This is a genomic window from Peiella sedimenti (genome assembly GCF_030504955.1).
Classification (GTDB): Bacteria; Pseudomonadota; Alphaproteobacteria; order Caulobacterales; family Caulobacteraceae; genus Brevundimonas; species Brevundimonas sedimenti.
In genome coordinates this window covers 1-55136 of record NZ_JAUKTR010000004.1, presented here as the reverse complement: position 1 = coordinate 55136, position 55136 = coordinate 1, and the positions used below count along the sequence as shown (strand labels likewise).

52 protein-coding genes, 2 tRNA genes and 1 other RNA gene (1 of these 55 running past the window's edge) are annotated in these 55136 nt (G+C 69.0%); 20 read left to right on the top strand and 35 right to left on the bottom strand.

Annotated elements, in window-relative coordinates:
* From Q0812_RS09945 to Q0812_RS09905, 9 genes are all read right to left on the bottom strand, one after another.
* A protein-coding gene (locus Q0812_RS09945) for a UDP-N-acetylmuramoyl-L-alanyl-D-glutamate--2,6-diaminopimelate ligase (RefSeq protein WP_302110180.1) crosses the window boundary here: on the bottom strand, window positions 1–1257 show its 5' portion. It extends 189 nt beyond the left edge of the window; the window shows 1257 of its 1446 coding nt (coding positions 1–1257); its start codon is at window positions 1255–1257; its stop codon lies beyond the left edge, outside the window.
* On the bottom strand, window positions 1254–3002 hold the full coding sequence (locus Q0812_RS09940) for a peptidoglycan D,D-transpeptidase FtsI family protein (protein WP_302110179.1): 1749 nt from the start codon (window positions 3000–3002) through the stop codon (window positions 1254–1256). The genes Q0812_RS09945 and Q0812_RS09940 overlap by 4 nt, the downstream gene beginning before the upstream one ends.
* A complete protein-coding gene (gene ftsL / locus Q0812_RS09935) occupies window positions 2999–3352 on the bottom strand; it encodes a cell division protein FtsL (protein ID WP_302110178.1) in 354 nt (117 codons plus the stop codon). Before ftsL ends, Q0812_RS09940 begins: the two co-directional genes overlap by 4 nt.
* The gene (gene rsmH / locus Q0812_RS09930) at window positions 3349–4296 is read right to left on the bottom strand and encodes a 16S rRNA (cytosine(1402)-N(4))-methyltransferase RsmH (RefSeq protein ID WP_302110177.1); all 948 of its coding nucleotides are present in this window, start codon (window positions 4294–4296) and stop codon (window positions 3349–3351) included. Before rsmH ends, ftsL begins: the two co-directional genes overlap by 4 nt.
* Entirely contained in the window at window positions 4293–4772 is a 480-nt protein-coding gene (locus Q0812_RS09925) for a division/cell wall cluster transcriptional repressor MraZ (RefSeq protein ID WP_302110176.1), read from the bottom strand. Before Q0812_RS09925 ends, rsmH begins: the two co-directional genes overlap by 4 nt.
* A gap of 270 nt (window positions 4773–5042) precedes the next feature.
* An RNA gene (gene rnpB / locus Q0812_RS09920) (RNase P RNA component class A) lies at window positions 5043–5417 on the bottom strand.
* A 32-nt stretch (window positions 5418–5449) separates the two neighbouring features.
* Window positions 5450–6148 carry an N-acetylmuramoyl-L-alanine amidase gene (locus Q0812_RS09915; RefSeq protein ID WP_302110434.1) on the bottom strand — a complete coding sequence of 233 codons (699 nt, stop codon included), beginning with the start codon at window positions 6146–6148 and terminating at the stop codon, window positions 5450–5452.
* A gap of 68 nt (window positions 6149–6216) precedes the next feature.
* Entirely contained in the window at window positions 6217–6540 is a 324-nt protein-coding gene (locus Q0812_RS09910) for a hypothetical protein (RefSeq protein WP_302110175.1), read from the bottom strand.
* A 102-nt stretch (window positions 6541–6642) separates the two neighbouring features.
* Window positions 6643–7317, bottom strand: coding sequence for a TerB family tellurite resistance protein (locus tag Q0812_RS09905; RefSeq protein ID WP_302110174.1), 675 nt, complete (start codon window positions 7315–7317; stop codon window positions 6643–6645).
* A 182-nt stretch (window positions 7318–7499) separates the two neighbouring features.
* On the opposite strand from Q0812_RS09905, the gene Q0812_RS09900 reads away from it, so the two are divergent.
* On the top strand, window positions 7500–8204 hold the full coding sequence (locus Q0812_RS09900) for a hypothetical protein (protein ID WP_302110173.1): 705 nt from the start codon (window positions 7500–7502) through the stop codon (window positions 8202–8204).
* Between the two features lie 6 nt (window positions 8205–8210).
* Here the strand turns inward: Q0812_RS09900 and Q0812_RS09895 are convergent, their stop codons facing one another.
* The 5 genes from Q0812_RS09895 to ettA form a co-directional block, all read right to left on the bottom strand.
* Window positions 8211–8894, bottom strand: a complete 684-nt coding sequence (locus Q0812_RS09895; protein ID WP_302110172.1) for a class I SAM-dependent methyltransferase — start codon at window positions 8892–8894, stop codon at window positions 8211–8213.
* A 16-nt stretch (window positions 8895–8910) separates the two neighbouring features.
* Window positions 8911–9873: an ArsR/SmtB family transcription factor gene (locus tag Q0812_RS09890; RefSeq protein WP_302110171.1), complete on the bottom strand. Its 963-nt coding sequence runs from the start codon at window positions 9871–9873 to the stop codon at window positions 8911–8913.
* A gap of 79 nt (window positions 9874–9952) precedes the next feature.
* Complete coding sequence (locus tag Q0812_RS09885; protein WP_302110170.1) at window positions 9953–10882, bottom strand: 2-hydroxyacid dehydrogenase; 930 nt, start codon at window positions 10880–10882, stop codon at window positions 9953–9955.
* A gap of 49 nt (window positions 10883–10931) precedes the next feature.
* Entirely contained in the window at window positions 10932–13724 is a 2793-nt protein-coding gene (locus tag Q0812_RS09880) for a M10 family metallopeptidase C-terminal domain-containing protein (protein WP_302110169.1), read from the bottom strand.
* A 131-nt stretch (window positions 13725–13855) separates the two neighbouring features.
* Window positions 13856–15523 (bottom strand): energy-dependent translational throttle protein EttA, encoded by a 1668-nt coding sequence (gene ettA / locus Q0812_RS09875; protein ID WP_302110168.1) that lies wholly within the window; start codon window positions 15521–15523, stop codon window positions 13856–13858.
* Window positions 15524–15887: 364 nt separating this feature from the next.
* Between ettA and Q0812_RS09870 the strand changes: the two genes are divergently transcribed.
* Genes Q0812_RS09870 through Q0812_RS09855 form a run of 4 tightly spaced genes read left to right on the top strand, consistent with a single transcriptional unit; the run spans window position 15888 to window position 19022 of the window.
* Window positions 15888–16562, top strand: a complete 675-nt coding sequence (locus Q0812_RS09870; RefSeq protein ID WP_302110167.1) for a GNAT family N-acetyltransferase — start codon at window positions 15888–15890, stop codon at window positions 16560–16562.
* Between the two features lie 5 nt (window positions 16563–16567).
* Window positions 16568–18223, top strand: coding sequence for an amidase (locus Q0812_RS09865; protein ID WP_425281568.1), 1656 nt, complete (start codon window positions 16568–16570; stop codon window positions 18221–18223).
* A gap of 23 nt (window positions 18224–18246) precedes the next feature.
* On the top strand, window positions 18247–18738 hold the full coding sequence (locus Q0812_RS09860; RefSeq protein WP_302110165.1) for a low affinity iron permease family protein: 492 nt from the start codon (window positions 18247–18249) through the stop codon (window positions 18736–18738).
* Window positions 18735–19022, top strand: a complete 288-nt coding sequence (locus Q0812_RS09855; protein WP_302110164.1) for a SemiSWEET family sugar transporter — start codon at window positions 18735–18737, stop codon at window positions 19020–19022. The genes Q0812_RS09860 and Q0812_RS09855 overlap by 4 nt, the downstream gene beginning before the upstream one ends.
* On the opposite strand, the gene Q0812_RS09850 is transcribed toward Q0812_RS09855, so the two are convergent.
* The gene (locus tag Q0812_RS09850; RefSeq protein ID WP_302110163.1) at window positions 19019–19513 is read right to left on the bottom strand and encodes a GAF domain-containing protein; all 495 of its coding nucleotides are present in this window, start codon (window positions 19511–19513) and stop codon (window positions 19019–19021) included. The two genes, Q0812_RS09855 and Q0812_RS09850, sit on opposite strands and share 4 nt — an antisense overlap.
* Window positions 19514–20266 carry a class I SAM-dependent methyltransferase gene (locus tag Q0812_RS09845; RefSeq protein ID WP_302110162.1) on the bottom strand — a complete coding sequence of 251 codons (753 nt, stop codon included), beginning with the start codon at window positions 20264–20266 and terminating at the stop codon, window positions 19514–19516.
* A gap of 128 nt (window positions 20267–20394) precedes the next feature.
* Between Q0812_RS09845 and Q0812_RS09840 the strand changes: the two genes are divergently transcribed.
* A complete protein-coding gene (locus Q0812_RS09840) occupies window positions 20395–21849 on the top strand; it encodes a tetratricopeptide repeat protein (protein WP_302110161.1) in 1455 nt (484 codons plus the stop codon).
* A gap of 15 nt (window positions 21850–21864) precedes the next feature.
* Window positions 21865–23406, top strand: a complete 1542-nt coding sequence (locus Q0812_RS09835; RefSeq protein ID WP_302110160.1) for a right-handed parallel beta-helix repeat-containing protein — start codon at window positions 21865–21867, stop codon at window positions 23404–23406.
* On the opposite strand, the gene Q0812_RS09830 is transcribed toward Q0812_RS09835, so the two are convergent.
* From Q0812_RS09830 to Q0812_RS09810, 5 genes are all read right to left on the bottom strand, one after another.
* On the bottom strand, window positions 23403–24134 hold the full coding sequence (locus Q0812_RS09830; RefSeq protein ID WP_302110159.1) for a TlyA family RNA methyltransferase: 732 nt from the start codon (window positions 24132–24134) through the stop codon (window positions 23403–23405). The two genes, Q0812_RS09835 and Q0812_RS09830, sit on opposite strands and share 4 nt — an antisense overlap.
* On the bottom strand, window positions 24131–26848 hold the full coding sequence (locus tag Q0812_RS09825) for a valine--tRNA ligase (RefSeq protein ID WP_302110158.1): 2718 nt from the start codon (window positions 26846–26848) through the stop codon (window positions 24131–24133). The genes Q0812_RS09830 and Q0812_RS09825 overlap by 4 nt, the downstream gene beginning before the upstream one ends.
* 95 nt (window positions 26849–26943) lie before the next feature.
* Entirely contained in the window at window positions 26944–27456 is a 513-nt protein-coding gene (locus Q0812_RS09820; RefSeq protein ID WP_302110157.1) for a DUF2497 domain-containing protein, read from the bottom strand.
* A gap of 109 nt (window positions 27457–27565) precedes the next feature.
* Window positions 27566–29107: a TolC family outer membrane protein gene (locus Q0812_RS09815; protein WP_302110156.1), complete on the bottom strand. Its 1542-nt coding sequence runs from the start codon at window positions 29105–29107 to the stop codon at window positions 27566–27568.
* A 114-nt stretch (window positions 29108–29221) separates the two neighbouring features.
* Entirely contained in the window at window positions 29222–29851 is a 630-nt protein-coding gene (locus Q0812_RS09810; RefSeq protein ID WP_302110155.1) for a protein-L-isoaspartate O-methyltransferase family protein, read from the bottom strand.
* A gap of 122 nt (window positions 29852–29973) precedes the next feature.
* On the opposite strand from Q0812_RS09810, the gene Q0812_RS09805 reads away from it, so the two are divergent.
* Window positions 29974–30153, top strand: a complete 180-nt coding sequence (locus Q0812_RS09805; protein WP_302110154.1) for a hypothetical protein — start codon at window positions 29974–29976, stop codon at window positions 30151–30153.
* Window positions 30154–30205: 52 nt separating this feature from the next.
* A tRNA-Cys gene (locus tag Q0812_RS09800) sits at window positions 30206–30279 on the top strand.
* Here the strand turns inward: Q0812_RS09800 and Q0812_RS09795 are convergent.
* A complete protein-coding gene (locus Q0812_RS09795) occupies window positions 30269–31066 on the bottom strand; it encodes a TrmH family RNA methyltransferase (protein ID WP_302110153.1) in 798 nt (265 codons plus the stop codon). The two genes, Q0812_RS09800 and Q0812_RS09795, sit on opposite strands and share 11 nt — an antisense overlap.
* Window positions 31063–33054 (bottom strand): ATP-binding protein, encoded by a 1992-nt coding sequence (locus Q0812_RS09790; protein ID WP_302110152.1) that lies wholly within the window; start codon window positions 33052–33054, stop codon window positions 31063–31065. The genes Q0812_RS09795 and Q0812_RS09790 overlap by 4 nt, the downstream gene beginning before the upstream one ends.
* A 284-nt stretch (window positions 33055–33338) precedes the next feature.
* Here Q0812_RS09790 and Q0812_RS09785 point away from each other — a divergent pair.
* Window positions 33339–33413: transfer RNA gene (locus Q0812_RS09785), tRNA-Asn, on the top strand.
* A 7-nt stretch (window positions 33414–33420) separates the two neighbouring features.
* Here the strand turns inward: Q0812_RS09785 and Q0812_RS09780 are convergent.
* Window positions 33421–34191: a hypothetical protein gene (locus Q0812_RS09780; RefSeq protein WP_302110151.1), complete on the bottom strand. Its 771-nt coding sequence runs from the start codon at window positions 34189–34191 to the stop codon at window positions 33421–33423.
* 46 nt (window positions 34192–34237) lie between these two features.
* Between Q0812_RS09780 and Q0812_RS09775 the strand changes: the two genes are divergently transcribed.
* Both Q0812_RS09775 and Q0812_RS09770 read left to right on the top strand, forming a co-directional pair.
* Window positions 34238–34804 carry an LOG family protein gene (locus Q0812_RS09775; RefSeq protein ID WP_302110150.1) on the top strand — a complete coding sequence of 189 codons (567 nt, stop codon included), beginning with the start codon at window positions 34238–34240 and terminating at the stop codon, window positions 34802–34804.
* Window positions 34805–34896: 92 nt separating this feature from the next.
* Window positions 34897–35199, top strand: a complete 303-nt coding sequence (locus tag Q0812_RS09770; RefSeq protein ID WP_302110149.1) for a CC_3452 family protein — start codon at window positions 34897–34899, stop codon at window positions 35197–35199.
* Between the two features lie 6 nt (window positions 35200–35205).
* On the opposite strand, the gene gltX is transcribed toward Q0812_RS09770, so the two are convergent.
* The 3 genes from gltX to Q0812_RS09755 all read right to left on the bottom strand — a co-directional run bounded on the left by gltX (window position 35206) and on the right by Q0812_RS09755 (window position 37620).
* A complete protein-coding gene (gene gltX / locus Q0812_RS09765) occupies window positions 35206–36540 on the bottom strand; it encodes a glutamate--tRNA ligase (RefSeq protein WP_302110148.1) in 1335 nt (444 codons plus the stop codon).
* Window positions 36541–36611: 71 nt separating this feature from the next.
* Complete coding sequence (dksA, locus tag Q0812_RS09760) at window positions 36612–37040, bottom strand: RNA polymerase-binding protein DksA (protein WP_302110433.1); 429 nt, start codon at window positions 37038–37040, stop codon at window positions 36612–36614.
* Between the two features lie 163 nt (window positions 37041–37203).
* A complete protein-coding gene (locus Q0812_RS09755; RefSeq protein ID WP_302110147.1) occupies window positions 37204–37620 on the bottom strand; it encodes a flagellar assembly protein FliX in 417 nt (138 codons plus the stop codon).
* A gap of 178 nt (window positions 37621–37798) precedes the next feature.
* Here Q0812_RS09755 and Q0812_RS09750 point away from each other — a divergent pair, with 178 nt between their 5' ends.
* The 3 genes from Q0812_RS09750 to Q0812_RS09740 are packed head-to-tail and all read left to right on the top strand — an operon-like array spanning window position 37799 to window position 39668.
* On the top strand, window positions 37799–38902 hold the full coding sequence (locus Q0812_RS09750; protein ID WP_302110146.1) for a flagellar basal body P-ring protein FlgI: 1104 nt from the start codon (window positions 37799–37801) through the stop codon (window positions 38900–38902).
* Window positions 38902–39231, top strand: coding sequence for a rod-binding protein (locus tag Q0812_RS09745; protein WP_302110145.1), 330 nt, complete (start codon window positions 38902–38904; stop codon window positions 39229–39231). The genes Q0812_RS09750 and Q0812_RS09745 overlap by 1 nt, the downstream gene beginning before the upstream one ends.
* A complete protein-coding gene (locus Q0812_RS09740; protein WP_302110144.1) occupies window positions 39231–39668 on the top strand; it encodes a flagellar basal-body protein FlbY in 438 nt (145 codons plus the stop codon). The genes Q0812_RS09745 and Q0812_RS09740 overlap by 1 nt, the downstream gene beginning before the upstream one ends.
* Here the strand turns inward: Q0812_RS09740 and Q0812_RS09735 are convergent.
* Window positions 39646–41277, bottom strand: coding sequence for an ABC-F family ATP-binding cassette domain-containing protein (locus Q0812_RS09735; RefSeq protein ID WP_302110143.1), 1632 nt, complete (start codon window positions 41275–41277; stop codon window positions 39646–39648). The two genes, Q0812_RS09740 and Q0812_RS09735, sit on opposite strands and share 23 nt — an antisense overlap.
* 157 nt (window positions 41278–41434) lie before the next feature.
* On the opposite strand from Q0812_RS09735, the gene Q0812_RS09730 reads away from it, so the two are divergent.
* Window positions 41435–41950 (top strand): group III truncated hemoglobin, encoded by a 516-nt coding sequence (locus tag Q0812_RS09730; RefSeq protein ID WP_302110142.1) that lies wholly within the window; start codon window positions 41435–41437, stop codon window positions 41948–41950.
* Window positions 41951–42057: 107 nt separating this feature from the next.
* A complete protein-coding gene (gene uvrA, locus Q0812_RS09725; RefSeq protein WP_302110141.1) occupies window positions 42058–44949 on the top strand; it encodes an excinuclease ABC subunit UvrA in 2892 nt (963 codons plus the stop codon).
* Window positions 44950–44953: 4 nt separating this feature from the next.
* Here the strand turns inward: uvrA and Q0812_RS09720 are convergent, their stop codons facing one another.
* The 3 genes from Q0812_RS09720 to Q0812_RS09710 all read right to left on the bottom strand — a co-directional run bounded on the left by Q0812_RS09720 (window position 44954) and on the right by Q0812_RS09710 (window position 47791).
* The gene (locus Q0812_RS09720; RefSeq protein ID WP_302110140.1) at window positions 44954–45877 is read right to left on the bottom strand and encodes a CPBP family intramembrane glutamic endopeptidase; all 924 of its coding nucleotides are present in this window, start codon (window positions 45875–45877) and stop codon (window positions 44954–44956) included.
* 4 nt (window positions 45878–45881) lie between these two features.
* A complete protein-coding gene (locus Q0812_RS09715) occupies window positions 45882–46787 on the bottom strand; it encodes a hypothetical protein (protein WP_302110139.1) in 906 nt (301 codons plus the stop codon).
* A 110-nt stretch (window positions 46788–46897) separates the two neighbouring features.
* Window positions 46898–47791, bottom strand: a complete 894-nt coding sequence (locus Q0812_RS09710; RefSeq protein WP_302110138.1) for a hypothetical protein — start codon at window positions 47789–47791, stop codon at window positions 46898–46900.
* Between the two features lie 64 nt (window positions 47792–47855).
* Here Q0812_RS09710 and trmFO point away from each other — a divergent pair, with 64 nt between their 5' ends.
* Entirely contained in the window at window positions 47856–49253 is a 1398-nt protein-coding gene (gene trmFO / locus Q0812_RS09705) for a methylenetetrahydrofolate--tRNA-(uracil(54)-C(5))-methyltransferase (FADH(2)-oxidizing) TrmFO (protein WP_302110137.1), read from the top strand.
* 13 nt (window positions 49254–49266) lie between these two features.
* Here the strand turns inward: trmFO and Q0812_RS09700 are convergent, their stop codons facing one another.
* Window positions 49267–49968 (bottom strand): VIT1/CCC1 transporter family protein, encoded by a 702-nt coding sequence (locus tag Q0812_RS09700; RefSeq protein WP_302110136.1) that lies wholly within the window; start codon window positions 49966–49968, stop codon window positions 49267–49269.
* A gap of 169 nt (window positions 49969–50137) precedes the next feature.
* Between Q0812_RS09700 and Q0812_RS09695 the strand changes: the two genes are divergently transcribed.
* Window positions 50138–51001 (top strand): oxygenase MpaB family protein, encoded by an 864-nt coding sequence (locus Q0812_RS09695; RefSeq protein ID WP_302110135.1) that lies wholly within the window; start codon window positions 50138–50140, stop codon window positions 50999–51001.
* Here Q0812_RS09695 and Q0812_RS09690 read toward each other — a convergent pair.
* The 3 genes from Q0812_RS09690 to Q0812_RS09680 all read right to left on the bottom strand — a co-directional run bounded on the left by Q0812_RS09690 (window position 50998) and on the right by Q0812_RS09680 (window position 52532).
* Window positions 50998–51723, bottom strand: coding sequence for a sterol desaturase family protein (locus Q0812_RS09690; protein WP_302110134.1), 726 nt, complete (start codon window positions 51721–51723; stop codon window positions 50998–51000). The two genes, Q0812_RS09695 and Q0812_RS09690, sit on opposite strands and share 4 nt — an antisense overlap.
* A 67-nt stretch (window positions 51724–51790) precedes the next feature.
* Window positions 51791–52276, bottom strand: coding sequence for a DUF305 domain-containing protein (locus Q0812_RS09685; protein WP_302110133.1), 486 nt, complete (start codon window positions 52274–52276; stop codon window positions 51791–51793).
* A 31-nt stretch (window positions 52277–52307) separates the two neighbouring features.
* On the bottom strand, window positions 52308–52532 hold the full coding sequence (locus Q0812_RS09680) for a hypothetical protein (RefSeq protein ID WP_302110132.1): 225 nt from the start codon (window positions 52530–52532) through the stop codon (window positions 52308–52310).
* An 87-nt stretch (window positions 52533–52619) separates the two neighbouring features.
* Here Q0812_RS09680 and Q0812_RS09675 point away from each other — a divergent pair, with 87 nt between their 5' ends.
* Complete coding sequence (locus tag Q0812_RS09675; RefSeq protein WP_302110131.1) at window positions 52620–54962, top strand: ATP-dependent helicase; 2343 nt, start codon at window positions 52620–52622, stop codon at window positions 54960–54962.
* Window positions 54963–55136 lie beyond the last annotated feature (174 nt).

Here is a 55136-nt window from a genome sequence, read left to right as displayed (position 1 = left end):
ATCGCCGCGCGCCTCGGCCCGGATGGCGGCAGGGTCCTCCGAGCGGGGATTGTCGTCCGTCAGTATCGCCACATCCGCCAGGTCATGGGCGATGCGGCCCATCAGGGGGCGCTTGCCCCGGTCGCGATCTCCGCCGCAGCCGAACACCACCAGAAGACGGCCCTCGGCGTGCGGCCGCAGAGCCCGCAGCACGGTCTCCAGTCCGTCCGGCGTGTGGGCGTAATCCACATAGACCGAGCCGGGCCCGGGGCCCTCGACACGCTCCAGCCGCCCTTCCGCGCCTTGCAGATGCTCCAGGGCGCCCAGCACCTCCTCGACCGCTTCGCCGCCGGCGATGCACAGGCCCGCCGCCACCAGGACGTTCGACGCCTGGAAGTCGCCCACCAGGGGCAGCATCACGTCATAGCTGCGGCCCTCGGCCTCGATGGTCAGGCGCTGGCCCTTCGGATCGGGCCGCCGCGCCACAAGCGTCAGGTCGCGGCCACGCTCGCCCACGCCCATCACCGACAGACCCGAGACGATGCCCGCCGAGGCGAAAACGCCATAGGCGTCGCTGTCGGCGTTCAGCACCGCCGTCTTGCCGCGCGCCAACAGGGTGTCGAAGAGGCGCAGCTTGGCCGCGCGATAGGCCTCCAGCGTGCCGTGATAGTCCAGGTGATCCTGGGTCAGGTTGGTGAAGGCCGCCGCGCTCAGCGACACCCCGTCCAGGCGCCGCTGATCCAGCCCGTGGGAAGAGGCCTCCAGCGCCGCGTGGGTGACGCCCAGGCGGGACAGCTCGTGCATCAGGCGCGCGGCGTCGGCGGCGTCGGGACTGGTCAGGCCGGGCCCGGTCAGCGCCATGTCGCCCGCCACCACGCCCAGCGTGCCCATGCTGGCGGCCTTGTGGCCCAGGCGCGTCCAGATCTGGCGGCAGAAGGCGGCGACTGAGGTCTTGCCGTTGGTCCCGGTCACGGCGACGCAGGTCTTGGGCTGGGCGCCGTAGAAGCTGCGCGCGGCCAGGGCATAGGCCCGGCGCACATCGCCCGAGCGCACCAGCAAGGGTGCGGCGCCCTCCGGCGTGTCCTGGGGCGCGAGGATGGCGGCGGCGCCCTTGGCCAGGGCCTGGGGAATGAAGGCGCGCCCGTCGGCCTGGGCGCCCGGCAGGGCGGCGAACAGGGTTCCGGCCTCGACCCGACGGCTGTCCGAGGTGACCCCCGTGATCACCGGATCGCTGGGCACGTCGCGGCGCAGGATATCCGACAGGCGCAGACCGTTCACCGGACGCCTCCCGTCGGTTCTTCGGCGACCGGCATGGGCGCGGGCGGAGCGATCTCCTCGCGGCGCTGCACGTTCACGAACGGGGCGATGCGGTCAATGACCCGGCCCGCGGCGGGCGCGGCGGTGAATCCGGCGGTGCGCAGACCGAAGCTCGCGGCGCTGCCGTGCGGCTCGTCCAGCAGGATCAGCACCACATAACGATCGGTGGTGGGCGGCCCGTCGGTGGGGAAGACGGCGGCGTAGGACGAGACGCCGCGCGTGCGATCATAGCGCCCGTTGATGACCTTCTCGGCCGAGCCGGTCTTGCCGCCCACGCGCAGGCCCGGCGGGTTGGCGCGTGTGCCCGAGCCCCTGAGGGCGTTGGCCCGCAGCAGGTCCAGCATCTGGCGCGAGGTGGTCTCGGCGATGACGCGGCGCCCTTCCGGGCCGCGATCCAGCCGGCGCAGAGTCAGCGGCACATAGACGCCGCCGTTGGCCACGGCGCCCATGGCGGCCACCACCTGCAGCGGCGAGACCATGATGGCGTGGCCGAAGCTGGCCGAGGCCAGGTTGCTGTCGTTCCACGCCCGCGGTAGCAGCGGCCGGGCCGACTCCGCCAGTTCGATGGGCGCGGCCTCAAGCAGGCCCAGGCGGCGGAAGTAGCCGACCATCACGTCCTCGCCCAGGGTCAGGGCCAGTCGCGCGGTGCCGATGTTGGACGAGTGGATGAACACGTCCTCCAGCGTCATGGCGCGGTTCTCGGCGTGGAAGTCGTGGATCAGACGGTTGCCCATGCGCAGGGGCTGGGTGGCGTCGAACACCGAGTCCGGCCGCGCTGCCCCAGCGTCGAGGCCCGCCGCGATGGTGAAGGTCTTGAAGGTCGAGCCCATCTCGAAGACGGACGCGGCGGCGCGGTTCAGGCGCGCCTCGGGCGGGCTCTCGCCGATATGGTTGGGGTCAAAGCTGGGCCAGCTGGCCATGGCCAGGATTTCACCGGTGCGGGCGTTGGTGACGATGCCCACGCCGCCGATGGCCTGCTGATCCATGGCGGCGGCGGCCAGCTCGGACTCCAGCACCGCCTGGATGCGCAGGTCGACCGAAAGGGGAAAGGCCTGGCCGTCGCGGCCTGCGGCGCGGATCTGCTCGTCAAAGGCCTTTTCGGCGCCGGCGAGGCCGCGCCCGCCCGTGTCGGAGAAGCCGATCAGGTGGGCGGCGGATTCGCCCAGGGGATAGGCCCGGCGCGGCTCCGGCTCGAAGGTGACGCCGCCCAGCGCCAGGGCGTGGACGCGCTCGCGCTCCTGGGGGGTCAGGCCGCCGATGACGAAGCCGCGGCGGCCGCCGGCCAGCACCCGGTCAAGCCGCTTCAGATCCTTGTCGGGCAGCGCCTGCACCAGGGCGCGGCGGACCTGGACCGCGTCCCACAGTTCGCCGGGATCGACGTAGAGGCCATAGTGGGTCAGGTCGCCGGCCAACAGCAGGCCGTTGCGGTCGACCAGATCGGCTCGTCCCGGCCCGGCCGCCAGGGCCGCCGACCGTCCCTCGCCCTCGCCCGAGAACAGCGCCGCCCGCGCGGCCCCCAGCGACAGCGCCACGAACACCGCGCAGAAGGCGGCCATGACGATGAAGATGCGGACGCGCGTGTCCTCTTCAGGCCGGTCGGCGGCCTTGGCCCGCTCGAAGGCGTGCTCCACCCGCCAGACGCGGTCGGTCAGCCAGTGAAAGCTGGGCAGGTTCAGGCGCGGCCGTGAATGGATGGGCGCCTTCATGCGCCGGCTCCGGGCGCGGGGGCGGGCGGCGGGGCCCGCAGGGCCGGCAGCTGTTCGACGGAGGCCTCGCGAGCGGCGGGCACGGGCTCCATGCCCAGATAGACGGCGGCCAGGCGCTCTATGCGGCCCGGCTGCTCCAGGTGGGCGGTCTCGGCGCGCAGCAGACGTATTTCGGCGTTCAGGGCACGGATGTCGGCCTCGGCGGCGGCGATCTCGGCCCGCTCGCGCCCGGCCTGGGCCTTCACCCCATAGACCCACATGACCAGGGCGATCAGCACGATGCCGCAGGCCAGCTCCAGGGTGCGGACCCCGGCCACGCGCCTGTGCAGCAGGAAGTGCGTGACGCTCATGCCGCCGCCCTCCAGGCCGGGGCATGGGTGCGGACGCCGACGCGCAGCTTTGCTGAGCGAGCGCGGGGATTGGCGGCCAGTTCGGCCTCGTCCGCCGCCACAGCCTTGTGCGACGGAAGGCTGAAGGTGGGCTCAGGCCCGCCCCTGGCCTGGGGCATGTGGCGCGAGCCGCCCGCCGTGCGTCCCGACCGCTCGGCCAGGAACGCCTTGACGATGCGATCCTCCAGCGAATGGAAGCTGACCACCGCCAGGCGGCCGCCGGGCTTCAGGATACGCTCCGCCGCCTCCAGCGCCGCCGACAGCTCGCCCAGCTCGTCGTTCACGGCGATGCGCAGGGCCTGAAAGGTGCGGGTGGCCGGATGGATGGGCGCGCCCCTGCGCCCGCCCAGCGCCTTCTCCACCACCTCGGCCAGATCAGCGGTGCGGGTGAAGGGCTCCACCTCTCGACGGCGCAGGATGGCGGTGGCGATGCGCCCCGATTGCCGCTCCTCGCCATAGACTTTCAGAATGTGGGCCAGCTCGCCGTGAGACAGGGTGTTGACCAGATCGGCCGCCGTTTGCCCGGTGGCCGCCATGCGCATATCCAGCGGACCGTCCCGCATGAAGGAAAAGCCGCGCTCGGCCTGGTCCAGCTGCATCGACGAGACGCCCACGTCCAGCACCACGGCGTCGCAGGCGTCCCAGCCCGCCTCGGCCATGGCCTCTTCCATTTCGGAGAAGGGCGTCTCGATCAGGCGAAAGCGCTCACCGAACTCGGCCTTGAGACGCTCGGCGTGCGGGCGCACGGTCGGGTCGCGGTCCAGGCCCAGCACCTCGGCGCCCGCCTCCAGCATGGCGCGCGAATAGCCGCCGGCGCCGAAGGTGCCGTCGATGACCCGCTCCCCGGGCCTCAGAGCCAGCCCCGCAATCACCTCGGTCAGCAGGACGGGGGCGTGCGGGCTCATCCCTGCCCTCCCCCCTGACCATTGCCCCCATGGGTCCGACGCAGGGCGGCGAACTGGGACAGGCCCTCGCGCGCGGCCCGGCGCTGTTCGTCGCGGCGCGTCTGCCACGCCTTGCGGCTCCAGATCTGGAAGCGGTCGCGCAGGCCGACGATGACCACTTCGTCGTCCAGCCCGAACTCCTGGCACAGGCCTTCGGGCAGGGTGATACGCCCAGCGGTGTCATAGGCCAGGCGGCGCTGCTCGCCGAAGACCATCCATTCCAGCGACGAGCGAAGCGGGTCGCCGAAGGGCAGGCTGTCGATCACCCGCTGGTACTGGTCGAACAGGGCCTGGCCGCCGGCCTCGATGCAATCGGCCTCGATGGAGGGAAAGCAGAAGACGCCCTGTTCGGCGCCCGTGGCGGCCGAGCGGAAGTCCTGGGGAACCACGAAGCGGCGCTTCGCGTCGAGCTGCTTCTCATAGGTCGAGAGAAACACCCGATTTGACCCGGATCGACCGATCCGCCCCCTGTTCCAATCCCGCGACCACGCCCAGCGCAGCCGCCCCTGCCGTCCATTGGGGTATCATGGGCCAGATTGGGACGCAATGACACTTGTTGACCTTTCATTCACCACGATGCGGCTGTGGCGGCCATGCGACAGCCCACAGCTCGGGCGGCGAGCGACCGTGACGCGAGCGGTAGCGGAAAGGACAATCCCCCGCTCAAGCAGCGAGCGACCGCGTCGCGAGCGGTAGCGGGAAGAGTAAATGCCAGACGGCCTGTAAGCCGGGTTCTGTCCCGCCCGAAGGCGGCGACGGTCATTCCTCTGGACCGCCCATTACTGAGCGGTTCTCGCGACCTACCCGGGCGTCTGGGCCGGTGAAGCCTGCGAACCGAAGCCCGCGCGACGCCCCTATTCGGTCTTGCTCCAGGCGGGGCTTGCCATGCCGTCCCTGTCGCCAGGAACGCGGTGGGCTCTTACCCCACCCTTTCACCCTTACCCTCCGAAGAGGGCGGTTTGCTTTCTGTGGCGCTTTCCCTCGGGTCGCCCCGGGCGGAGGTTATCCGCCGCCTTTTCACCGTGGAGCCCGGACTTTCCTCGACGGGACCGAAGCCCCGCCGCGACCGCCCGGCCGTCTGGCGAGGGGAAGATGGCCCTGCGCGACCAGGAAATCAAATGACGCCGGTGACGCTCTCGGCCTGGGCCAGTTGCAGCAGACCCACCAGACGCGCGCGGGTCTCGCCGTCGGCCACGCCGTCTACGCTGGCCTGTCGCCAGTGGCGCTGAAAGGCGGTGACCACCGCGGCCGTCAGCTCGTCATAGCGGCCGGTGATCTCGATCCCATAGCCCAGGCGGCGCAGGCCCGACTGCAGCACATGCACGCCCAGACCCTCGTCGCCGGGCTTCAGCGGCGGGCCCAGCGCGGCGATGCGCTCGGGCGCGGGCTCGAACCACAGGCCGTGGCCCGCGCGGGCCAGGTCCTTCCAGGGGAACAGCTCGCCCGGGTCCTCCTTGCGCGTGGGCGCCAGGTCCGAATGGCCGATGATGCGCCAGTCCGGCACGGTCCAGCGTTCGCGGATGTCGGAAACCAGGGCGATCACCGCCTGGACCTGCGCCTCCGGAAAGGCGCGATAGCCGAACTCGTGGCCGGGATTGACGATCTCTATGCCGATGGAGGCGGCGTTGCAGTCGGTCTCACCCTGCCAGGATCCCTTGCCCGCGTGCCAGGCGCGGCGCTCTTCGGAGATCAGCCGAAAGACGCGGCCGTCCTCCTCGACCACGTAATGGGCCGAGACGCGCGCCTCGGCGTCACGCAGCCGGGCGATGGCGGCCTCGCCGGTCTGCATGCCGGTATAGTGCAGCACGATCATGTCCGGCGGGGCGGACCTGGCGTCGAAATTGGGAGACGGCGCCTCGATGAACTCCAGCCGTCCGGATGTCACCGGCCGGCCTGATCCCAGCCGTAGGCGACCCAGCGATGGCCCATGCGGCGCGCTTCGATCACCCCGTCGGGGGCGTCGTCCGCCCGGCGCTGCGGCGGCTTGCGGCGGAAGGCGCCGGTCAGCCACATGATCCCGGCGGCGAAGGCGGCCAGCACGGCCACGACGGCGGCGGCCAGCAGGGCCAGCACGGCGCCGATGGCCACGGCCACGGTCGCCACGGCGGCGCCGATCAGCCAGACCAGACGGGCGAGAAAGCCCCGCCCCGCGGGCGGGGCGGGCGAAAGATGGAGGCGAAAGACGCGGCCGTTCTGCACGTTCATGCGGACACTGAAACCCGGCTGGATGGCCGCAAAAGGGCGGCCACGTCGCCCAATGTCGTTATCCGGGGCCGTCGCGTCAATGCACGGGTCCGTGTAGGCCGCTCAGACCGTCTCAAGGCGCCGCTCGCGCATGATCTCGTCAAAGGCGGCGTTCACGGCCGCAGCCTTGGCGGCGAAAACGCCCTCGAAGCTCGGCGGCAGGCCCCTCGCCTTCAGTCGGTCAGGGTGCGTGTCGGCTAGCAGCCGGCGCCTCGCCTGGGCCAGCTCGGCGTCGCTGACCTCGGGCCCCACGCCCATGATCACATAGGGGTCGTCGGCGTCGAGGCCGAAATAGACCGCCTTGAGGCGGCGGAAGACCAGCGGCTCCAGGCCGAAAAGCTCGCCCACGCGCTTCAGATAGTCCAGCTCGCTGGCGGTGGCGGCGCCGTCGGCGGCGGCCACGTGGAACAGGCCCTCAAGCACGCCTTCCAGCATGCGCGGGCAGCCGCCGTATCGCTTGTACAGCCGCCGGGCGTAGCTTTCGTACCCGGCGGTCGTCCTGCGGGCCAGGTCGTAGAGCCGACGCACGTCCTTCAGGTTGGCGGCTGACGGCTGGAAAGCCTCGGTGAAGGCCGCGAACTCTGCGGCGCCGGCCTCGCCGTCCGCGCCCGCCAGCTTGGCGCCCAGGGCCGTGACCGACGCGGTGAAGTCCCCGTCCCGCTCGGCGCAGCCCGGCGTCCGGCCATCCTTGCGGGGCTGGCCGCCCTTGGAGCCGACGATGCGCGATAACAGGCCCATGCTGCCGAAAGCCGAAACGGGGAGGAAGGGCCGAAGTGCCACAGAACGGCGTGATAAGTCCACTGCGAGAACCTGTTTGCGGCCTTCGGCGTTGCGCGTCTAATAAACGCCAGGATCGTGGGGCCGGATCACCCGGCCGCTTCTGGCGCAGTCTTTTCGCCTGACAATCTGGATCATTGCCCATGCTGAGCGTACTCGCCTTCGCCCTCGCCCTTTCCGCGCAGACTCCCGATGACGGCCCCATCGCCACGGCGGTGCAGGCCCCGCGCGAAACCCGCGAAGAGCTGAACCGTCGCGAAGCCATGGCCTATGCCTGGCCCCTGCCCGAGGGCGCGCCCAGCGAGGACTACGCCTTCGTCGGCTGGTGCGTGGGCCTGATCGACGGCCATGTCCGCATCGGCGAAAGCATTCCGGCGGACCAGTCCGACGCCGAGCTTCTGCGCCTGGGCCGCCTGGAGCGCACCGACTTCCAGTCCGCGCTGGACGAAGGCCGCTCGCGTCACACCGACGAACAGGTCGAGGCCGCCGAGGCGGGCCGCCAGGCCGCCCTGGCCCGCTGGGCGCCCTATCTCGAGAACGAAAGCGTCGAGGCCCGCACCGAGGCCTACAACACCTTCTTCGGCCTGCCGGGCCGCTGCGAGCACGCCGCGCGCCGCATCCGCCAGAACATCACCACCCCGCCGCTCAACCTGGTCGATGTAGGGCTGACCCGCGAAGAGGTCCTGCCGCCGGAACTGCTGAACCCGCAGCCCGATCCCGTGGCGGAACAGCCCGAGGTCTCGGCCGACGGTGAAACCGCCGAGGATCCCGCGCCCGAGCCCGCCCCCGCCGCTGCCGAGCCCGCCACGGGCTCGGTCACCGAGCGCCTGAACCGCCAGCCGGGCTGACGCCCCTCAGGCGTACGCCACCCAGCCGCGCCAGGACAGGCCGGCGTAGAACAGCTCGATTCCCTTGAACCCGGCCTCCGCCAGCAGCGCCTCGTTGCGCGCGGGCGGGACGGTGTGCAGCACCTCCTTCAGCCGGGTGCGGGTCGCCTCGACGTCATCCGCATCGGCGCCGGAGTTCAGGGCGAACCGGGCGTAGCGGTCACGCCGGTCGTCGTAATTGCTGGCCGCCTTATCCAGGCATAGGTCCACCAGCACCAGGGGCGCGCCCGGCTTCAGCCGACGGCGCAGGGCGCCGAGGGTCTCCAGCTTGCCGCCGTCGTCGGGGACGAAGTGCAGCGTCAGCAGGCAGGTCGCTCCGTCGAACGGACCGGCCGGGGCGTCCTGAATATAGCCTTCGGTCCATTCCGTGCGGCTGAGTACGGGGCCGCAGACCGTCTTGGCCAAGGCCAGCATCTCGGCAGACGGATCGACGCCATGAAAGCGCCAGTTCGGCTGAACCTGCGCGAGCGCCAGGGTCTCCAGTCCGCCGCCGGCGCCCAGCACCAGTATGTCGGCGCCCTCCGGCGCGCGCTCGGCGATCAGTTGCGCGGCCATCCGCTGCATCACGGCGTAGCCGGGCACGAACCGGCCAGGACCGTCCTCCACATAGTGGCGGGCGAAATCCGCGTCGTCGAAGTGCAGTGCCTTCATGCCGACCCTGTCCTGCTCACGCGGCGGCCCGCGCCTGATCGCGCGACCGGCGCGCGGTCCAGATCACCACCGTCAGGCCCTCGCCGTCCGGCTTGAGATAGACGGGCTTCTCCGGCGTCAGACCGGCCTGCTCCAGCCACACGTTCATTTCCTCGGCGGCGATGCCGAGCCGGCGATGCTGATGCTCGGTGCGCAGCCGCTCCAGGTCGTGCGGAGCGAAATCGACGATCAGCAGGCGGCCGCCCGGCATGAGCAGGCGCGCCGCCTCCTGCACCGCCGCCGCCGGATCGCTCAGGTAATGTAGCACCTGATGGGCCACCACCAGGTCGGCCGTGCCGCCCGGCAGACGCGTGCCGAATATGTCCCCGTGGCGCAGCTCCACATTGGGCAGGCCCTGTTCCGCCACGCGCGAGCGGGCGACGTTCAACATCTGCTGCGACAGATCCAGGCCGATGGAGACCTTGGCGCGCTTGCCCAGCAGGGTCAGCATCCGTCCCGAGCCGGTCCCCAGGTCCACCAGCCGCTCGAAGGGCCCGGGGCCCGCCGCGCGCTCCACCGCGGCCTCTACGGCGCTCTCGGCCACATAGAGCGAACGCATCTCGTCCCAGCGCGGGGCCACGCGCTCGAAATAGGCCTGGGCCTCTCGCTTGCGCTCGTCGCGCACGGCCTCCAGCGCCGCCAGGTCGCGGTCGGCTGCGGGGTCGTCCATCAGGTCGAGCAGCGCGTCGGTCAGGCGCCGGCCCGGCCCCTCCACGGGCAGGCGGTAGAAGACCCAGGCGCCATCGGGAAACCGTTCGATCAGCCCCGCGTCGGTCAGCAGCTTGAGGTGGCGCGACACGCGCGGCTGGCTCTGCTCCAGAATGCGCGCCAGCTCCATGACCGACAGCTCCTCCGACGCAAGCAGGGTCAGGATGCGCAGGCGGGTCGGCTCGCCCGCGGCGCGCAGCACGTCAACGGCCTGGTCGGCGCTCATCGTCATGAGAGACATAAGGATATGCGGATACGCTTATCGCAAGCCCGAACTGCCGAGCCGGCGCGCCAGGCTCACGGCGCTGGGTTCACGGCGCCGGCGTCGCCGGCCGTCCGGTCTCGAAATAGGCCGCCAGGTTCTTCAGCAGCAAACCCACCATCCCCTGCACCGCGCCGGTGGTCGCGCCGCCCGCATGGGGCGTCAGCACGGTGTTGGGCACGTCCCGCCAGCGCGCCGCCGGCGTCGGTTCGTCTTCGAAGACATCCAGCGCGGCGCCGCCCAGGCGGCCCGCCTTCAGAGCGGCGATCAGGGCGTCTTCGTCCACCAGCTTGCCGCGCGCCACATTGATGAGCAGGCCGGAGGGGCCCAGCGCCGCGATCACCTCGTCCGAGATCAGGCCCCGGTTGGTCTCGTCGGCCCGGCAGGCGACGATCAGGACATCGCTGGCCCGCGCCAGCTCCAGCAAGGATGCGGCTCGCGGCCAGGTCGCGTCCGGCTTGGGGTTCGGACCCCACCAGCTGACGCGCATGCCGAACGCCTCGCAGCGCCGGGCGATCGCCTGGCCGATGGCCCCCAGCCCCACAATGCCGACCCGGGCGCCGCCCACCGACTGAGAGATGGTTCGGGCGTTCGGATCCCAGCCGCCCTCGCGCACCTGGCGGTCTCCGGCGACGATGCCGCGCCGATGGGCCAGCAACAGGCCCAGCGCGTGGTCGGCCACGTCCTCATGATTGACCGCGGGCGCATGGCTGACCTGAAGACCCCGGCCTCGCGCCCAGGCCACGTCGATGCCGTCGTAGCCGGCGGTGAAACAGGCGATCAGGCCCAGGTTCGGCAGGCTCTCGACCAGCTTGCGGTCCAGCTCCTGCTCGCCCAGCACGACCAGGGCGCGGATCGTTGCGGCCGTGTCGGCCTGCGGCCCTTCCCACAGCCGATGAACCTCGGCCAGGCTCTCCAGCATGGGGGTCAGCACGCCCAGCTGGCGCGGCACGATCAGGACGGCGGGCTTGTCAGGCATGGGGCGAAGTTGGCCGCTCGGCGCCCGTCGGCGTCAAGCCCCGCCCGGGTCAGAGGATCCAGTCGTGCTCCAGTCGCTCCCACCAGACCGGCGTATGGAGGCGCTCCGGCTCAAGGGCGAGATCCGCTCCGTGCGGCCAGGCCGGCGCCTTGTCGAGCACGGGCGCCGCATCCGGCGCGGTCGCGGGGGGGAAGTCCGGCTCACCGCCGCCGGTCAGCTGAATGACCTGATCGGCGAACTCGATGCGCTCGACCCCGTGCAGACGATCGATCCCGTCCACTCCCACGACCCACCAGCAGCCGTCGGCCTGGAAGACCTTGTAGGACGAGCGGGCGCCGCCATAGGCGACGATATCAAGGCCCTCGCCGCCGATCATCAGGTCGTCACCCACCCCGCCATCGAAACGGTCGTCGCCTGAGCCGCCGTAGAGGATGTCGTCTCCGGCCCCGCCCCACAGTTCGTCCGCCCCGGCCCGTCCTTCCAGGCGGTTGTCCAGGTCGTTGCCGGTTATGGTGTCCAGGCCCAACCCGCCGACGGCGTTCTCTATCCAGGCTCCATAGGCGATCGAAACGTTCATCGTCAGGCCGCCCACGTCGGAAAAGGCGCCCTGATCCAGAGATATCCTCTGGTTCTCGGCATAGCCGGAACAATCAAGCGTATCTTCCCCGCCCGCATCCCAGATGCAAACGACGGGTCGTTTGGCGTGTAACGTGAAGTCGTAGGAAATGCGGTCTGCTGTGCTGTTGAAGCCATAGACCGTATCACCCGTGCGCGCCCTCATATTGACCCCATAGAGGGACTGAAGCGCCGCCACATCATGCAACAGTGGCGTCGATGCGGCGATGACAAAACCGATCGCACCCTCATAGAACACATGATTGGCGCCGCTTTCCGCGGCCGCGAAATATGACAGGACAGAATACTGTCTGGTGTCCTGAGCATACTCTGCATGCGCCGCATAGTTGCTTCCGGCGCCATTGTAATTCCCAGGGTGAGGAAACCCGAGCGTATGCATCAGCTCGTGGATCATGGTCCTCAGACTGCCGCCGCCAAGCGACCACGGGTATGAATGAACGTCAGCATTCATGAGAAGATGGGATTCCGTGATCACGCCATTGATGACGGAAGTCGCCGCAGCGCCGGAATACTGAGCGCCGGCATGCACGCCGACAAGATTAATGCGGCCTTCGGACGGCGCCTCCGGCGGCGTCTCCACAAAATCCAGCGAGGCGACGTCCGACAGCATGTCCATGGCGAGACGAAGCCAAGGCCGCCACATCTCGGAAAAGATGACCGCCTGTTCCTCAAATCCTTCGGGAAGTCCGAGCGCAAAACCGTACGGGATCGTCGCGGTCGGCCAGGCCCGGTCCAGCCGCAGAAAATTCTCCACGACCTGACCGATATCCCAACTAGGCTTATCAGCGGCCAGAAGCGTGTTCGCGGGGGGCTCGCAGACCTCGAACGCCAGGCTCAGGATCGGCCTGTATTCGCCATCGCCGCCAAAGCCCTCTGGACGCCGCGTATCCGCAATGTCGACTACCAGATCAGAGAACTCGATCCGCTCGACCCCGTGCAGACGATCGATCCCGTCCACTCCCACCACCCACCAGCAGCCGTCGGCCTGGAAGACCTTGTAGGACGAGCGGGCGCCGCCATAGGCGACGATATCGAGGCCCTCGCCGCCGATCACCAGGTCGTCGCCCACCCCGCCATCGAAGCGGTCGTCCCCTGAGCCGCCGTACAGGATGTCATCGCCCGCCCCGCCCCACAGCTCGTCCGCCCCGGCCCGTCCTTCCAGCCGGTTGTCCAGGTCGTTGCCGATCAGCTGATCCGCCAGGCTGCCGCCCACCGCATTCTCGATCCAGGCGCCCCAGGCGATGGCGACGTTGAACGTCAGGCCGCCCACATTGCTGAAGCTGCCGGGGCTGAGGTCGACGCGCTGCGTGGCGGCATAGCCCGAGCAGTCCAGGGTGTCCTGCCCGCCGGCGTCCCAGATGCACACCACCGGCAGCGGATTCAGGGTGAAGTCGTAGGGCCGCCGCCCGGCGGTGCTGTTGAAACCATAGACGGTGTCGCCCGTCCGCGTGGTCATGTTCGCCCCGTAGAGCGCCTGCAGGTACATGACGTCGTGCAGCAACGGCGTGCCCGCATAGCTGCCGCCGTGGAAGGCGCCCGTCTCGTGCGCGCCGAAATAGGACATGACCGTGTACTGGCCGCTGTCCTGGGCGTAGTCGGCGTGGGTGCCGTAGACGATCGCCTCGTTGGCGTTGCGGTTGTATTCGCCCGGGTGCGGTATCCCCAGCCCGTGGATGATCTCGTGCATCAGCACCGAAAAGGGCCGGAAGCCCGGCAGAAAGCTGCCGGACCAGTTGTTTCCGAAGACGGTGTCGCTGCCGTAGATCTGCTCGCGCCCGTCAATCAGGTTGTCGACCCCCACGCCCTGCGGGTTGGCCGCGGCGGTCGCCCAGTTCGGAAAGGTGGAGGACCGGATCAGGGTGATCCGCTGGTTGCTCAGCGAAAGCGCCTGCTGGTTGTCGGCCACCTCCACGAAGCTGATCGGGATGATGTCCCCCAGCAGCTGGAAAGCCAGATGCGCCGCCTCGCGCTGTTGCGCCGTGAAGGGCATGGCGCCCTGCCACCACTGCTGACCGCTCAGATAGCCGGGCAACTGCTCCAGGAAGGCATAGTTGATGACCGGCGTGTCCCAGCGCGCATTCCAGCGCAGCATCTGGGCGATCACCTGCTGGTTGCTGAACACGGGCAGCGCCGCCTGCGGTCCGTCGCCGCCCGAGAACGCCAGAGGCGACAGTCCGCCGCCCTCGCCCGCACAGATCCAGCACATGGGGCCGTCTCCCTCGCTGAAGGCAGACTAGGGCCGCTGGCGCTCAGCGCAACGACGATATGTGACGTTCGACCCCGCAAAACGGCCGCTCGTCGCATATGCGCGGCGATAAGCCCCCGAGGGACGCCGCCCTACCGCCCGAACTTCTGGAACTTGATGCGCTTGGGGATCAGGCTGTCGGCGCCCAGGCGGCGCTTCTTGTCCTCTTCATAGGCTTCGAAGTTGCCTTCGAACCACTCCACGTGGCTGTCGCCCTCGAAGGCCAGGATGTGGGTGCACAGCCGGTCCAGGAACCAGCGGTCGTGGCTGATGACCACGGCGCAGCCGGGGAAGTCCTCCAGCGCCGCCTCCAGCGCCTGAAGCGTCTCCACGTCCAGGTCGTTGGTGGGTTCGTCCAGCAGGATGACGTTGCCGCCGGTGGCCAGCGTCTTGGCCAGGTGCACGCGGTTGCGCTCGCCCCCCGACAGCAGGCCCACCTTCTTCTGCTGGTCGCCGCCCTTGAAGTTGAAGCTGCCTACATAGGCGCGCGAGTTGATCTCGCGCTTGCCCACCACCATCACGTCCAGCCCGCCCGAGATCTCCTCCCAGACGGTCTTCTTGCCGTCCAGGGCGTCGCGGCTCTGGTCCACGTAGGACAGCTGCACCGTCTCGCCCAGGCGGATGTCGCCGGCGTCGGGCTTTTCCTGGCCGGTGATCAGCTTGAACAGGGTCGACTTGCCCGCCCCGTTGGGGCCGATCACGCCGACGATGCCGTTGGGCGGCAGCTTGAAGGTCAGGTCCTTGAACAGGCACTTGTCGCCGTACGACTTGGCCAGGCCCTCGGCCTCGATCACCAGATTGCCCAGGCGCGGCCCCGGCGGGATCTGGATTTGGGCGAAGGTCTGGGCGCCGCGGGCGTTCTCCTGCTCGGTGACCATCTGGTCATAGGCGGCCAGACGCGCCTTGGACTTGGACCGGCGGGCCGAGGGGCTGGAGCGCACCCACTCCAGCTCGCGGGCGATGGCGCGCTGGCGGCCCTCGTTCTCGCGCTCCTCCTGGGCCGAGCGCTTGGCCTTCTGCTCCAGCCAGGCCGAGTAGTTGCCCTCGTACGGAATGCCCTTGCCGCGATCCAGCTCCAGCGTCCACTTGGTCACCTGGTCCAGGAAATAGCGGTCGTGGGTGACCAGGATCACGCAGCCGGGAAACTGCTCCAGGTGGTGCTGCAGCCAGGCCACGGACTCGGCGTCCAGGTGGTTGGTGGGCTCGTCCAGCAGCAGCATGTCGGGCTTGGACAGCAGCAGGCGCGCCAGGGCCACCCGGCGCTTCTCACCGCCCGATAGCTTGTCCACGGGCCAGTCGTTGGGCGGACAGCGCAGCGCGTCCATGGCCATTTCGATGCGGCTGTCGATGTCCCACAGGTCGCCGGCGTCCAGCTTTTCCTGAAGGGCGGTCATCTCCTCCATCAGCTCGTCGGTGTAGTTCTCGCCCAGCTCGCCGGCGACGGCGTTGAAGCGGTCGAAGGTCTTCTTCTCGTCGCACCAGGCGATGACGTTGCCCCACACATCCAGGGCCGGATCCAGCTGGGGCTCCTGCTCCAGATAGCCCATCTTGGTGCCGTCGGCGGCCCGCGCCTCGCCCGAGAACTCCTTGTCGATCCCCGCCATGATCTTGAGCAGGGTCGACTTGCCCGAGCCGTTGACGCCGACGACGCCGATCTTGGCGTCGGGATAGAAGCTCAGCCAGATGTTCTCGAAGACCTTCTTGCCGCCGGGATAGGCCTTGGTCAGGCCCTGCATCTGGAAGATGTACTGCTGCGCCATGGGTGCTCGCGCCGTCCGTTCAGGGAGTTGGGGGAGGTTCGGGCGCGGATTTAGCCGCTGCCGCGCCTGAGGGCTAGGGGCTGCGCCTTGCGAGCGCTCGTTGACGTGATGCCTGCCCGTCCGAATGTCCTGCGGCTGTGAGAGGACACCACCAATCCCTTCTCCTCTGGTGGGTGGAGAAGGCTCGTATACGAGCCGCCGACGGGTGGCGCGTAAGCGCCGGATGAGGGGGCCTAGACCTTCCTGTCTCCTCCCCATCGCCAGATGGGGAGGGGGACCCCCCGCAGGGGGTGGAGGGGTGGGCCGTCGCATGCCCGCTTCGACCCACTGGCGCACACCCGCGAAGCAGGCCTAGACCTTGGCCATGACCCATCCGCTGGACCGCCCCATCTGGAGCGCGCTGAACTCCCGCCAGGCGCCGCTGGCGATCCGGAGCGGAGGCGCGATCCGCTTCGCACCGGAATACACCCCCTTCGGCGCCTGCGACGACGCCGCGCCCGACAGCTTCGCGGCCCTCAAGGCCCTGGCCGCCCAGCACGGCGACATCATCGTGGTCGAGGCGGATCCGCTCCTGCCGCCAGGGATCGACGCCTTCGCCTACCCGGCCCTCGTGCAGATGATCTGGGCCGGCGGTCCTCCCCCGCCTGCGCCCGAATTCGCGTTCTCCGAACTGGACGACGCGGACGCCGATGAGATGCGCGAGCTGGCCCTGCTGACCAGGCCCGGCCCCTACTCCACCCGCACGCACCGCCTGGGCGGCTTCATCGGGGTGCGGCGCGAGGGGCGCCTGATCGCCATGTCGGGCGAGCGCATGAAGCCCGACGGCTTCACCGAGGTCTCCGGCGTCTGCACCCATCCCGACCACCGGGGTCAGGGCTTGGCCGCCGGCCTGATGGGCGAGGTGATCCGGCGCATCCTGGCGCGCGGCGAGACGCCGTTCCTGCACGCCTATGCCGAGAACACCGGCGCCATCGCCCTTTATGAGTCGCTTGGCTTGGCCATCAGGCGTCCTATGGTGATGCTGGGGATCACGGGATGACCACGATGCACCTTCGCCACAGGCTGACCGCCGCCGCCGCGCCCTGGGCGGCGCTGTTCCTGCTTTCGGGCTGCATCTCGGTCGAGGTCACCGCGCCCATCTCGGCCACGGTCGAGGGTGTTCGCGCCGTCCCGGTCACGGCGGTTGAGCGCGACATCGACGCTCTGCGCGCGGGTCAGGCCGAAGGCGGGCTCAGCGCGGCCGCCATCCTTGATCAGGCCATGGGCCGCTTCGAGGCCGTTGACGAGCGGGGACCCCGCATCAACAGCGTGCTGGCGCTCAATCCCAATGCCGAACTCGAGGCCGCCCGCCTGGATAGCGCCCGCGAGGCGGGCCGCGCGCTGGGGCCGCTGCATGGCGTCCCGATCCTGATCAAGGACAACATCGAGACCTCGGATCAGCCGACCACCGCCGGGTCCCTCGCGCTGATCGACAACAGGACCGAACGCGACGCGCCGCTGGTGGCCCGCCTGCGCCAGGCGGGCGCCGTGATTTTCGGCAAGGCCAATCTGTCCGAATGGGCCAACATCCGCTCGTCCCACTCGATCAGCGGATGGAGCGCCGTGGGCGGTCTGACCCGCAACCCCTACGCGCTGGAGCGCACCGCCTGCGGCTCGTCCTCCGGCTCGGGTGCGGCCGTCGCGGCGGGCATCGTACCGGTGGCGATCGGCACCGAGACGGACGGCTCCATTACCTGTCCCGCGGCGGTCAACGGCGTCGTGGGCCTGAAGCCCACCGTCGGCCTGGTCAGCCGCACCCACATCGTGCCCATCAGCCACAGCCAGGACACCGCCGGACCGATGACCCGCACGGTCCGGGACGCGGCCATCGTGCTGAACGCCATCGCCGGGTCCGACCCCGCCGACCCCGCTACGGCCGAGGCGGACCGGCGCCGCACCGATTACGTCGCCGCCCTCGATCCGCACGCCCTTCGAGGCGCCCGCATCGGCGTCATGCGCTTCGCCACCGGCTACAGCCAGGGGACGGACGCGGCCTTCGAACAGGCGCTGGCGGACCTGCGCGCCCAGGGCGCGGTGCTGGTCGACATCACCGAGGGGCCGGACCAGAGCATCGGCCGGGACGAGTTCCAGGTGCTGCTCTACGAGCTGAAGGCCGACCTCGCCGCCTATCTGGCCGCCACCGATCCCGTCGAGGTCCCGACGCGCACCCTGGCTGACGTCATCGCCTTCAACGCCCGCACGCCCGCCGAACTGGCCCTGTTCGACCAGGACATCTTCGAGGCCGCCCAGGCCAAGGGCCCTCTCACCGACGCCGCCTATCGCGAGGCGCGCGAGCGCTCCTTCCGCCTGGCGGGGCCCGAGGGGATCGACCGGATGCTGCGCGACAACGACGTGATCGCCCTGGTCGCGCCGACCACCGGCCCCGGCTGGGTCATCGACCTGGTGAACGGCGACAATCACGCGGGTTCGGCCAGCCGTCTGGCGGCGGTCTCGGGCTATCCGCACCTGACCGTGCCCATGGGCCAGGTCCGCGGTCTGCCGGTGGGGCTGTCCTTCATCGGCCCCGCCTGGTCCGAGGCCAGGCTGCTGGCCCTGGGCTACGCCTACGAGCAGGCGACCCACCGCCGCCGGCCGCCCCAGTTCCTGCCCGGCGTGGCCCAGGAGCCGTCCGTGGAGCCCGCCCTGGCCGGTGTGCGTTAAGCCCCGGCCTTCACGGAGATTGCATGCACCGCCTCTTCACCCACCTCTCCACGGCGGTGGCCCGCTGGGCGGGCCGGCCCCTGGCCTTCGTCCTGTGCCTGACCATCATCGCCGTGTGGGCCCTGACGGGACCGATCTTCGACTTCAACGACACCTGGCAGCTGGTCATCAACACCGGCACGACCATCGTCACCTTCCTGATGGTGTTCCTGATCCAGAACACCCAGAACCGGGACAACGCCGCCCTGCACGCCAAGCTGGACGAACTCCTCCACGCCGTGCGGGCCGCCGACGAGCGCTTCGTCGGCATCGAGCACCTGACCGACAAGGAACTGGAACAGGTGCTGGAGGAGGTGGAAGCCCGGGCCCAGCGCCTGCACCGTGGCCCCCTGTTCGGCAAGCTGCCCGAGGTTCAGACCCGGGCCGAGGAACGCGAGGACGACATCAAGTCCGAGGCCAAAGGCGAGCGCCGCCGCACCCAGACGAAGCCGAAGAAGGCTCCGGCGCGCCCATGACCGGCTCCATGAACGGGATCGTCGTCGTGATCGGCACGCTCGCGGCCCTGTGCACGATCACCAGCTTCGTGCCCCAGATCTGGAAGATCCTGAAAGAGCGCGACGCCTCGTCGGTCTCGCTGCGCATGTACGCCCTGACGGTGTCGGCCTTCACCCTGTGGACCATCTACGGCGTGATGCTGAAGGCCTGGCCTCTGGTTCTGGCCAACAGCGTCTCCCTGCTGCTCGCCGGAACGGCCCTGGCGTGCAAATGGCGTTTCCGGAACGGAGAGCCGGACGCCTAGCCGGCCGCAAACACCTTGCGCATCAGGCGCTCCAGCGCGGCCTGGTCCACCTCGTCGAAGGCGCCGAACTCGGTGGAGTCCACGTCGAAGACCGCGATCAGCCGGCCGCTCTCATCGATGACGGGCACGACGATCTCGCTGTTCGAGCGGCTGTCACAGGCGATGTGACCGGGGAAGGCATGAACGTCCTTGACCAGCTGGGTTCGCCCCGTCGCCGCCGCCGCGCCGCAGACGCCGCGACCGAAGGCGATGCGCAGGCAACCGAGGGTCCCCTGATAGGGGCCCACGACCAGTTCGTCCCTCTTATCCGGATCGACCACATAGAAGCCGGTCCAGAAGTAGGTCTCGAACGCATCGTTCAGCAGGCAGGCCACCGTCGCCATGCGCGCCGTCAGGTTCGGCTCGCCCTCCAGCACAGCCAGGATTTCCTGCTCGACCTCGAGGTAGCGTTCGGCCTTGTCGGCCGGGCGGTCGGATTTGACCACATGCATTCAGGCGTCTCCTGCCCTGCGGGCGACGATATAGGCTTCCGAGTTCAGCCACACCGGCAGCGCCGCCAGCGGGCTGCCCGCCACCTGCTCCACCCGAAACAGGGGCGCCAGCCGACGGATCAGCGGCCGGTGGTCGAAGCCGATGTGGTGCGGAAAATAGGCGCGGCCGGGCGCGATCCAATCCCGGAAGCGGCTTTTCTTCGGCCTACCCGCCATTGCGGCCAGGACAGGGCCAGGGCGGGCGTCCTCGTCGCCCCAGCGCCTCAGCATGCGGAAAAGGCCCTTTGCCGCCGCTGGAGGGCCCACCTCGACCGGGACGCCGATCACCACTCGCCCGTCCGGCGACAGGATTCTGTGGATTTCCCGCAACGCGGTTTCGGTTTCCGCATCCGGCAGGTGCTCGAACACCTCCGTGCAGAAGACCACATCGGCCCAGGCTTCGGGCAGCTGCGCCTCGGCCTCAACATAGCGGACACCCTCGATCCCTGCGGCTGTCGCCTGCGCCCGCAGCTCCGCCGCCGGCTCGAATCCCACCACCTCGCAGCCCGGCCAGCGCTGCGCCGCGCGGCGGCAAAGCTCCCCGTCTCCGCAACCGAAATCGACGATCCGGCTGGGTTCGCCACGCCTTTCCGCCCAACGAAGAGCGTCCTCCAACCGCCGCCCTTGAACCCATCTTTTCAGGGGGTTGGGGTCCCGGTGAGTGCGTTCCGCATAGCCAGCGTGACCATTAGCGGAACCGTTAACCTTGGCCATGAGTTTTCCCTTGGGAGGGGTGGCGCGACTGCGATCCGCCCTACACAGGCGTAACTTGACAGTACCGGGGGGCGGCGGTCACCGTCCCGGTTCATTTATGGTTAACCGTCGTTCGGCGGGGCGAACAGATGCGCGAGGAACACTCTTCCGACCGGCGACGCAACCTCCCCGCCCTTGGCGCGGCGGGGGCCATCGCCGTCGTCTTGGCCGGAGCCCTGGCTCTGGCCAGCTGCGATTTCGAAGGCTCCGGCGATTCGCGGCCCTTCTGGGTGAAGGCTGATCGCGTCTCGGCCGAACGCTGTCCGCGCCCGGCTTCCGTGACCGGCGCCGGTATGAACGACCAGGAGCGGGAAATCCGCCACCTGCGCCGCCTCGCTTTCCAGGGCGACTTCTTCGCCCAACTGGCCCTGGCCGAACGCTACGCGGCCGCGCGCGAGACCGACCGCAATCTGCTCGATCCCATCGAATCCTCGGTCTGGTACGCCATCGCCCTGGCCAATGACGAGGGATACGCCCCCATCAACGGCGAGGAGCGCCGCGGCATGTGGGGCCGGCGTCGCGCCGTCTCTCGGTACGACGATTGCCGCTCGGGCGAGCGCCGCCGCGCTTACGAGGTGCTGGACCGGCTGCTGTCGCGTATGACCCGCGAGGAACAGGAGGAGGTGCGCGACCGCGTCATCTACATCCTGTCGACCCAGGACGCCGAGGGCTTCCGCACCCTGGCCCGCCTGCACGACAGCCTCTACGCCCCCTTCGGCGAGCCCGTGGACAATGACGAGGCGCGCCGCTTCCTGCGCCGCGACCGCCGGGCGCGCGAGGATGTGCATCCGGTCCTGAACCTGTTCCCGCGCAACGACGCCGACGCCTATCTCTACAACTATCTGGCGGTTCAGACCGGCGACGTGGGCGCCTATGTGCTGCTGCGCGATTTCGAGAGCAGCTCGCGCCAGCGCCGCGAGGCCGGCGCCTTCGTCGAGGCCAAGGCGCGCCGCTGGACCCCCCCCTTCGAGTTCTACCCGCCCGAGGCGCCGAGGTCCGGCGTGCCCCACTCCGACGAGAGCCGGCCGCGCGGCGACGCCTGGGAATACGCGCTGCAGCGCATGGACCAGCTGCCCTTCGTCCATGTGGGTCGCGCCCTGCGCTACCTCGGCGTGACTGAGACAGTGGCCATGCGCCCGACCGACCTCTCCAAGCGTCAGGTGGAAACGCTGGAGGCCATGCTGGGCCACGAGATGGTCGGGCGGCTGTCCTACCTTGAACAGGTGCGGGCCATTCAACTGGCCTCCGAACGCGGCTCGTCCGAGGCGCAGCTCGCCCTGGCCGTGATGTACGCTGAAGGCATCGGCGTGCCGGCCGACTACGCCCGCTCATACCGCTGGTTCAGCGAGGCCGCCCGCCAGGGCAGTCCCGAGGCCAACTTCGCCATGTCCACCTACTTCGCCCTGGGCGTGGCCGGGGTGGCCGATCAGGACAAGGCCCAGGCGGTCGCCTACCGCCTGGAGTCGGCGCTGCTGGGCTTCCGGCCCTCCACCGCCCGCCTGCAGGCCATTCTCGCCCAAGTCTCACGCGCCCAAAGCCGATAAGGCCGGAGAGCAGCCATGCGTAAGTCCTTCCTCCCCTCCCTCCTCGGCGCCCTCGGCGTCGGCGCCGTGCTCCTGGGCGCGCTCGCCCTCGATGGCGGCGCCAACGCCCAGGTCGCGGCCAAGGTCGAAAGCCAGACGCGGCCGAACTTCGGCCTGCTGCTCGATCCGCCCGTGCGCCAGGGCCGACGCTACCGGCCCCACTACGGACGCGGCTCAGACTGGCGCGGTCACAGCCGGCCCGGCTGGTGGAACCCGCACGACTACCGCTGGAACGGCCCCCTCGAGGACGTGGCCTTCGTCGACTGCAGCCAGGCGCGCGATCCGAACGAAGTGAACCGCGCCATCGCCAGGCTGCGGCCGGGCGGCACGCTGATCATCCGCGGCCAGGGCGCGCCCTGCCTGGACTCGATCTACATCGACAAGCCCCTGACCATTCAGGCCGACGGCGGCCGCCCCCTGCGCGACCATCGCGGGTGGCCCGAGGACGTGAACTTCCCGGTCACCCTGCGCACCCAGCCGGGCCGCCGCTGCATCGAGGTGGGGCCCATCGCCAACGGCGAGGTGGTGCTGCGCAACCTGGTCATCGACGCGACCCAGGCGGGCGATGAGACCTGCATCTATTCCGACGGCGGTCACATCCGCCTGGAAAGCGTGGTCATCCGCTACGCCGGCGACGGCTCAGCCATCTACATGGACGGCGGTTCGCTGACGGCGGTGGAGGACACTCGCATCATCGCCGACACCTACTACGCCGCCATCCAGGCCGAGGACGGCTGGGTCGACCTGGACGATGTGCGCATCACCAACGCCGCCATCGGTCTGCAGATCTCGCCTAACGGCGCGCGCGACAGCCACCTGCGCGACGTCACCCTGCTCAGCCCGCCGCAGTCGCCGGTGTTCGGCACGGCCTCGGCCGGCATCGTCGTTCCCGGCTCGCGTACGACGGGCCGGCTGTTCATCGAACGCTCCCGCATCTGTGGTTACAATATCGGCCTGTGGATCCAGGGGCCCAACGTGGTGGATGTGGAGCGCACCCACATCTGCCGCGCGGCCAAGGGCGTCGGCGCCTATGGCGGCCAACTGACCATTTCCGACAGCGCCATCGGCGCCTCCATCTATGGCGTGCAGATCGGCTCCACCTTCCCGGTCAGGATCGAGAACACCACCATCTATGGCGCGCGCGAATACGACGTCTTCGCCGAGCCAGGCGCGGCCCGTCCGGTCGGCGGCTCGAACCACTTCTACAGCCACCGCAACCGCACCTGCTATGGCGAGCCGGCCCCCTACGACAGCCCCGTGTGGGCCGATGATCGGCCGCGCCGCCGGTGGGGCCGCCGCGACCACGACGGGCCCCCGCGCTACGTGATGCCGCACTGGCGGGACGACTTCTATCAGTGCGAGGACCCGGGTCCGTTCCTGGGCAGCGAGTACATCCGCGCCGAGGAGGAGTACGGCTGGACCAATCCGCGCGACTTCTACGCCATGGAGCCGTGGGACAATTACTGGTCCCAGCGGGATAACCGGTTCTATCCGGACGGAAGCTGGTACCGCCGCTAGACCCGGGTCGCCCAGACCAGCCATTCCTGATTGCCGTCCGCCCCTTGCGTCTCGCAGGGGGCGGTCTGGTTTACGCGCCAGCCTTCCACCTGCAGGAAGGCGATCGCGTCGTTCAGAGCCCGCTCACGAACGGTCGCATCTCGCACCACCCCGCCCTTGCCGACCGCGTCGGGTCCCGCCTCGAACTGCGGCTTGACCAGGGCGACCAGGTCAGCGCCGGATCCGGCCAGGCGCAGCGCCGCCGGCAGCACCTTGGCCAGGCCGATGAAGCTGGCGTCGCAAACCACCAGCTGCGGCGCTTCGTCGATCAGATCATGCGTCAACGTCCGGGCGTCGGTGCGCTCCAGGCTGGTCACGCGGGGATCGGCCGCCAGGCGAGGGTGCAACTGCCCATGACCGACGTCGACGGCGAACACGCGCCGTGCGCCGCGTTGCAGGCAGGCCTCGGTGAAGCCGCCGGTCGAGGCGCCCACATCCAGCACGACCCGTCCCTCGACCCGCACGGGCCAGGCGTCCAGCGCCTGGACCAGTTTCAGCGCCGCCCGGCTGACATAGGGGTGCGCTGCCTCGGCCGTGATCTCGGCGCCGTCGGGCACGGCTTCGGAGGCCTTCTTCGCCGTGCGTCCGTCCACCCTGACCCCGCCTGCCTCGATGGCCGCGCGCGCGCGGGCGCGGCTGTCGAAAAGCCCGCGCTCGACCAGCAGCTGGTCGAGGCGGCGGCGCGTCACGCCAGCCCTTCCAGCCGCTGCACGGCGGCCGACAGCTTGGCGTGAGCCGCCTCGGCCTCGGCCAGGCGACCGCGGGTCTCCTCGACCACCTCGGGCTTGGCGCGGGCGATGAAGTCGGCGTTGTCCAGCTTCTTGCGGGTCTTCTCGACCGTATCCTGGAGGGCCGCCAGCTCCTTCATCAGCCGTGCGCTTTCGGCGGCCACGTCGATGAACTCGGCCACCGGCAACGCCAGAGCCGCGCCCGTCAGCACGATGGGCGCCGAGCCTTGCGGCGCGGCCTCGAAGCGCACCGCGCCCACGCGAAGCATCTGGCTGATGACGGCGGCGTTGGCCGCCAGCACCTCGCGCGCCCGGTCCGACGTCTCGGTCACATAAAGGTCCGGCTTGGCCGACAGGGGCACGCCCAGCTCGGAGCGCACCGAGCGGCCTTCCGACACGGCGGCGATGACCAGCCCCATGTCGGCGTCGGCCTCGGCGTCCAGGTAGCTGTCGGGCAGCTGCGGCCACGGCGCGGAGATGAGCAGGGTCTCGCGCGTCACGCCCGAGAAGGCCGCCGTCTGGGCCCAAAGCTCTTCGGTCAGGAAGGGCATGACGGGGTGGAGCAGCTTCAAGGTCTGGTCCAGCACCCAGGCGGTCATGGCGCGGGTCTCGGCCTTGGCGGCCTCATCGGCGCCTTGGAACACCGGCTTGGCCAGCTCCAGATGCCAGTCGCAGAAGACGTTCCAGATGAAGCGGTAAAGGGCGTTCGCCGCCTCGTCGAAGCGCCCGGCGTCCAACGCCGCCGACACCTCTCGCGCCGCGCGCACGGTCTCGCCTCTGATCCACCGGTTCAAGGCCAGCTTCGCGCCCGCCGGATCGAACGCCGGATCCAGCCGGCACTCGTTCATCTGGCAGAAGCGCGCGGCGTTCCAGAGCTTGGTGCCGAAGTTGCGATAGCCCTCGATGCGCTGCTTCGACAGCTTGATGTCCCGCGTGCCCGACAGGATGGCCATCGTGAAGCGCAAGGGGTCGGCGCCCAGCTCGTCCACCACCTCCAGAGGGTCGATGACGTTGCCCTTGGACTTCGACATCTTCTGGCCCTTCTCGTCGCGGACCAGGCCGTTGATGACCACGCGGCGGAAGGGGACCTCGCCCATGAAGTGGACGCCCATCATCATCATCCGGGCCACCCAGAAGAAGATAATGTCGAACCCGGTGACCAGGTCGCTGGTCGGATAGAAGCGCTTCAGGTCGGCCGTTTCCTCCGGCCAGCCCATGGTCGAGAAGGGCCACAGGGCCGAGGAGAACCAGGTGTCGAGGACGTCCTCGTCCTGGATCAGCGGCAGATCGCCGGCCTGGGCCCGCGCCTCCGCCTCGGTCTCGGCGACGAAGATCTCGCCGTTCGGCCCGTACCAGGCCGGGATGCGGTGGCCCCACCACAACTGGCGGCTGATGCACCAGGGCTCGATGTTCCTCAGCCACTCGAAATAGATCTTCTCGTAGCTCTTCGGCTCGAAGACGGTCGAGCCGTCTTCCACGGCCTTCAGCGCCGGCTGGGCCAGCACCTTGGCGTCGACGTACCACTGGTCCGTCAGCCACGGCTCGATGACCACGCCCGAGCGGTCGCCGTGCGGCACCATGTGGCGGGTCTTCTCGACCTCTTTCAGCCAGCCCTCTTCCTCGGCGCGGGCGACGATGGCCTTGCGGGCGGCGAAGCGGTCCATGCCCTCATAGTCCGCCGGCACTTCCGGCGCGTCCGCCGCCGTGATCCGCCCGAAGGCGTCCATGACGTTGATGGCTGCGAGACCCGCGCGCTTCCCGACGCCGAAGTCGTTGAAGTCGTGCGCCGGGGTGATCTTCACCGCGCCCGAGCCCTTTTCCGGATCAGCGTACTCGTCGGCCACGATGGGGATGCGCCGCCCGGTGATGGGCAGGATCACCGCCTTGCCCACCAGACCCGCGTACCGCTCGTCGTCCGGATGCACGGCCACGCCGGTGTCGCCCAGCATGGTCTCGGGCCGGGTGGTGGCCACGACGATGTAGTTCCGCGTCTCCCACCCGGTCGCCTTGCCGTCCTCGTCGAAGGCGATGGGATGCTCATAGGTCACGCCGTCGGCCAGCGGATAGGCGAAGTGCCAATAGGCGCCGTCCACCTCCTTCTGCTCCACCTCCAGGTCCGAGATGGCGGTCTGGAAGTGGGGGTCCCAGTTCACCAGCCGCTTGTCGCGGTAGATCAGACCCTCCCTGTAGAGCTGCACGAACACCTTGCGCACGGCCGCCGACAGGCCCTCGTCCAGGGTGAAGCGCTCGCGCGACCAGTCGCAGCTGGCACCCAGCCGGCGCAGCTGGCGCACGATCTGTCCACCGCTCTCGGCCTTCCACTTCCAGACCGTGTCGACAAAGGCCTCGCGGCCCATATCGCGGCGGCTGATGTTGCCCTCCGCCGCGAGCTTGCGCTCCACCACCATCTGGGTGGCGATGCCCGCGTGGTCCGTGCCCGGTAGCCACAGCACCGCCTCGCCCTTCATTCGGTGATAGCGGGCCAGGATGTCCTGCAGGGTGTTGTTCAGCGCATGGCCGATGTGCAGCGAGCCGGTCACGTTCGGCGGCGGGATCACGATGGAATAGGCGGGCGCGTCCGCGGGCGCGGCGTCGGGCGAAAAGGCGCCGGAGGTCTCCCACGCGTCGTACAGGCGGGGCTCAACGGATTTGGGATCGAAGGTTTTCTCGAGCATGACGGTCTGGCTGATAAGGGCGTAAGCGGAAAAGCGAAAGGGCGACCCCTCTCAGGGCCGCCCTCCAATGACGCCGCGCGCGTGGGCCGCGGCGCTTAACGGAATACGCTGTTCAGCTTTTCGCGCAGGATGTCGCGGAGCAGGGAGTCGAGGTTCTGTTCAAGCCAGGCGCGGACCTGGGGCTCGACGATCGAGCGCACCAGCTCCTCTACCGTGACGCCGCCGGCCATCGAGGCTGTCGCGGCGGCGGCCAGGGGCGCGACCGGCTCGCGCTGCGGCGCCGCGGGCGGCGGCGCGGGCTCGGGCGTCCGCTCAGGCTCGGGCGCGCGCGGGCTCACGTCCAGGTCGCCGATGGACTCGGTCGCCGGGAAGGGCTCTGGCTCGTCATAGGTTTCGGTCAGGTCCAGCACCTCGTCCTCCTGCTCGGCCTCCGCCTCGACGGGCTCAGGCGCGAGCTCGGGCGCATGCTCAGGCGCGGGCTCAGCTTCATGGGCGGGTTCAGGCGCTGCCTGCGCCGTCTCGGCGGGCGCGTCGTCTTCCGAGATGATCCGCCGGATCGAGGCGAGGATCTCCTCCATCGTCGGTTCCTGGGCGGACTGATCGGTCATGGCGCTCCCATCCGGTCGTGGCTCGGAGGACGTCGCACAGTCCCCCCTTCCTTTTCGTGGCATTCAACGGCGGGCAAATCAACGCGCCATTTCGCGCCACGGGCGAAATCTATTGCGGCGCGGTCCGCACGATCTCCGACGGCTTCAGCGCCGCATCCACCGGAGCGTCCGGCTGATCGGGCGTTTCGCGCACGGGCGGGGCGCCGATGCGGTCGATGGCCTCCACGACCGGATCCCACGGCAGACCGCCGCGATTACGCACGCGGTCGAAGTTGGCCGACGGATCATAGATGGGCGCATCCACCGCCAGATCGCGGCCGCTCAGGCGGCCCATGGCGGCCAGCAACAGGGCCTGGGCCACATACTGATTGCGTTCGGCCGAGGCGAGATTGACCTCGGCGTTACGCAGCTCCAGTTCCTGGTTGAGCACGTCCAGCGTCGTACGCAGGCCGACCTGGGCTTCCTGGCGCACGCCCTCGGCGGCGATGCGGGCGGCGCGCACCTGTTCGCGGCTGGCCTCCAGCTGGGCCGTGGATGAGGTCACCTGAGCGTAAGCGGACGACACGCTGCGCAGCACGTCGCGGCGGGCGCCTTCCACCTGGGCCTGAGCGGCGTTGGCCTGCTCCAGCGCCTCGGCCACCTGCGAGCGGTTGAGGCCGCCCGTGAACAGCGGGACGGAGACGCCGACGCGCGCGTTCAGGCTGTTCTGCTGGGTCAGGTCGAAGCCATCCAGATCATCACTGGACCCATAGGTCGACGACAGCGACACGGACGGACGATAGGCGGCGCGCGCGCGCGCCACGTTCGCCTCGGCCACATCCTGATTGAAGACCGCTGCGCCCAGGTTCGGATTGAACTCCAGCGCGGTGTCCAATGCCTGCTCGAACTCGGACGGCAGATTGGGCAGAGGCGGCGGCGGCTCCAGGTCGGTCGGCGTCTGGCCGACTGTCGCGGCATAGGCCGCGCGGCTGAGCGTCAGCTGCGCCTGGGCGTTGGACAGATCCGAGCGGGCCTGGGCCAGTCGGGCCTCGGCCTGGGCCACATCGGTGCGCGTGATCTCACCCACCTCGAAGCGGGCGCTGGCTTCCTCCAGCTGGCGCTGCAGGACGCCGATGTTTTCGCTGCGGATGCGCAGGATCTCGATGTCGCGGCGCACATCCATATAGGCCTGGATGACGTTGGACAGGACCTGCTGCTCGATATCGCGAAGGTTCTCGCGCCCGCGCAGGACCGCAGACCTGGCCGCGCGAATGCCGTGGCTGATGCGGCCGCCGGAATAGAGGGTCTGGGACAGGGACAGGCCGACCGATCCGACCTCGGCCTCCGTGATGTTCGAGTTCGGCGGCTGTTCGAACATATCGTCGAAATCGCCGTCATCGTTCAGATCCACGCCCGCAAAGTCCGGCGCGTCGTCGCGCTGGTAGGTGACGGACGCCGTGGCGTCCACGGTGGGCCGCAAAGCCGTGCGGGCCTGAACAAAAGTCTCGTCCAGCGCACGCTGCTGAGCGCGCTGAGCCTGCAACGTCGGATTGGTCTGATAGGCCAGGGCGATGGCGTCGCTCAGCGGCTCGGCTGAGACCGGGCCGAATCCCAGACCCAGCGCAAGGCTGAGGGCCGCCGTGGATAGAAGGGCGCCTCGGCGCTTCAACATAGTCGCATCCCCTGACATCCGCCGCAGCGGTGGACACTCTTTGCCCAATCCGCCTAGCAGCGGCCAGTTAAGCTTCTTTCACAACCGGGGCGAAAATCGTTCGCCGCCCCCCGGCTACAACTGGAATGTAGGACGCTTTTCGAAACCCGCCAGCGTCTGCGGCGTCGCATCGAACAGTTCGCGGTGCGAAACGCCGTGCGCGGTCTTCAGGAACAGGCGCGCCTTGCCCACCGGCCCGTTGCGCTCGACAACGCCGAGGCGACCGCCCTCGCCCAGGGCGTCGATCCAGGCCTGCGGCGTCTCGGACACGGCGCCTTCCACGATGATCAGGTCAAAGCCCTGGCCGGCGGGCTGGTTCAGCGGCGCCTCGGTGATGGCGACGCCCGCCTCGCTCAACGGGCCGCGCGCGAACCCCGGCACATGGCCGTCAGGCTCCTGCGCCGTCACCGACAGGCCCATCTCGGCAAGGACGGCCGCGGCATAGGGCGCCGCGATGGCCAGGGCCTTCTCCCCGCTCTGGGGCGCCATGGCCTGCAGCAGCTTGCCCAGGTCGCGCGGGGCAAGCAGCACCCGCCCCGGGCCGATGGGGACTTCCCGGTCGGAATAGGCGGCGAAGGCGCGATCCGCCGGGACCAGCCGCTCGCGGTGGACCGTGCGCATGGCGCGGTGGATGGCGGTGTCGGTGACGTCGGCGGTCCGCACCTGGCTATCGACCATGTTCAGGCGTGCGGAGACGAAATCCATCGGACTGCTCTGTGTTCGGCTTAGCGTACCCGGCTCTATAACCCTCTTCGCCCGCAATTGAAGCCGCGCCCTGCAATAGGGTCTCCGGCGCCGTGAGATCGCTCGCCGGAGAGGACGACGAAATGACACGCAAGACGCTTTGGGACTGGGGTTTCGCCTCTGTTCCTCTACTGGTGAGCGTCGGCTTGCTGATCGACGACCTGCGTGACGGGCCGGTCTCGCAATACGCTTGGGGGCTTCTCCTGCTGGGCGTCTTCATCCTTGTCGTGCGGTGGGCGCGGCGCTTCCGGGAATCCGATTAGGAGTTCGTTGCGGAGGCCAAGGCGATCTGATAGCCACACGCCTCTTCTCCCCGGCCTGATGGCGGAGTGGTTACGCAGCGGACTGCAAATCCGTGTACGCCGGTTCGATTCCGGCTCAGGCCTCCACCCTTCCCGACAAGTGATGCAGCGCCACGGCCGCCGCCGTCGCGACGTTCAGCGAATCAACGCCGGGCGCCATCTCGATGCGCACGGTCTCGGCGCGGCTCATGACCGCATCCGACAGGCCTGGACCCTCGGCGCCCAACAACAGCGCCACGCGTCCCGCGGGCCTCACCTGTCTCAGGCTCGACCGGCCCGCCGGGCTGAGCGCCAGCAGCCGGAAACCCGCCGACTTCAGACCCGCGATGAGATCGAGCTCGTCCTCCACCACCGCATGGGGCGTCGTCAGGGCTGCGCCGGCCGAGACCCGGATAGCCTTCCGGTAGAAGGGGTCGCCGCAGCGCCCGTCCAGCAGCACCGCATGGGCGCCGAAGGCCGCGGCGTTGCGGAACAGCCCGCCGATATTGTCGTGGTTTGACAGGCCGAATGCACAGGCGACCACCGCATCCGCGGGCGCGGTCCCAAGCAGGTCGGCGGCGGAGACGGGCTCAGGCTTGCGGCAGAGGGCCAGAACGCCGCGATGCAACGGAAAGCCGGCGATGCCGTCGAGGGTCTGTTGCCCCGCCAGATAGACCGGAGCCGCCGTCGCGGCCTGGACAGCGGCGCCCAACCGCTGCTCGTGCCGCTCGGCCAGCAGCACCGCCTGGATCAGAAACGAACTACGTTGCAGCAGGCCGGTCAGCACCACCTCGCCCTCGGCGATGAAGCAACCGTCCCGACTCGTCAGGTCGCGCTCGCGGATTCGGGTGAAGGCGGCGACCCGCGGATCGTCCGCCGCGTCGATGCGGATCATCGATGACGCATGATCTCATCCAGCGCCGCCAGCAGCTCGTCGGAGCCGAACGGCTTTCGCAGCAACGGCAGATCGTGACCCACGCCCGTCTCTGCGATCTTTTCAAAGCCCGTGATCAGCAGGACCGGCAGATCCGGCTGGGCGTCCCGCGCCTGAACCGCCGTTTCCGCACCGTTCATCCCCGCCATGGCGTAGTCCAAGATGGCGGCATCGACGATGCCCGTCTTGATGTGCTCCAGGGCCGCCTCGCCGGCGTCAAACGCTTCGACCCGATGCCCCGCCTCCGACAAGGTCGCCACGACGAACTCGCGTACGGCCGGGTCGTCGTCACAGACCACGAGATTGAGCACGGCCGGAGCCTTGCGCTTGCGCGCCGGCGCTTTGGGCTGCTCGACCGGCGCCTGCGGCGGGCACTGGGGCAGGAACAGATGGAATTGGGCGCCTTTCCCCGGCGAAGTCTGTATCTCCACGGCGCCGCCGCACTGGCGAGCCACGCCGAAGACCTGGGCCAGGCCCAGTCCGGTGCCCTTGCCGATCGGCTTGGTGGTGAAAAAGGGCTCGAACGCCCGGGCCGCCACCTCCGGGGTCATTCCCTCGCCCGTGTCGGCCACGGTTAGGCGCACATACTCGCCCTCGGGCAGGGTCGGGGGCGCTGCCTGGTCCTTGCGCACACGAATGGTGACCATGCCGCCGTCGGGCATGGCGTCGCGGGCGTTGACGACCAGGTTCAGGATGGCCAGCTCTAGCTGGTCACGGTGGGTCGTGACCCAGGCAGGGCGGTCGAAGACGTCGAGATTGACGTAGACGTCCGCGCCCACCGATCTTTCCAGCAGCGGCTTCAGCTCCTCGATAAGCGCCGGGAGATCGACGGGGCCGAGGGTGATCTGGCGTCCCCTCGAGAAGGCCAGCATGTGCGTCGTCAGCTTGGCTCCCCGGCGCGCGGCTTCGATCGCATTGTCGGCCAGCATAAGGGACTTGTCGTCCAACTGCGCCCGCTTCTTGAGCAGGTCGATGCTGCCCAGTATGGCCGTGAGCAGGTTGTTGAAGTCGTGAGCGATGCCGCCTGTCAGCTGGCCCAGCGCCTCCATCTTCTGCGCCTGCTGCATGCGCTCGTCGACCGCACGGCGGCGCAGTTGATCCCGTTGCGCCAGCCAGACCAACATCAGCGCCAGGCCCACGGTGGCCAGGGCCGCAATGACCATGGCCGCGCCGGACCACCAGGAAGGCGCCGAGATCAGATGCGAGGCGACGGCCACATGCGCCGACCAGCCGCTGCGGGGCGAGGTCCAGTAGGCCGTGTAGTTCTTGAACCCTTCATAGGTGGTGCCCTGGTAAACGCCCGACTCCTCGCTGGCGATGGCGTCACGCACGTATGACGTGGCTAGGCCGCCCACGCGCTCCGGATAGCCGACGGTCCTGGCGATGAAGCGGCCGGACCTGTCCACAACCGCGCTGACCGATCCCTCCGGGGTCTGGTCGACCAGGATGTTCTGAAAGCCCTGGGTTGAGAGCAGTCCTTCGAGGACGACGCCTTCCCCCCGCCCCCGCACTGGTGCTTCCAGCCGCACACAGGGACAGCCCTCTCCTTCACGGACGATGCCTGACGCTGAGCGGTTCGCCGGCAGTGCGGGCCCAGGGGGCGCCGCCCGCCCGGCGCGCGTATCCCACAGCACGCGGCCGGCGCCTCGGTCCACCAGACGCATGGCCACCCAATCGTCCGGCTCGGCCGCCACGATACGGCGGGCCCGATCCAGAATGTCGGTCTGATCCGCCGCCAGTATGGAGGGGCTGGTCGAAAGCAGGTTCAGCAGCCGCCGATCCGCATCGATCCTGCTGTCGATCAGCATGACGACGCGCTCGGCCCGGCTGAGGGCCATGGCCTCGACGGCGCGGCGTTCCGACTGCTGCGAGAAGGCGGCGCTCAGCGCCATGAACAGGACAAGCGGAGCCAGCGCCGCGGCCGCAGCAGGCAGGGCCGACTTGGACAACAGCCGTCTCAATCCCCCTTGGCCTCCCCTTCAGCCGACCCGCCGGACATCGCCGGGGTCAACAGCAACGCCTGACTGCCCGATTGGCTCCATTCCGCCAAGGCGAAAGCGGCGTTAACGTCTCGATAACCAAACCCACCCCAAATGAAGGCGTCTTCTGTCTCGGAGACACCCCACCATCTTGACCTTCAGCCCGGCTCCGCGCCGGGCTTTTTTTCTTGGGGACCGGCGCTTGCGCAGCGCGCCGAACGCTTGCTATAGCCCGCGCCTTCCAGAGCGACTGTTCCGCGGTAGCTCAGTGGTAGAGCAGCCGGCTGTTAACCGGCTGGTCGTAGGTTCGAATCCTACCCGCGGAGCCACTCGCCCTTATGGGGCGGCCCTTTCCACCAGTATGACCGTGGCCTGTGCGCCGCCGCCGGGCGTGGCCCAGTCGATGCGCACGCCTTCGCCCTCGTGCGGGGCTTGGCTGACCAGGCCCTCGGGCCGCGGCGAACCCAGAGTGACGGTGTGGGCCCTGTCCGCTCCCCCCTCCCACCGAGCGCGGAAGGTGTGGCTCTGTTGGCTCAGGGGGCGAGGCAGCTTGATATCGAAACGACCCTCGCCATCGGCAATCCCCGCCGCCCCGATGCGGCCGTCCACCTCGATGTCGACCCTAGCGCCAGGCGCCGCGCGGCCCGATAGGGACACGCCGCCGCTGCTGTCGAAGTCCACCGCCTTCAGGCCACGACCCTCGGCCAGCACCCTGGCCCCGGCGCCCGCCTGCACGATCGCGGGCGCCGCGTCGTTCGCGCCGAGCAGGAGCCAGCCGTCCACGGGCGACGCCCCCTCTCCGGCGCCCGAACTCAGCTCGAACAGCGCCAGGCCGCTGGGCACGGCCAGGTGAAAACGCCCATCGCCGGCGGCGTTGACGCCATAGGTCTGGCCGGTGGACGAGGCCGCCCGCACTCGGTCGCCGGGCGGGGCTCGGCCGATGATCACCCATCCGCCCACATCGGGCTGCACGGAGTGGATCCTGGGTCCTTCGGCCCACGCGTCGACCTGGGCTGCATCAGGAGTCTCCCCCCGCTCCGGCGCACAGCCGGCGAGCGTCGCCGCCAGGGCGAGGACGAGGCTGGCGAAGGCGGCGGTTTGGCTCATCGCATTCCTGATAGCGCGCTGGTGGGTTTCTGCTAGACCCCGCCTTATGACGAACCAGCTTCCCAGCCCCCACCAGATCGATTCCGTCTGCCTGTTCTGCGGCTCCTCCAACGGCGCGGACCCTGCCTATGTGGAGGCTGCGCGTGAGCTTGGGGCCGGGCTCGCGGCCGCCGGTCTGCGCCTCGTCTATGGCGGCGGCGGCGTGGGCCTGATGGGCGCCGCGGCTGAGGCGGCTCACGCGGCCGGGGGCCGTGTGCTGGGCGTCATGCCCTCCTTCCTCCGCTCGCGCGAACGCCTGTTCGACGTGGTCGAGACCGTCGTCGTCGAGACCATGCACGAGCGCAAGGCCATGATGTATGACGCCTCCGACGCCTTCGTGGTGGCGCCAGGCGGCATCGGTACGCTTGAGGAGGCGGTCGAGCTGCTGTCCTGGAAGCGGCTGGACCTGCACGCCAAGCCGGTGGTCTTCCTCAACCTCAACGGCTTCTGGGAGCCGTTCTTCGCGCTCGTCCGCCACAATGTCGGCCAGGGAATGACGCCAGACTGGTTCCTTGACGCCTTCGTCTCTGCCGACAGCGTCGACGAAGCCTTGCGGATGCTCGGTGACAGCTAGTGCATCTTTTTTGAAAACGCGCCTTGACGCCATCGCAGGGGCGGCGTAGTCCGCAGTCAGTTTGCTTTAGCAACTGACAGAGGGAACCCGCCATGCGCACATTCACCGCCTTTGCCGCCTCCGCGATCCTGCTCGGCCTCGCCGGCGCTGCGGGCGCCGCCGGAACCACCAGCCTGACCTTCCGTGACGGCCAGCCCGCCGATCGTTTCGTACTGGACGGGGCCAGCTGGCGCTGCGCCGAAAACGTCTGCATCGCCACGGGCGGCATGTCCCAGCCGGCCATGCGCGCCTGCCGCCGCATCGTCGCCGAGCACGGCCCGGTGTCGACCTTCACCTGGCGCGGTGAAGCCTTCGACGCTCAGCGGCTGGCCCAGTGCAACGCGGCTGCGGCCTAAATCTGATCAGGCCGTTTCGCCGGCCAATCGCTTGAGGATGCGCTCGCGCCCGATCAGGGGTGCGAGCGCCGCCAATTCAGGACCGTGGTCGTCCCCAGTGAGGGCCTGGCGCAGCGGCATGAAAAGACCCTTGCCCTTGGCGCCGGTCGCTTCTTTGACAGTGGCGGTCCAGGCGCCCCAGCTGGTTTCGTCCAGCGTCTGAGGCAACAGCTCGGCCGCCTTGGCCGCGAAGGCGGCGTCCTCGATCTTCGGCGTCACCGGCCCGCGCACGATGCGCGCCAGCTCGGCGACGTCGGAGAACCTGTTCAGGTTCGGCCGCACCGTCTGCCAGAAGGTCTCGCCAAGGTCCGCGTCCATGGCCGTCAGGCGCGGCCGGGCCGCCTCGTAGGTCATGGCGTGCAGCACCGCGGCGTTCAACCGGTCCAGGTCGGCCGTGTCATAGCGCGCAGGCGCCCGTCCCAGCTTGCCGAAGTCGAAGCCCGACGCCAGGGCCTCCAGCGAGTCCGAAGCCTCGAGATTGTCGCTGGTGCCGATGCGGCCCAGATGGCTGACCACCGCCAGCGGCTCGTAGCCGTCCTCTCGCATCTGGGCGATCGACAGCGAACCCAGCCGCTTGGACAGGGCTTGGCCGTCCTCGCCCACCAGCAGCGACATGTGCGCAAAGCCCGGCGCCTTGGCGCCCAGCGCCTCGAACAGCTCAATCTGGGCGCCGGTGTTGGTGACGTGGTCCTCGCCCCGGATGACGTGGGTGATGCCCATGTCGATGTCGTCCACCACCGACGGCAGCGTGTACAGGAACAGACCGTCCTCGCGGATCAACACGGGGTCTGACATGGAGGCGGTGTCCACCTCGGCGGCCCCGCGAACCAGGTCGTTCCAGGTGACCCGGCGGCCATCCAGCCTGAAGCGCCAGTGAGGCCGACGGCCTTCCGCCTCCAGCGCGCGCTTCTCCTCATCCGTCAGCTTCAGGGCGGCCCGATCGTAGATGGGCGGCAGACCGCGCGACAGCTGCACCTTGCGGCGGCGGTCCAGCTCTTCGGCGGTTTCGTAACAGGCGTAGAGCCGTCCGGCCGCCTTCAGCTTCGCCGCCGCGGCTTCATAGGACGCAAAGCGCTTCGACTGATTGTGGCGCTCGTCCCACTCAAGTCCGAGCCACTTCAGATCGGTCTCGATGCCGGTCTCGAACTCGGCCGTCGAACGCGCCAGATCCGTGTCATCGATGCGCAGGACGAATTGACCGCCCTGGCCCTTGGCGAACAGCCAGTTGACCAGCGCCGTGCGGACATTGCCCACATGCAGACGGCCGGTCGGCGACGGGGCGAAGCGAACCTTGACGGACATTGAGGGACCCATGCGGAAAGCCCGCGTAGGTCGTCCAGCCGCCGCCCCCTGTCAAGCGAGGGCTTGAGGCCTCAGGCCTGGCGTTCGTCGCGATGAACGCGCTCGCGCCGCTCGTGCAGCTCCTGCGCCTCGAGGCTCAAGGTCGCTGTGGGGCGGGCCTCCAGCCGGGCCAGGCCGATCGGCTCGCCCGTCTCTTCGCAATAGCCGTAGCTGCCGTCCTCGATCCGCCTCAGCGCCTCGTCGATCTTGGCGATCAGCTTGCGCTGACGGTCGCGGGTGCGCAGCTCCAGCGCCCGATCGGTCTCGGAACTGGCCCGGTCGACGAGGTCCGGATGGTTCTCGGTCTCGGCCTGCAGGTTGACTACGGTGCCCTTGGCCTCGCGAAGAATGTCGTCCTTCCAGGCCAATAGCTTCTTCCGGAAGTAGTCCAGCTGCCGCTCATTCATGAACGGCTCGTCCTCGCTTGGACGATAGGCCTCGTCGACGACGACAGACGCCATAGCGTTCATCGGTCCCTCACGCCTCACAGCACACCCCCCTGGGTACGCGGAACGCCGTATAGCCGATGCTGCGGATTCGCATCAATCGAATGCAATGCCGCAGGGGAAATGGAATGAATTCCCTCAACCAGCGTGGTTTTCCCGCCGCAGCGAAACGCTGATGCTAAACGAGGCGCGCCTTGGCCAGCTCGACCGCCGCCCGGATCTCGATCTGATTGAGCAGTTGGTTGAGCCCCTGATCCTCGTCCCCGACGCGTTCCTCGCGCACCGCGCGGGCCAGTCCGGACAAGGCCGCCTCGCCTCGCCCGCCCTCCAGAAGCGCCAGCTTCACCTCTTCCAGCCGGTCGAGAATGCCGGAGGCGCGGCGCATGGCGCGGCGACGGCGCTCGGTGGCCGTCTCGGCGCCCTGCAGGGCCATCAGGGCTCCGACGGAGGCTACGCCCATCACGCCTGCGGCGCTGGCGGCCGGCGCTGCCGCGGCAGGCGCCCCGGCCCCGCCCAGGCTGAAACCCGCGGCTCCCGCCCGTCCGCTGGACGGCGTGGTGGCGGTGGGGCTCGCTCCAGTGCGTTCGATGCGCATGGCGGCAGGTTTGCCGCGTCCGGGTCACCGAACTCTTAACGGACGGCAGAATTTGCCGGTCGGCGAGATCGCCGGATCATTAACCAGATAGACCCTTGATCTATCTCGACTTTTGGCGCGACGGGGCTGGCATGGAAGCTGCATCGCCTGGCGCATCATGCTTAACGGGACCACCGTCATGTCGCGTCTGTGCCTGCTGATCGTCCTTGTCGCCGCCGCTCTCGGCGTCGCCGCCGCGCCTGCGGCCGCCACGTCTCGGATCAAGGACATCGTGTCCATCGAAGGGGTCAGGTCTAACCAGCTGATGGGCTACGGCCTGGTGGTGGGCCTGAACGGCACCGGCGACAGCCTTCGCAACTCCCCCATGACTCGTCAGAGCCTGGAGGCGCTGCTCGAGCGCCAGGGCGTCAACATCCGCGACGCCAACGCCAACACCAAGAACGTGGCCGCCGTCATGGTCACGGCCGAGCTGCCGCCCTTCGCCACGCCGGGCTCCCGCATCGACGTGACGGTCTCGACCACGGGCGACGCCCGCAACCTGATGGGCGGCACGCTCCTGGTCACGTCGCTGATGGGGGCCGACGGCCAGGTCTACGCCGTGGCGCAGGGCGCCGTGCAGACGGGCGGCGTGTCCGCCTCAGGCGCTTCGGGTTCATCAGTGACGCGGGGCGTGCCGACCGCCGGGCGCATCGCCGCCGGCGGCGTCGTGGAGCGCGAGACCGGCTTTGACCTTTCGACCATGCCCATCGTGCGCCTGACCCTGCGCAACCCGGACTTCACCACGGCCCAGCGCATCGCCGGGGTCATCAACCAGCACTTCCCCAACACCGCCTACGCCGAGAACGGCACCGTGGTCGCCGTACGCGCGCCCGCGGGCCAGGACATGAGTCGCTACCTGTCGCAGATCGAGCTGCTCAACGTCGATGTGGACGCGCCGGCCAAGGTGGTCATCGACGAGGCCAACGGCGTCATCGTCATGGGCGAGGCCGTGCGGGTCTCCACCGTGGCGGTGGCCCAGGGCAACCTGACCGTCAGCGTGCAGGAGACGCCCCAGGTCAGCCAGCCTGCGCCTTTCTCACGCGGCCAGACGGCGGTGGTCCCCCAGTCCGATGTCACGGTCGAGGAAACCGGCACGCAGCTCCATGTCATGGGGGGCGGCGCCTCGCTCTCCAGCGTGGTCAGCGGGCTCAACGCCCTGGGCGTCTCACCCCGCGACATGATCTCCATCCTTCAGGCCATCCGCGCCGCGGGCGCCCTGCAAGCCGACATCGAGGTGATCTGATGAGCGGTCCTGTCTCCCTGCCCACCGACGTCCTGCGTCCGACAGTCCAGGCCCCGGCGGGCGTCCACGACGTGGCCCGGGCCCGCGAGGCGGCCGTCCAGTTCGAGACGGCCTTCCTTTCTTCCATGCTGCAGCCTGTGTTCGCGGGCGTATCCTCTCAGGACTCCATGTTCGGCGGCGGAGCCGGTGAAGAGGCTTTCCGCTCCTTCATGGTCGACGCCGTCGCCAGACAGGCCGCGCGCTCCGGCGGGATCGGCCTGGCCGACCGGGTGCAGGCGGAACTACTGCGCGCTCAGGGCCTGGAACTTCCGTCGCAGGGAGCGTCCTGATGGCCCTCGCCGCCCACGACGCCGCCGACCGCGCCCGCCAGCTGACCACCGTGGCCGAGCTGCTGACCGAGCGCCTGACCGTGGAAGCCGCGGCCTTCGAGGCGCGACGTCCGCAGGACGTGGCCGCCGGGGTGGCCGAAACCCAGCGCCTGGCCAACCTCTACCGCCATGAAGCCGTACGCATCAAAACCGATCCCGCTCTGATCGAACCCGCGCCCCTGGCCGACAAGGCGGCCTTGGCTGAGGTCGTGAAACGGCTGGATCAGGTGCTTCGCCGCCATGCGCGCGCGCTCGAGGCCGCCAAGACCCTGACCGAAGGGCTGGTGCACGCCATCGCCAGCGAGGTGGCGCAGGGCCGCGCGCCCTCCGCCTATGGCGCTCAAGGCGTGGCCGCCGCCGGCGACGCCCGCGCCGTCACCCTGAACCGCCAGGCCTGAGCGCCAGGGTCCGCTCTACGCCGATCGCATCCAGGAACTCGGGATCGTGGCTGACCACGACCAGGGCGCCCCGCCAGGCCGCCAGGGCCGCCTCGACGGCCGCCAGAGAGTCCAGGTCCAGATGGTTCGTCGGCTCATCCAGGATCAGCAACTGCGGTGGCTGCACGGCCGTCATGACGCAGGCCAGGGCCGCCCGCAGGCGTTCGCCGCCTGAAAGGACGCCCACCGTCTTCTGCGCGGCGCTGTTGCGGAACAGGAACCGCGCCAGGGCGGCGTGCGCCTGATTGGGCGTCGTCTCTGGGTTCAGGCGCCGATAGGCCTCCATCAGGGTCTCGCGAGGCCGCAGGAGAGCCGCGTCCTGATCCAGGAGGGCGGAGCGGACTGGACGCTGAACGGTCCCTTCGGCCGGCTCCAACTCGCCGGCCATCAGCTTCAGCAGCGTCGACTTTCCCGCGCCATTGGGCCCAGTCACAGCCACGCGCTCGGGGCCCGTGAGCTGCATCGAAATGGGCCCGACCACGACCCTGCCGTCCGGCGCCCGCCAAGCCGCATTCTCAAGGGTCAGCACCGTGCGCCCCCTCGCCAGGTCTGGCGAGGGCAGAGGGATATCGAGCAGGCGCACCTGCTCCACCCGCTCGCGCGCGGCCGTCAGCTTCGCCGACGCGGCCTCCGCGCGGCGCTGGGCCAGCCAGTCTTCCCGCCCACCCGAGTTCTCCGCCCGCTCGGCCATGGCGCCCAGCAGGATCTTCGGCTCCGAGCGCCTCATGGCGAAGGCGCGGCCCGCGCGGTCACGCCGCGCCTTGCGCTCGGCCGCTCTCTGGCTGTCGCGCGCCGCGCGCTCCACTTCCCGCTCGGCCACCGACAGGTCGTGCTCGGCCGCGGCGCGTTCGGCCGCCTTGCGCTCGGCATAGGCGTCGTAGCCGCCCCCGAAGACGGCGGCGCCCAGGTCGGACAGCTCGACGATGCGGTCCATCCGCCGCAACAGGGCGCGGTCATGACTGGCCACGACCACGCCGCCCGGCCAGCGCGCCAGCAGGTCGGCGACTTGGGCCCGACCCTCGGCGTCCATGTGGTTTGTGGGCTCATCCAACAGCAGCAGGTCAGGAGGAGCGAGGCGCAGAGCCGCCAGCCTCAGACGCGTCTGTTCGCCGCCGCTCAGGGTGGCGACCCTCCGGCATAGATCGAGGCCGGCCAGTCCGGCGTCCGCCATCACGGCGGCGATCCGCGTCTCCAGGGTCCAATCCGCCTCGGCCAGGTCCTGGGGACTTCCATCGCCCGCCAGCACCCGCGCGACAGTCGCCAGGGCTTCGGCCACGCCCAGGGCGTCGGCCACGGTCTCGGCCGGCTCGGGCTCCCGCCTTTGGGCCAGCCACGCCACGGAGCCAGATCGGGCGACCAGGCCCTCCGAGGGCTCGGCCAGCCCCGCGATCAGACGCAGCAGGGTGGTCTTCCCCGACCCGTTGCGGCCCACCAGCCCCGTGCGCTCGTGCGCAAGAGCCAGGCTCAGATTGTCGAAAAGTATGCGGCCGTCAGGCGTGCGGGCGCCGACGCGGTCGAGCGTTGCGTACGCGGATGCGGACGGGCTTGGGTGAGGATTTCGAGAGGACATAGGCGAACACGAGCAGCGGTGCGGAAAGGGCGAATGCGATTTCCACCAGGCTGATCATCTTCGTCGGGGCTCCTCGGACGTTCCTGCGAACGGACCGAATGTGAGAGGCGCGCGGCCGGCGCGCAAGCCTTTTCCAAGGCGGCGCCCCCGATGGGTCATGCGGATCGCCATTGGCCTGATGGCCCTTGAGGCCTACATCACGCCCATGCAGCCTCCCCCGACCGGCCAGAGCTTCGTCAGCCGCCGCGACGAGCTCACGGCCCAGATCCGCGCCGAAACCGGCATCGACGAGGCGATGATCGCCGCCCTGGTCGAGACCTTCTACGCCAAGGTGCGGGCCGATCCGCTGCTGGGGCCGGTATTCGCCGCGAAGATCAGCGACTGGGCCCCGCATCTGGAACAGATGAAGCTGTTCTGGTCGTCCGTCGCCCTGATGACAGGCGTCTATCACGGCCGCCCCATGCCCAAGCACATCCCCCTCCCGATCGAAGCCGCCCATTTCGACCGCTGGCTTGAGCTGTTCGAGGAAACCGCGCACGAGGTCTGCCCGCTACCGGCCGCGGACCATTTCATCGAGCGCGCCCGCCGCATCGCCGAGAGCCTTGAGCTGGGCGTCGCCTCGGCCAACGGTGTGCTGCTCAATCGCGGCGAGCGGTACCGAAGGGCCGAGTGACGCAGGCGCTGGTTCCGGCTTTGTTCTTGCTGTAATCAGCGAGTCAGTGCCCATATGACACCGTCCAGCGGGAGCGCGTCTCTCGCCCCAGCGTTCTCAGCGACAGCATGGCCGACACCCACGACTTCATCCGCGTGCGCGGCGCGCGTGAGCACAATCTGAAGAGCGTCGACGTGGACATTCCGCGCGGCAAGCTGGTCGTCATGACCGGCCTGTCCGGCTCGGGCAAATCCTCGCTCGCCTTCGACACCATCTACGCCGAGGGCCAGCGCCGCTATGTCGAGAGCCTGTCGGCCTATGCGCGCCAGTTCCTGGAGCTGATGGGCAAGCCGGACGTGGACCTGATCGAGGGCCTGTCGCCGGCCATCTCCATCGAACAGAAGACCACGTCCAAGAACCCGCGCTCGACCGTGGGCACGGTGACCGAGATCCACGACTACATGCGCCTGCTGTGGGCGCGGGTCGGCGTCCCCTATTCGCCCGCCACCGGCCTGCCGATCCAGAGCCAGACCGTCAGCCAGATGGTCGACAAGCTGAACGCCCTGCCCGACGGCGAGCGCATCCTGTTGCTGGCCCCCGTCGTCCGCGACCGCAAGGGCGAGTACAAAAAGGAGATCGCCGAGTGGCGCCGGCAGGGCTACCAGCGGCTGAAGATCGACGGGGAGTTCTATCCCATCGAGGACGCGCCGGTCCTGGACAAGAAATTCAAGCACGACATCGACATCGTCGTGGACCGCCTCGTCACCAAGCCGGGGCTGGAGGGCCGCTACGCCGACAGCCTGCAGACGGCCCTGGGCCTGGCCGACGGCCTGGCCGTGGCCGAATGGGCCGATGTGAAGGAGGGCGAGACCGAGCCCCAACGCATGCTCTTCTCCGAGCGCTTCGCCTGTCCGGTCTCGGGCTTCACCATCGCCGAGATCGAGCCGCGCCTGTTCAGCTTCAACAACCCGGCCGGCGCCTGTCCGGCCTGCGACGGTCTGGGCGTGAAGCTGGCCTTCGACGCCGACCTGGTCATCCCCGACCGCGACAAGACCCTGCACAAGGGCGCCGTCGCGCCTTGGTCGCGCGGTCCCTCGCCCCTCTACACCCAGACGCTGCAGGCCCTGGCGCGCCACTACGGCTTCTCCATGGACAAGCCCTGGCGCGACCTGCCCGATCAGGCCAAGGCCGTGGTCCTGCACGGCTCGGACGGCGAGAAGATCAAGTTCGTCTATGACGACGACGCCCGGAAGTACGAGGTCTCCAAGGCCTTCGAGGGCGTGCTGCCGAACCTGGAGCGCCGCTGGCGCGAGACGGACAGCGCCTGGGTCCGCGAGGAGCTCGGCCGCTATCAGTCCGAGACTCCGTGCGAGGCCTGCTCCGGCTATCGCCTCAAGCCAGAGGCCCTGTCGGTGCGCGTCGGCGGCGAGCACATCGGCCACGTCTCCAACCTGTCGATCAAGAACGCCCACGAGTGGTTCACCGCGCTCGACGACCGGCTGACCGACAAGGAGCAGGAGATCGGCCGCCGCATCCTGAAGGAGATCAACGACCGCCTGCGCTTCCTCAACAATGTGGGGCTGGACTACCTCAACCTGTCGCGCAGCTCCGGCACCCTGTCCGGCGGCGAAAGCCAGCGCATCCGCCTGGCCAGCCAGATCGGCTCAGGCCTGACGGGCGTGCTCTACGTGCTGGACGAGCCCTCCATCGGCCTGCACCAGCGCGACAACACCCGCCTGCTCGAAAGCCTGCGGGGCCTGCGCGACCTCGGCAACTCGGTGCTGGTGGTCGAGCACGACGAGGAGGCGATCCTGACCGCCGACCACGTCATCGACATGGGCCCCCGCGCCGGAGTCCACGGCGGCGAGGTGGTGGCGCAAGGGACCCCGTCCGAAGTGCTGGCCAACCCCAGGTCCCTGACCGGCCGCTACCTGACCGGCGCGGAGGAGATTCCCCTGCCGCCCGACGGCCGCCGTCCCCGCGACAAGAAGAAGGTGCTGCGCGTCGTCGGCGCCCAGGGCAACAACCTCAAGGACGTGACCGGCGAGATCCCCGTCGGCCTGTTCACCTGCATCACCGGCGTGTCGGGCGGGGGCAAGTCCACCTTCACCATCGAGACGCTCTACAAGGCCGCCGCGCGCCGCCTGAACAACGCCACCGCCGCGCCCGCCACCTTTGACCGCATCGAGGGGCTGGAGCACTTCGACAAGGTGGTGGACATCGACCAGAGCCCCATCGGGCGCACGCCGCGCTCGAACCCGGCCACCTATACCGGCGCCTTCGGTCCCATCCGCGACTGGTACGCCGCCCTGCCCGAAGCCAAGGCGCGCGGCTATGGCCCGGGGCGCTTCAGCTTCAACGTCAAGGGCGGGCGGTGCGAGGCCTGCCAGGGCGACGGCGTCATCAAGATCGAGATGCACTTCCTGCCCGACGTCTACGTCACCTGCGACGTCTGCAAGGGCCGGCGCTACAACCGCGAAACGCTGGAGATCGTCTTCAAGGGCAAGTCCATCGCCGACGTGCTGGACATGACCGTCGAGGAGGCGGCCCAGTTCTTCAAGGCCGTCCCCTCAATCCGCGAGAAGATGAAAACGCTGGAGCGGGTGGGACTGGGCTACGTCAAGGTGGGCCAGCAGGCGACCACTCTCTCAGGCGGCGAGGCGCAACGGGTCAAGCTGTCCAAGGAGCTGTCGCGCCGGGCCACCGGCAAGACCCTCTACATCCTGGACGAGCCCACCACGGGCCTGCACTTCGACGACACGAAGAAGCTGCTCGAGGTGCTGCACGAGCTGGTCGAGAACGGCAACACCGTCATCGTCATCGAGCACAATCTGGACGTGGTGAAGACCGCCGACTGGATTCTGGACTTCGGACCCGAGGGCGGCGACGGCGGCGGCGAGATCGTGGCCCAGGGCACGCCCGAGCAGGTGGCGGCCGACAAGGACAGCTGGACCGGCCGCTACCTGGCCGAAACGCTGCAGCGACACGCCGAGCGGCGCAAGGCCGCCCGGCGCGCCTGAGGCGTCAGGCCGCCTGCACCCCGTGATCGCGGCTGCGGCCGCGCATGGCCAGAACCACCGATCCGATCAGCAGGACGGCGGTGGTGACGATGCTCCCTTCGGGACCAAAGGCGGCGCCCGTGACCCACCAGGGCAGGGTCTCGCGCGTCGTCAGGTCCACGACCAGCGGCGTGACCTCGATGTTCAAGCCCGAAACCTCCAGGCCGAAGCCCAGGCCCAGCAGCCAGTTCCACGCCGCGTGCCAGCCGCAGGCGCCCCACAGCGAGCCCTCTCGCGCGGCGTAAAGACCGATGAAAACGCCGAACAGAATGACATTGGTCACGCCCATGGCCAGTTCAGGGGACGGGTCGATATTGGCCGCGTGCAGCAGTCCGAAGAGGACCGAGCTGAGACCGATGCCCCAGGCCAGGCCGTGACGCGAGGCGATGACCTGCATCAGCCAGCCGCGCGTGACGATCTCCTCGGTCGATCCCTGCACGATGAAGCCCAGCAGCAGGATGAGGATCGGGACCAGCGCCGTCATCAGATCGGCGCCGCCGAAGGCGCCCGGCCCCTCGACGCCATAACCGCCCACGCCCCAAATGACCCCGACGATGACGACCAGGAACAGCAGGCCAACGCCATAGCCGCGCAGGAAGCGCTTCAGACCTTGGCCATTGAAGCCGATCTCGCGCAGACCGCGCCGCTCGAAGAACCTGACCCAGGCCAGCGTCACCAGGGCGATGAATACGAAGCCGAACAGGGTGTAGGCCGTGCCCTGCCAGCCGATTGAGGCGCCTTGCGGCGTCAGAAAGCCCAGCGCCAGGCCGGGGAAGGCCGCCAGGACGGAGCCCAGAAGCATGAACACAAGCGCCAGCGGCAGAGCCGCCGCCGTCCAGGTGCGCCGGTGCCGCGGCTTTCGCGGCGCGTAGAGTTCAATGCCCGCCATGCGCCTACTCCCGACCCGACAGCTGCTGATAGGCGCTGGCCCAGGGGGCCATCAGGATCGCGTACTGCAGCGCCTGCAGGATCGCGCCAAAGGCCAGATAGCCGATGAACAGCGGCGCCATGGTGCGAAGCAGACTCTGAATGTCGTTCTCGGGCAGGCTGGCGATCTGCTCGAAGGCGCCCATGCCGCCCCCGATGGCCATGGCCAGCGGCACGCCCACGAGGCTGAGGAGGATCTGGACGACCAGGGCCAGGATGAAGGCCAGAATGCCCATGCCCAGCAGGCTCCAGAAACGGCCCTTGGTCACGCCCCAGGAATCGAAGATGCGGATGCGCCGCTCAGCCACCGTCATGGGAACGGCGAGGCCGAGACGAACGGCGATCCAGATGATCGCGCACACCAGGACCAGCATGAGCAGGATGGCCACGCCCGCGGCCGCGCCTTCATTGGTCTGGCCCAGCACGCCCGCGGCTACGCCGATGACGATGCCCCCCACGATGCCGACGCCGATGAAGACCAGCAGGAGGACCAGATTGACGACGAAGACGCGCAACTCGTCCCCACCAAGCCGCAGATAACCAAACGCCTTCTCGGAAGGGCGCAGAACGGCCCGGCTGACCGCCGCGCTCATGACGACGTTCAGGATTATACCGATGGGGAAAGCCGCCGCGGCGAAGCGGCCATAGGCTGCGAAGAAGTCGCCCATCACGGCGATGTCAGGGTCGCCGCCGGAGCTTGCGGCCTCCATGGCCTCGGCGGCTTGCATGAGGTCGCCGAGCGCCCCGCCCATGGCGGCGAACATGATCATGCTGCCCACGAAATAGACCAGCGCCCAAAGCGCGATGGCCAGCGGCGCGCGCCGCGTCAGGCGAAAGCCTTCGAACGCGCTGTCAGAAGCCGAGAATGACATCGGGTAGGTCCCCATCCAATCCGCGGCCTTGGGCCGCCCCCTGATTGGAGACTAGGCCGCTGCCGGGTCTCTCGCCAGTCCCGCCGTCGTTAAACCTGCGTAAGCCGGCCTCAGGCTTCGGGCGTCGGGTTCTGGAGCGCGCGAGCGTAGGGCGCGACCATCATCAGCTGGCTTAACCCCTGCATCCAGCAGACGATCAGCAGCAAGACGCCGCCCCCGCCCCACAGCAGGGCCGGATTGGCCATGGCGCCCTCCAGCCAGGCGTCAAAGGACGGCGCATCCCCGACGCCGAGCGCCGCCCCAGCTGCTACCGCGACGCCGATAAGGACGCCCCAGACGATCAGGCTGACCACCACACCGATGATCCAGCTAAGCAGCAGCATCAGGAACAGCCGCAAGGTCTGGCCGCGGCCCGCCTTCCAGCCCGGCTCGAAGGCCAGGGTCTTTGAGCGCACCGTCGCGGGCGCGATCAGCGCCAGCCTGCCCCACAACAGCAGCAGGCCGACCACATAGGCCGCGCCCATCAGCACGTAGGCCGGAATTTTCACGCCCTCGGGCAGGCCCCACATCAGGGCGCCCAAGCCCACGAGCAGCAGCCCAACCAGCACCGCCGCCACGAACAGGCCCACCGCCACGGCGATCAGGACGATCAGGACGTAGAGCTCGGTCATGCCGATGCGCAGGAAGAGGGCTCGGTCGCGGCCGCGTCCGGCGAACACCGCCCGTATCATGGCGGCTGACACGACGGCGGCGAAGACGACCTGAAGCAGCTGAGCCAGCTGCGCCCACAGCTGCACGCCCAGGCTCTGGGCCATCAGCGCCTCATGAAGCCCCTCGGGGTCGCTGGCATGGGCGATCATGGTCCTGAACATTTCCACCGTCGCCCCGCCCATCAGGGCCAGCGGCGCCAGCAGGACAAGGCCCCAGACGAAGGTGCTCAGGGGCCGGCCAAAGGCCAGCCTGAACGGCTCCAGCGCCGCATCGCCGATGGAAAATGTCTTCATGTCAGAGCCCCCTCTTTCGGCCGGACGCTAGCCCGAAACGGCCGGGATGGCTATGCAGCCGCCCATGACATCCCCTGCTCCCATCCACGTCATCGGCGGCGGCCTGGCCGGCTCCGAGGCCGCCTGGCAGATCGCGTCGGCCGGCGTGCCCGTCATCCTGCACGAGATGCGCGGCGTGCCGGGCGTGAAGACCGACGCCCATCACACCGACGGCCTGGCCGAGCTGGTCTGCTCCAACTCCTTCCGCTCGGACGACTGGGAGTACAACGCCGTCGGCCTGCTGCACGCCGAGATGCGCCGCCTCGACAGCCTGATCATGGCCTGCGGCGACGCCAATCAGGTGCCGGCCGGCGGCGCGCTGGCGGTCGACCGCGAGGGCTTCTCCCAGGCCGTGACGGCCAGGCTGGAAGCCCATCCGCTGGTCACCATCGTCCGCGAGGAGATCGCCGGCCTGCCGCCCGCGGCCAATGAGAGCAATGGGTGGGACAGCGTCATCGTCGCCACCGGGCCGCTGACCTCCCCCGCCCTGGCCGACGCCGTCCTTCAGCTGACCGGCGAGGAGAGCCTTTCCTTCTTCGACGCCATCGCCCCCATCGTCCACGCCGACAGCATCGACTTCGACATCGCCTGGCGTCAGTCGCGCTACGACAAGGAAGGCCCCGGCGGCGACAAGGCCGCCTACGTCAACTGCCCCATGACGAAGGACCAGTACGAGGCCTTCATTGACGCCCTGCTGGCCGGTCCCAAGACCGAGTTCAAGGAGTGGGAGAACGTCCCCTATTTCGACGGCTGCCTGCCCATCGAGGTGATGGCCGAGCGCGGCCGCGAGACCCTGCGCCACGGCCCCATGAAGCCCGTCGGCCTGACCAATCCGCGCGATCCGACTGTCAAGCCCCACGCCATCGTTCAACTGCGCCAGGACAATGCGCTGGGCACCCTGTTCAACATGGTCGGCTTCCAGACCAAGCTGAAATACGGCGCCCAGACTGACATCTTCCGCATGATCCCGGGGCTGGAAAACGCTCAGTTCGCCCGGCTGGGGGGGCTGCACCGCAACACCTTCCTGAACAGCCCCAAGCTGCTGGACGGACAACTGCGCCTGAAGGCCGATCCGCGCCTGCGCTTCGCTGGTCAGGTGACGGGCGTGGAGGGCTATGTGGAATCGGCCGCCATGGGCCTTTTGACCGGCCGCCTTGCCGCCGCCGAGCGGCTGGGCAAGCCCCTCGATCCGCCCCCACCCGAAACGGCCCTGGGCGCCCTTGTCGCCCACATCACCGGCGGTCACCTGGAAGGCGCCAAGTTCCAGCCCATGAACATCAACTACGGCCTGCTGCCGCCGCTGGAGGCGCCACGCCAGGACGCCGAGGGCAAGCGCATCCCGCCCAAGGATCGCGGCCGGGCCAAGAAGCGGCTGATGAGTCTGCGCGCCCTCGACGCGCTGGAGCGATGGCGGGCCGGCTGACGTCCGCCGCAGTTCAGACCACCGTCCCGAACAGCCGCCCGATGCCGGCCGTCACGGCCATGGCCAGGGCGCCCCAGAACACGACGCGGACCACCGAGCGGATGAGAGGCGCCCCGCCCGCCCGCGCGCCCATCAGGCCGAGCGCCGCCAGCCCGATCAGGGTCGCCGCCACCACCCAGATCAGGATCGCCGGAACCGGCGCCACCACCGCCACCAACAGGGGCAGGGCCGCGCCCGCCGAGAAGGTCAGGGCCGAGGTGATCGCGGCCTGGATCGGCCGCGCCGTCGTGATCTCCGATATGCCCAGTTCGTCGCGGGCGTGCGCGCCCAGCGCGTCCTTCTCCATCAGCTGCAGGGCCACCTCGCGCGCCAGGTCGGGCTTGAGTCCTCTGCGCACATAGATGCCGGTCAGCTCCTCAACCTCGGCAGGGCGGTCGGTCGCCAGCTCGACCGTCTCGCGCGCCAGGTCGGCCTTTTCGGTGTCGGACTGCGAGCTGACCGAAACGTACTCGCCCGCCGCCATGGACATGGCGCCCGCGACCAGCCCCGCCACACCGGCAATGAGGATGCCCCCGCGCGAGGCCTCGGCCGCCGCCACCCCCGCCACCAGGCTGGCCGTTGAGACCAGGCCGTCGTTGGCGCCCAGCACGGCGGCTCGCAGCCAGCCGATACGGGCCACCATGTGCCATTCGGAATGCGCCTTCATGCGTGTCATCGCGGCCTCCGTCGCCGGGGCTCAGCGAACGCCGTTTCCAGACTCGCCGCAAGCAAGGGGAAATCCTGATGTCTGGTTCGGGCCCCTGCGATAAACCGACGCCATGATCCGCCCCCCAGTCTCCCGCCCGCCAGTCTCCCGCCCCCCAGTCTCCCGGTCCATCCAAGCGATGGTGCGCCGCCGCGTCACCGCCGTCTTCAACGACGCCGAGCGTGGCGAGCGCCCGGTGCTGAGGCGCGACGACGCCCTGTTCCCGCCCGACTCCGTCGCCTGGCGGGTCAACGGCGACGTGGTCACCATGATGATCGGCGGGGTGGCGGGCCTGCTGCTGCAGATGCTGCACCCGGCGGTGCTGGCGGGCGTATGGGATCACTCCGACTTCCGCGCCGACATGCACGGGCGCCTGCGTCGCACGGCCAAGTTCATCGCCATCACCACCTATGACCACGCCGAGGCGGGCCGCGAGGCCATCGCGCGGGTCCGGCGCATCCACAACAAGCTGGGCGGGACCCTGCCGGACGGGACGGCCTATCGCGTCTCGGATCCGCGCCTGCTGGCCTGGGTGCACGTCACCGAGGTCTCTAGCTTTCTCGACGCCTGGATGCGCTACGCCGAGCCGCGCATGAGCCTGGCCGATCAGGACGCCTATTTCGCCGAGATGGCCCGCATCGCCGAGGCCCTGGGCGCTGATCCCATTCCCCACACCCGGGGCGAGGCCGACGCCCTGATCCAGAGCTTCCGTTCCGAACTGCGCTCTGATGCGCGCACCAAGGAGGTGGCCTCCCTCGTCCTGCGTCAGACCGTGGGCCAACCCGCCGTCGACCTCGCCGCCCGCATCATCATGCAGGCGGGTCTGGACCTTCTGCCGCCGTGGGCGCGGACCATGCACCGCCAGCCAACCCCGTTGCCCAAGCCGCTGGTGCGCGCCGGCGCGGCCACGACAGCCGGCTTCATCCGCTGGGCCTTCGAGGGCTCGCCCAATCGCCGGGTGTGGCCGGCTGAGACGACGACGTTTCCAGACGCCAGCGACTAACCGTCTACATCCTTGAGCATCAGCATCTGGCCAACCAGGCGCTCACGATCGTCGCGAAAGCCACACTCGACCCAACCGCTCCTGGGATTGCGCCAAGTGCCGAACATCATATCCCATAGGGGCAAACCGTAGTTGTTGCGGTGCGCCCCGCGCTCGTGATGCAGGCGGTGCATCTCCGGCCGCTGTACGAGCAGACCCAGCCACCAGGGAGTGCGCATATCGGCATGGGCGATCAGATTGAGCAGGGTGACGTACAACAGCGCCAGCGCAGCTGAAAACGGCCCAGCGCCGAGCAATACATAGGCGATTACTGCATTGAGCAGCGTGGCCAGAAGAGCGTCGAAGGGGTGAACGTAGAAGGCTGTCAGCGCCTCAATCCGTGTCGGGCTGTGATGCAGCTGGTGCACCCACCGCCAAAGTCTATCAGACGCATGAATCGCACGGTGGTAGCCGTAGGCTACGAGACTAGCGACAAGGAAGGTGACAACGCTGGCGGACACCGGATCCAAACGCTCGGCCAGATGGAAGAGGGCATGCCCACTGATCCAGCGCTCAAAGATGACGCCAGCAGCCACCACGGCCACGAGATTCACTACATTCAAGGCGCCTGCATAGAAGCGCCAGCGCTTGTCGCAGCTCGCTCTTGATGCCGGAGCGATCACCTCGCGAGTGAAGATCACGCAGAAGGCCGCCAATGTCAGGAAGTACACTACGAACAGCATCGCCCCCCCGCTAGCTATACGTACTGACTGACTTACCACAGAACGCGCGGTGAGGTGAGCCGGCGCTCTAAACCCCCGGCTCCAGGTCCGGCGCGCTCTTGGGCGTCGGGTTCTGCTCCAACTCAGCGATCAGGGCGTTCATCTCGGCGATCTCCCGCTCCTGCGCGGCGATGATCTGGTCGGCCAGCTCGCGCACGCGCGGGTCTTTGATGTGGGCCCGACGGCTGGTCATGATGGCGATGGAGTGGTGCGGGATCATGGCCTTCATGTAGCTGACCTGGTCCACGGTGGCCTGGCTGCGCACCAGCCACAGCGCGCCCGCGAACACCACCGCCGCGCCCGCGAAGATGGCCAGGTTCAACCGCCGGTTCTTGTACATGCCCATCATGAAGCCGAGCATGACCACGGCCATCGTCGCCCCCATCAGCAGGGCCATGTAGAGCCGCGTCTCGCTGAAGCGGGCGTGCTCGATCGCATAGGTGTTCAGATACATCAGGCCGAACATGACCACCGTCGAGGCAGCGATCATGGCGGCGAAGCGGCGATAGCTCATGGGCGGGCCCTCCTTTGGGGAGCGCAACCGCTCAGCTCGGGCTTTGTTGCGCCACGCCGGGCTGGTCAGGGATGGGCACGGGTCCGTCTGGCAGCAGCTCTTCCGGGTCCGGCAGGTCCGGCCGCGCCACCTCCACCTCGGTGGCGCGCAGGTCGGCCATCTTCTGGCGCGAGACGAAAAAGCCGATCACAGCCAGCCCTATCACCGCCAGCACGATGACCCAGACCCAGGCGGGTCCAGCACTTCGTCGCCGCATCGCAAAGCCCCCTACACGGATGGCCGGGCGCTGCGTCAGCCCGGCGGGTCGACAACGGAACTGTGCGCCTTATGTTCCGCCCCGTCCATGCCCCACACCGACTCACAGCCCCCCGCCCCTAAGCCTCCTGGCCCGCGCATCTCCGACCTCGCCCGCGCCGACGGCGGTCCGGGCGATTATCTGGCCGGCCTCAATCCCGAGCAGCGCGAGGCCGTGCTGGCCATCGACGGTCCGGTTCTGGTGCTTGCCGGGGCCGGCACCGGCAAGACGCGCGTCCTGACGACGCGCCTGGCCCACATCCTGGCCCTGGGCCGCGCCAGGCCGTGGGAGCTGCTGGCCGTCACTTTCACCAACAAGGCCGCGCGTGAGATGCGCGAGCGCATCACCCACATCATCGGCCCCTCCGCCGAGGGGCTGCGCTGGCTGGGGACCTTTCACTCGATCTCGGCCCAGATCCTGCGCCGTCACGCCGAGCTGGTCGGGCTGAAGTCCACCTTCACCATCCTGGACACGGACGATCAGGAGCGGCTGCTGAAGCAGATCCTGGAAGCCGAGAACATCGACACCAAGCGCTGGACGCCGCGCACCCTGGCCTCTCTGGTCGACCAGTGGAAGAACAAGGGCTGGACGCCGCAGAAACTTCCCGCGTCGGAGGACTTCGCGCAGGGGCGGGCTCAGAAGCTTTACGCCCTCTATCAGGACCGGCTGAAGACGTTGAACGCCTGCGATTTCGGCGACCTGCTGCTGCACGTCATCACCATCCTGTCGCAGCATGAGGACGTGCTGGGCGAGTACCGCCGCCGCTTCCGCTACATCCTGGTGGACGAGTACCAGGACACGAACACGGCCCAGTACCTGTGGCTGCGCCTGCTGTCCTCGGCGGACGGAAATGTCTGCGTGGTGGGTGACGACGACCAGTCCATCTACGGCTGGCGCGGCGCCGAGGTGGACAACATCCTGCGCTTCGAGCGTGACTTTCCGGGCGCCAAGGTCGTCCGCCTGGAACGAAACTATCGCTCGACCAAACACATCCTGGGCGCGGCCTCAGGCCTGATCAGCGCCAACAAGGGCCGGCTGGGCAAGACTCTGTGGACCGAGGCCGACGGCGGCGACAAGGTCCAGGTGCGCGGCGTCTGGGACGGCGAGGCCGAAAGTCGCCTGATCGCCGACGAAATCGAACGCTGGCGCAAGGACCAGCCCGGCCGCCGCTGGAAGGACTGCGCCGTTCTGGTGCGCGCCTCGTTCCAGATGCGCGCCTTCGAAGAGCGGTTCGTCCTGCTGCAGATTCCCTACACCGTCGTCGGGGGTCCGCGCTTCTTCGAGCGGGCCGAAATCCGCGACGCCCACGCCTACCTGCGCCTGATCCAGTCCGAAGACGACGACCTCGCCTTCGAACGCATCGTCAACACGCCCAAGCGCGGCATCGGCGACACTTCGGTCTCCAAGCTCCTGACCATCGCCCGGACCATGGGCGTCTCGGCCGTGGCGGCGACGCGCCAGATCATCAACTCCGATGAGCTTCAGGCCCGGACACGCACGGCCCTGTCCCTGTTCCTGCGCGACCTCGACCGCTGGCGGACCCTGGCCGGCCAGGTCAAGCACTGGGAGCTCACCGAGACCGTATTGGAGGAGAGCGGCTACACTGACATGCAGCGGGCGGACCGCGCCTCGGGCCCCGCCCGCCTCGACAACCTCAAGGAGCTGGTCCAGGCCATGCAGGCCTTCGACAGCCTCGGCGCCTATCTGGAGCACGTCTCCCTCGTGATGGACCTGGATCAGGGCGCGGGCGACGACGCGGTTCAGGTCATGACCCTGCACGCCGCCAAGGGGCTGGAGTTTCCGCTCGTCTTCTTGCCGGGCTGGGAGGAAGGCGTCTTTCCCAGCCAGCGCAGCATCGACGAAAAGGGCGAAAAGGGCCTCGAAGAGGAACGGCGCCTCGCCTATGTCGGCGTGACCCGCGCGCGTGAGCAGGCGCGCATCTCCTTCGCCGCCAACCGCCGGGTCTATGGCCGCTGGACCACCCAGCTGCCCAGCCGCTTCGTCGACGAGCTCCCCATCGAGCATGTCGAGGCGGCCTCGGACACGGGCTATTACGGCGGCGCGCCGGGCCTCAGGGAAGCGAAGTCGCGCTGGGACGACGCGCCCAGCTTCGGCGCCGGCTATTCCTCGCCCGGCTGGCGCAGGGCCCAGGTGAACACGGCCGGCTCGCCCGCCGCGCCACGCTGGCAGCGCCCGGGCGTCATCGAGGGCGAGGGCCGGCTGGTGGCCACAGCCACGTCTTCATCTTCCGCCTACGGGATCGGCGACCGCGTCTTTCACCAGAAGTTCGGCTACGGGAAGGTCCGCGCCATCGAGGGCAACAAGCTGGTCGTCGCCTTCGACAAGGCCGGCGAGAAGAAGGTCATCGACACCTTCGTCGAGAAGGGGTGAGCCTTTTCCCCCCCGGCCGGGCGGACATTCAGCTGGGATGACGCCGTAGAATCCTTCTCCTCTGGTGGGTGGAGAAGGCTCGTATACGAGCCGCCGACGGGTGGCGCGTAAGCGCCGGATGAGGGGGCCTAGACCTTCCTGTCTCCTCCCCATCGCCAGATGGGGAGGGGGACC

Coding starts and splice junctions, on each gene's coding strand:
- Q0812_RS09940 (WP_302110179.1), bottom strand. CDS start 3,002: ATGAAGGCGCCCATCCATTCACGGCCGCGCCTGAACCTGCCCAGCTTT.
- ftsL (WP_302110178.1), bottom strand. CDS start 3,352: ATGAGCGTCACGCACTTCCTGCTGCACAGGCGCGTGGCCGGGGTCCGC.
- rsmH (WP_302110177.1), bottom strand. CDS start 4,296: ATGAGCCCGCACGCCCCCGTCCTGCTGACCGAGGTGATTGCGGGGCTG.
- Q0812_RS09915 (WP_302110434.1), bottom strand. CDS start 6,148: ATGATCGTGCTGCACTATACCGGCATGCAGACCGGCGAGGCCGCCATC.
- Q0812_RS09910 (WP_302110175.1), bottom strand. CDS start 6,540: ATGAACGTGCAGAACGGCCGCGTCTTTCGCCTCCATCTTTCGCCCGCC.
- Q0812_RS09905 (WP_302110174.1), bottom strand. CDS start 7,317: ATGGGCCTGTTATCGCGCATCGTCGGCTCCAAGGGCGGCCAGCCCCGC.
- Q0812_RS09900 (WP_302110173.1), top strand. CDS start 7,500: ATGCTGAGCGTACTCGCCTTCGCCCTCGCCCTTTCCGCGCAGACTCCC.
- Q0812_RS09895 (WP_302110172.1), bottom strand. CDS start 8,894: ATGAAGGCACTGCACTTCGACGACGCGGATTTCGCCCGCCACTATGTG.
- Q0812_RS09890 (WP_302110171.1), bottom strand. CDS start 9,873: ATGACGATGAGCGCCGACCAGGCCGTTGACGTGCTGCGCGCCGCGGGC.
- Q0812_RS09885 (WP_302110170.1), bottom strand. CDS start 10,882: ATGCCTGACAAGCCCGCCGTCCTGATCGTGCCGCGCCAGCTGGGCGTG.
- Q0812_RS09880 (WP_302110169.1), bottom strand. CDS start 13,724: ATGTGCTGGATCTGTGCGGGCGAGGGCGGCGGACTGTCGCCTCTGGCG.
- ettA (WP_302110168.1), bottom strand. CDS start 15,523: ATGGCGCAGCAGTACATCTTCCAGATGCAGGGCCTGACCAAGGCCTAT.
- Q0812_RS09870 (WP_302110167.1), top strand. CDS start 15,888: ATGACCCATCCGCTGGACCGCCCCATCTGGAGCGCGCTGAACTCCCGC.
- Q0812_RS09865 (WP_425281568.1), top strand. CDS start 16,568: ATGCACCTTCGCCACAGGCTGACCGCCGCCGCCGCGCCCTGGGCGGCG.
- Q0812_RS09860 (WP_302110165.1), top strand. CDS start 18,247: ATGCACCGCCTCTTCACCCACCTCTCCACGGCGGTGGCCCGCTGGGCG.
- Q0812_RS09855 (WP_302110164.1), top strand. CDS start 18,735: ATGACCGGCTCCATGAACGGGATCGTCGTCGTGATCGGCACGCTCGCG.
- Q0812_RS09850 (WP_302110163.1), bottom strand. CDS start 19,513: ATGCATGTGGTCAAATCCGACCGCCCGGCCGACAAGGCCGAACGCTAC.
- Q0812_RS09845 (WP_302110162.1), bottom strand. CDS start 20,266: ATGGCCAAGGTTAACGGTTCCGCTAATGGTCACGCTGGCTATGCGGAA.
- Q0812_RS09840 (WP_302110161.1), top strand. CDS start 20,395: ATGCGCGAGGAACACTCTTCCGACCGGCGACGCAACCTCCCCGCCCTT.
- Q0812_RS09835 (WP_302110160.1), top strand. CDS start 21,865: ATGCGTAAGTCCTTCCTCCCCTCCCTCCTCGGCGCCCTCGGCGTCGGC.
- Q0812_RS09825 (WP_302110158.1), bottom strand. CDS start 26,848: ATGCTCGAGAAAACCTTCGATCCCAAATCCGTTGAGCCCCGCCTGTAC.
- Q0812_RS09820 (WP_302110157.1), bottom strand. CDS start 27,456: ATGACCGATCAGTCCGCCCAGGAACCGACGATGGAGGAGATCCTCGCC.
- Q0812_RS09815 (WP_302110156.1), bottom strand. CDS start 29,107: ATGTTGAAGCGCCGAGGCGCCCTTCTATCCACGGCGGCCCTCAGCCTT.
- Q0812_RS09810 (WP_302110155.1), bottom strand. CDS start 29,851: ATGGATTTCGTCTCCGCACGCCTGAACATGGTCGATAGCCAGGTGCGG.
- Q0812_RS09805 (WP_302110154.1), top strand. CDS start 29,974: ATGACACGCAAGACGCTTTGGGACTGGGGTTTCGCCTCTGTTCCTCTA.
- Q0812_RS09795 (WP_302110153.1), bottom strand. CDS start 31,066: ATGATCCGCATCGACGCGGCGGACGATCCGCGGGTCGCCGCCTTCACC.
- Q0812_RS09780 (WP_302110151.1), bottom strand. CDS start 34,191: ATGAGCCAAACCGCCGCCTTCGCCAGCCTCGTCCTCGCCCTGGCGGCG.
- Q0812_RS09775 (WP_302110150.1), top strand. CDS start 34,238: ATGACGAACCAGCTTCCCAGCCCCCACCAGATCGATTCCGTCTGCCTG.
- Q0812_RS09770 (WP_302110149.1), top strand. CDS start 34,897: ATGCGCACATTCACCGCCTTTGCCGCCTCCGCGATCCTGCTCGGCCTC.
- gltX (WP_302110148.1), bottom strand. CDS start 36,540: ATGTCCGTCAAGGTTCGCTTCGCCCCGTCGCCGACCGGCCGTCTGCAT.
- dksA (WP_302110433.1), bottom strand. CDS start 37,040: ATGGCGTCTGTCGTCGTCGACGAGGCCTATCGTCCAAGCGAGGACGAG.
- Q0812_RS09755 (WP_302110147.1), bottom strand. CDS start 37,620: ATGCGCATCGAACGCACTGGAGCGAGCCCCACCGCCACCACGCCGTCC.
- Q0812_RS09750 (WP_302110146.1), top strand. CDS start 37,799: ATGTCGCGTCTGTGCCTGCTGATCGTCCTTGTCGCCGCCGCTCTCGGC.
- Q0812_RS09745 (WP_302110145.1), top strand. CDS start 38,902: ATGAGCGGTCCTGTCTCCCTGCCCACCGACGTCCTGCGTCCGACAGTC.
- Q0812_RS09740 (WP_302110144.1), top strand. CDS start 39,231: ATGGCCCTCGCCGCCCACGACGCCGCCGACCGCGCCCGCCAGCTGACC.
- Q0812_RS09735 (WP_302110143.1), bottom strand. CDS start 41,277: ATGTCCTCTCGAAATCCTCACCCAAGCCCGTCCGCATCCGCGTACGCA.
- Q0812_RS09730 (WP_302110142.1), top strand. CDS start 41,435: ATGCGGATCGCCATTGGCCTGATGGCCCTTGAGGCCTACATCACGCCC.
- uvrA (WP_302110141.1), top strand. CDS start 42,058: ATGGCCGACACCCACGACTTCATCCGCGTGCGCGGCGCGCGTGAGCAC.
- Q0812_RS09720 (WP_302110140.1), bottom strand. CDS start 45,877: ATGGCGGGCATTGAACTCTACGCGCCGCGAAAGCCGCGGCACCGGCGC.
- Q0812_RS09715 (WP_302110139.1), bottom strand. CDS start 46,787: ATGTCATTCTCGGCTTCTGACAGCGCGTTCGAAGGCTTTCGCCTGACG.
- Q0812_RS09710 (WP_302110138.1), bottom strand. CDS start 47,791: ATGAAGACATTTTCCATCGGCGATGCGGCGCTGGAGCCGTTCAGGCTG.
- trmFO (WP_302110137.1), top strand. CDS start 47,856: ATGACATCCCCTGCTCCCATCCACGTCATCGGCGGCGGCCTGGCCGGC.
- Q0812_RS09700 (WP_302110136.1), bottom strand. CDS start 49,968: ATGACACGCATGAAGGCGCATTCCGAATGGCACATGGTGGCCCGTATC.
- Q0812_RS09695 (WP_302110135.1), top strand. CDS start 50,138: ATGGTGCGCCGCCGCGTCACCGCCGTCTTCAACGACGCCGAGCGTGGC.
- Q0812_RS09690 (WP_302110134.1), bottom strand. CDS start 51,723: ATGCTGTTCGTAGTGTACTTCCTGACATTGGCGGCCTTCTGCGTGATC.
- Q0812_RS09685 (WP_302110133.1), bottom strand. CDS start 52,276: ATGAGCTATCGCCGCTTCGCCGCCATGATCGCTGCCTCGACGGTGGTC.
- Q0812_RS09680 (WP_302110132.1), bottom strand. CDS start 52,532: ATGCGGCGACGAAGTGCTGGACCCGCCTGGGTCTGGGTCATCGTGCTG.
- Q0812_RS09675 (WP_302110131.1), top strand. CDS start 52,620: ATGCCCCACACCGACTCACAGCCCCCCGCCCCTAAGCCTCCTGGCCCG.